This is a genomic window from Streptomyces sp. NPDC006294, assembly GCF_042870895.1.
Lineage (GTDB): Bacteria > Actinomycetota > Actinomycetes > Streptomycetales > Streptomycetaceae > Streptomyces.
The window spans coordinates 338,036-379,515 of record NZ_JBIAHV010000006.1; the positions used below are offsets into that span (position 1 = coordinate 338,036).

A 41,480-nucleotide genomic window follows, 5' to 3' on the forward strand; every position below is an offset into this window, starting at 1 on the left:
CCTCGCGTCGGTCAGATGCATCGGGCCGTAGCCGCCGGTGACACTCGCCGCGCCGCCGTGCCCGTCCCACCGGGACTGCAGATACGAGACGCCGAGCAGCACACTCTCCGGCACCCCGTACTCGTCGGCCGCGGCGGTGAAGGCCCCCTGCAGCGAACCGGCCGGGGCCCGCTCCGCGGTCGCCGAGGGACCTGCCGACACGAGCGGCAGCAGCAGGGCGGCGCACGCCACCACGCCCCCCGTCGTCAACGCGCGCCGGCGGCGGGCGCCGGCCGGCCGTGGGGGAGTCGATCCTTGCAAGGCAGCCTCCAGTGACGAGTGATGCGCAATGGGACCTGCGGGCCGGGACAACGCCCCATGGGTATCGGCTCGCGAACGATCCGTCAATCATGCTCGTCGGCAAGGGGTTTGCACGTCAGCCCGCGTGTCGGCGCACTTTCGCGGCAACGGCGCGCGGGCCTGCGGCGCGTCAGTGGCATGGACCAATGGCCGCCGTCCCCCACCGCGGGCGGCAGTCCGGAACACAGCGCTGCGCGCCCGGTGCGTCGGCACCGGGCGCGCAGCGCGCTTCCCCCTCCGCGGCGGGCCGGTCAGCGGGTGCCGACCGCCGCACGCACGGCCCTGCGGGCCATCGCGCAGTCGTCGTGCAGCCGCCGCAGCAGCAGCCGCTGCTCCTCTCCTGCCGACGGACCGGGCTGCGCCTGGCCGGCCGGGACCGGCTGCGCCTCGCGCATGGTGCGCTGCACCGCCGTCTCGTAGGTACGGATCTCCCGGGTCAGCACCAGCATCAGGTTCACCAGGAACGCGTCCCGTGCCGCGGTGCCCGGCTGCTGTGCGAGCTGACTGATCTGCCGGCGCGCCGCCGGGGCGTCACCCAGCACCGCCCACAGCGTCGCCAGGTCGTAGCCGGGCAGGTACCAGCCCGCGTGCTCCCAGTCGACCAGCACCGGACCGGTCGGCGACAGAAGGATGTTGGAGAGCAGCGCGTCCCCGTGGCAGAACTGCCCCATCCCCTGCCTGCCGCCGGCCTGGGCCAGACCGTGCAACAGCTTCTGCAGATCGCCCAGATCCCGGTCGGTGAAGAGCCCCAGCTCGTGGTAGCGCGAGATGCGCGACCCGTAGTCCAGCGGCGCGTCGAACATCCCGGCCGGCGGGCGCCATCTGTTCAGCCGCGCGACCGCGCCCAGCACCGCGCGCACGTCCGCGCGCGGCGGGGCCTCCACCGGGTGGCGGGTCAGCGCCGCCGGGCGCCCCGGCATCCGCTCGATCACCAGGGTGCAGTTGTCCGGGTCGGCGGCGATCAGCCGCGGGACCCGCACCGGCGGCCGGTGGCGCACGAAGGCGCGGTACGAAGCTATTTCGTGCCGCAGCCGCTCGGCCCAGGCCGGCGATTGGTCCAGTAAGCACTTGGCGACCGCCGTGGTTCGCCCCGTCGTTCCGATGATCAGCACGGATCGTCCGCTGCGGCGCAGCACCTGCACCGGATTGAACTCCGGACAGATCCGGTGCACCGACGTGACGGCCTTGCGCAGCTGTGCGCCCTGGGGGCCGGACAGGTCGATCCTCCCGCTGAGGGGCCTGCCGACGGGCCCGGCCTGCCTGCGGGCACGGCCGGCGGCGGGCTCGGAATACGGTCCGGTGCCGGCCGTGAAGGCGCTGCGCTGCTGGAGCCGAGGAGGGGCGGACACGGAGGACGATGCTGTGTACATGGGAGATACAGATCCCTTCGTGTGCCGACAGTGGCATGCGCTGCCCCGCCCCCATATGCCAAGGGGAACACCCTGGGGAATGTGCCCCAGGCAGAGGGGGCGAGGTGGCGCTTTCCTACCTGACACCGGGGCGCGGGTGGCACACCATCTGGCGAACCCTGGCGAACCCTGGCGAATACTCGCCCGCCCCATGACAGCGCGTTACTGTCAACTCAGCCGAGAACCTGGGGGCTTGACGTGAGCAGAGAACCCAACGCCCGCCTGTGCGACCTGTTCGGCCTGGCCGGCTGGTCCAAGGGCGAGCTCGCAAGACTCGTGAACCGGCAGGCGGCGGCCATGGGCCATCCGCAGCTGGCGACCGACACCTCGCGGGTCCGGCGCTGGATCGACATGGGGGAGACCCCGCGCGATCCCGTACCGAAGGTACTGGCGGCTCTGTTCACCGAGCGACTCGGTCGTGTCGTGACCATCGAGGACCTCGGGTTCGCACGGAGCGGGCGAGTGGGTAAGCGGCGGGACGTCCAGGGCACCGACAACCCTGACGGTCTGCCATGGGCGCCCGACCGTACGGCGGCGGTCCTCACCGAATTCACGGGAATGGACCTCATGCTCAACCGACGCGGCCTGGTGGGCGCCGGCGCGGCACTTGCCGCGGGCTCAGCACTCAGCAGCGCCATGCACGACTGGCTCAAGACCGACCCGGCACCCCGGGCCGCCGCACACTCCTCCGCCCTCCTGCACGCCGACCCCGCTGGGTACGACCGGTACGAGGCCGCCCCCATCGGGTCGCAGGAGATCGAGGCGCTGGAGCGTTCCGTCGAGGTGTTCCGCGCCTGGGACGCCGCCCGCGGCGGCGGCCTGCAACGCAAGGCCGTGGTGGGCCAGCTCAACGAGGTGGGCGGCATGCTCGCCTACCACCACCCCGACCACCTCCAGCGGCGCCTGTGGGGCGTCGCCGCCAACCTCGCGGTGCTGGCGGGCTGGATGTCCCACGACGTCGGCCTCGAACCGACCGCCCAGAAGTACTTCGTCATCGCCGCCCACGCGGCCCGCGAGGGCGGCGACCGCCCACGCGCCGGTGAGGCCCTGTCCCGTGCCGCGCGCCAGATGGTCCACCTGGGCCGCCCCGACGACGCGCTCGACCTGATGAAACTGGCCAGGACCGGCTCCGGCGAGCAGACCCTGCCGCGCACCCGCGCGATGCTGCACACCATCGAGGCGTGGGCCCAGGCGTCCATGGGCAAGGGGCAGGCGATGCGCCGCACCCTCGGTGAGGCCGAGGAACTCTTCGTCTCCGACAAGGGCGACGTACCGCCGCCCAGTTGGATGCAGATGTTCGACGAGGCCGACCTCCACGGCATGCAGGCACTGGCGTACCGCACCCTCGCCGAGCACGACCCCGCGGCGGCGGGCATCGCGCAGAAACACGCCAAGCAGGCCCTGCAGTTGCGCGAGGGCGGCCGGCAGCGTTCGAAGATCTTCGACTACATCTCGCTGGCCTCCGCCTGCTTCATCGCGGACGACCCGGAGCAGGCCGACCGCTACGCCCGGCTCGCGCTGGTGTCGATGGGGGAGACCTCCTCGCACCGGACCTGGGACAGGCTCCGCGAGATGTACCGCCTGACCGGGCAGTACGCGGGATACTCGAAGATCGAGGATCTGCGCGAGGAGATCGAGATCGCCATGCCCGGCATCAGCCCCTCGACGAAGCCGGGGAGCACGAAGCCGGGGAGCACCGGGATCTAGCCGATGGTCCCCGGTGCTCCGGCGACCGGTATCCGGCATCCGGCCGCCGAGACCTGCTTCAGGCGACGACCCTGGCCACGATCACGCAGGCGTCGCCCTCACGCTCCCGCTCACCGAACTCCTCGACGATCGCACGGACGCATTCCTGGGCGTCCTCGACCCGGGCGAACCGCGCTGCCAACGCCGTCAGCCGGTCCGTGTCGGACTTCGACGCGGCGCTCGTGCGGGTCAGGCCGTCGGTGTGCAGCACCAGCAGATCGCCCGGCTGCAGGGCGACTTCGGCCTGCCCGTACACCGCCCCGCCGGTCGCACCGAGCAGCACGCCCTCCGGCGCCGCGAGCGGCTGCCCCGTACCGTCGCGGAACAGCAGGGGGGCGGGGTGCCCCGCCTGAGCCCACGACAGGGTCCTGGTGGCAGGGGCGTAACTGCAGCAGACCGCGCTGCCGAGGGCCGGCTGCGCGGAGGTGTCCAGCAGTTGGTTGAGGTGCGTCATCAGCGGCCCCGGCCGGATGCCGGCCACCGCCATGCCGCGCAGCGCGCCCAGCAGCATCGCCATGGAGGACGCGGCGCTCACGCCGTGACCGGTCAGCTCGCCGACGCTCAGCAGCGTCTCCCCGCTCGGCAGGGGCATGGTGTCGTACCAGTCGCCGCCGGCCAGCGTGCCGCTCGAGGAGGGGAGGCAGCGCGCCGCGACGTCCAGCGACGCCGTGCCGGGCACGGGGCAGCCGCTGCGGCGGGGCAGTACGGCCTCCTGCATCTCCGCCGTGAGCCGGCGTTCCGTCTCCTCCATGTGCTGCTGCCGCTGCAGCCAGTGGCGCGTCTCCCGCACCGCCCGCTGGCTGCGGCGCAGTTCGCTGACGTCCCGCAGGACGGCCCACATCGACGCGGTGCAGCCGTCCGCGTCGAGCACCGGCTCCCCCATCATGTGCACGGTGCGCACCCGCCCGTCGGGCAGGACGAGACGGAACTCGCCGTCGATGGGCCGGCCGTCCACGAGGCAGTCGGTCACCATCGCGGTCAGCAGCGGCTGGTCCTCGGCGAACACGACCGACGGCAACTCGTCCAGCGACATGGGGCCGTTGCGGGGGTCGCGTCCCAGGATCCGGTACAGCTCGTCGGACCAGCTCACCTCGTCGGTGAGGAGATTCCACTCGGCGCTGCCGACCCGGCTGAGCGGCGAGCCGGTGCCGGGTGTACCGGGCGCCTCGTACTCGGCGAGCTCACGGGCGAGTTCGTCGGCGGCCTGCCGGGGGAGCCCTTCCTTCAGCTGCCCCAAGTGGGCGCCCAGGTCGTCCAGGTGATGGAGTGCCAGGTCGCACAGGGCACGCTGCCAGCGGTCCCGCGGATCGTCCTCCGCGGACGCGCTGTCGGGGCGCACCGCGTCGACGTCTCCGCGCAGACGTCGCGTCCGCGAGATCAACGCATCGACGGTTCCGCGCTCGGGCGGCTCTGCGGTTCGGTCCGCGAACACATGGGACGGCATGTCGTACTCCGATACAAACGCGGCCACGGCCAGGGTCTGGGACAGGGACCGGATACGACTGTTGCACAACCGGCAAGGGGTCGTAAGCCGTTTGGCAACACTCGATCCGGTGGTGCCTGCGGCATGTGCCACAGGCCCCCCGGTCCAGGGCGAACGGCCGTTGTCAGTGGTGGGCGGCAGTATGTTCGACATGACGACTTCACCTGCCGTTACTGCCGCTCCCGCCGCCGTGGTCGCGGACGCCGCCGCGTACGAGGCGGCGGTCGGGACCGCGACCCGTGCCGCCTGCGCGTACTACGAGACGGGCGAGAGTCCCCTGGACGACGACGCGTACGACCGCCTCGTGCGCGGCATCGCGGCGTACGAGCAGGAGCACCCCGACGAGGTGTCGCCGGCCTCCCCGAGCGGGAAGGTCGCGGGCGGCGCGGTCTCCGGAGACGTGCCGCACACGGTGCCGATGCTCTCGCTGGACAACGTGTTCTCCCCGGAGCAGCTCGTCGCCTGGATCGCGTCGGTGGAGCGCCGCACGGGCCGGCCCGTCACGGTGTGGAGCGTCGAGCCCAAGCTGGACGGTCTCGCCGTCGCCGCGCGGTACGAACAGGGGCGCCTCACCCGGCTCGTCACCCGCGGCGACGGCACGGCCGGCGAGGACGTGTCCCACGCGATCGGCACCATCGCCGGCCTGCCCCGGCAGCTGACCGGGCCCGCGACGCTCGAGATCCGCGGCGAAGTGCTCATGACCGACGAGCAGTTCGAACGGGCGAACGCCGCGCGGACCGGGCACGGCGGCGCGCCCTTCGCCAATCCGCGCAACGGCGCGGCGGGCAGCCTGCGCGCCAGGGACCGCGAGTACGCGGTGGAGATGACCTTCTTCGGCTACGGGGCACTGGCCCTGCCCGGCTCCGGCGGCGAGCTCGCGTCCGGGCTCGGCGAGTGGTCGCACAGCGAGGTGATGCGCCAGGTGGCGGGCCTCGGCGTGCACACAGCCGACAGCACCCCGGTCGCCCCGCGCACGCTCACCACGGCGGAGGAGATCCAGGCACGTATCGAGGAGATCGCCGCCGCCCGCCCGGACCTGCCGTTCGGCATCGACGGGATCGTGATCAAGGCGGACCTGGCCGCGGACCAGGCGGCGGCCGGGTTCGGGACCCGTGCGCCCCGGTGGGCCGTCGCCTACAAGCTGCCCGCCGTGGAGAAGGTCACCACCCTGCTCGCCGTCGAGTGGAACGTGGGCCGCACCGGCATCATCGCCCCCCGTGCCGTGCTCGAACCGGTCGAGATCGACGGATCGACCGTCACCTACGCGACGCTTCACAACCCGGCCGACATCACCCGCCGCGATCTGCGCACGGGCGACCGGGTGATGGTCTACAAGGCGGGCGACATCATTCCCCGCATCGAGGCGCCCGTGGCCCATCTGCGCACCGGCGCGGAGCAGCCCGTCGTCTTCCCCGAGGTGTGCCCCCAGTGCGGCTCCGCCATCGACACCTCCGAACAGCGCTGGCGCTGCGTCCGCGGACGTGACTGCCACGCCGTCGCCTCCGTCTCCTACGCGGCCGGGCGGGACCAGCTCGACATCGAAGGACTCGGCACCACCCGGGTCGTCCAGCTCGTCGACGCCGGTCTGGTCCGCGACTTCGCCGACCTGTTCGGCCTCACCCGCGAGCAGCTCCTCGGACTGGACCGGATGGGGGAGACCAGCACCGACAATCTGCTGGCCGCCATCGCCACCGCCAGGACCCGCCCGCTCTCCAGGGTGTTCTGCGCCCTCGGCGTACGCGGCACCGGCCGCTCCATGTCCCGCCGGATCGCCCGGCACTTCGCCACGATGGAGCAGATACGGGCCGCCGACGCCGAAGCCCTCCAGCAGGTCGACGGCATCGGCGTGGAGAAGGCCCGCACGGTCGTGGCCGAACTGGCCGAACTGGCCCCGCTGATCGACCGCCTGACGGCCGCGGGCGTCAACATGACCGAACCGGGGGCGACGTACCGGCCCCCGGCGCCCGAGGACGCCGCCGCCCCGGAGGACGGCCAGGACAACCCCGGCACAGCCGCGGAGACGGCGCCGGACGCCGGCCCGCTCCACGGCATGACCGTCGTCGTGACCGGCGCGATGACGGGCGCGCTGGAGAAGCTGAGCCGCAACCAGATGAACGAGCTCATCGAGCGGGCCGGCGGCAAGTCCTCCTCCAGCGTGTCCAAGCGCACCTCCCTCCTGGTCGCCGGGGAGAACGCCGGCTCCAAGCGGGACAAGGCCCAGCAGCTCGGCACCCGGATCGCCGCGCCGGACGAGTTCGCCGCGATGGTGGCGGACTTCCTCGACACGGCGGTGTGAAGGGGACGGGACCACGCGCGGCCTGCGCCCACGGCAGGTGCGGCCCGCTCCCGGGTCCTGCACGGGGCGGGCGGAGCCCGGAACCGGGCGGGTCATACTGGCTGTATGACGTCATTCCTGACAGCGAACGGCACCGGCGGGCGTCGGGGCGGCCGCCCGGGCGCCCCCGGGATCCGTCGCGCGACCGGGGCGGACGCCAGGCGGCTCACCCGGATGGTGCGGGGGTCCGCCGCCTACCAGGACCAGTACGCCCCGATGGTCGCCGGATACCGCGTCGGTCCGGACTACATCGAGGCGCACGAGGTGTTCGTCGCGGCCGACGACAGCGGCAGAGTCCTCGGTTTCTACTCCCTCGTGCTGTCGCCGCCCGAGCTGGACCTGATGTTCGTGGCCGACGACGCGCAGGGACTGGGCATCGGCCGCCTGATGATCGAGCACCTGGCCGGCCGGGCCCGGGCGGCCGGCCTCGACGCCGTCCGCGTCGTCGCGCATCCGCCCGCCGAGGGCTTCTACCTGAGCGTGGGCGCCCGGCGCACCGGCACCGTCGAGGCCCGGCCGCCGGCCGTCATGTGGGACCGCCCGGAGCTGCTGCTCCCCGTCGTCTGACCGAGCGCTCCCGCAAGGCCATTGACGCGCCGGGCGCCCGGGGTGCGGCCGTCCCCGCTCCGTAAGGTCTCCGGTGCGGACTCGGGCGTAATGTGATGAATGCGGGCAGCAGCCCCTGCTGACGCGTTCCCATCAGCGGTCCGGTGGAAGGAGCGGTCATGTCGAGTCCTGACACGGAACAGGCGGTACCGGAACACGCGGTGACCGGGCAAGCGGAACCCGACGTCGCCGACCAGGGGGCGTTCGCCGCAGAGGTCGTCGACGTGCTGAACAAGAGCGCGCTGGCCCTGTTGATGAGCGTCGGCCATCAGACGGGCCTCTTCGACACCATGGCCGGACTGCCGCCCTCGACCAGCGCGGACATCGCGACGGCGGCGGATCTCGACGAGCGCTACGTACGCGAATGGCTCGGCGGCATGGTCGTCGGCGACATCGTCTCGTACGAGCCGCACGGCGGGACCTACACGTTGCCGCCCGCGCACGCCGCCTCCCTGACGACCGCGGCGGGGCCGGACAACCTGGCCGGCATGATGCAGTACATCGGGCTGATGGGAGAGGTCGAGCAGCAGGTCGTGCGCTGTTTCCGCGAGGGCGGGGGAGTGCCGTACTCCGCGTATCCGAGGTTCCAGCGACTCCAGGCCGAGGAGACCGCCCGCGTCTACGACCGGGCCCTCGTGGACACGATCATCCCGCTCGCGCCCGGTCTTCCCGAACGGCTCCGTGCCGGCATCGACGCCCTCGACGTGGGCACCGGGCAGGGTCACGCGCCGGTCGTGCTCGCGAAGGCGTACCCGGCCGGCCGTTTCCACGGCCTGGACCGTTCCGAGGAGGGCATCGCCGCCGGTCGCGCGGAAGCGGCCCGGCTGGGGCTCGACAACGTGCGGTGGACGGTCGGCGACTCGACGGAGATCAGCGGCGAGTACGACCTGATCACCGCGTTCGACGTGATCCACGACCTGGCGAGGCCCGGCGAGACGCTGGCTGCGATCGCCCGGGCGCTGCGGAAGGACGGCACCTTCCTGATGGTCGACATGGCCGCGTCCAGCAGACTGGAGAAGAACATCGGACACCCCTTCGGGCCCGCGCTCTTCGGCTTCTCGGTCTTCTACTGCATGACGACCTCGCTCAGCACGGGCGGGGCGGGTCTCGGCACGGTCTGGGGCCAGGAGACAGCCGTCCGGATGCTGCGGGACGCCGGTTTCACGAAAGTCGACATCCGGACCGTCGACGGCGACCCGCTCAACCTCTACTACATCGCGACGAAGGGCTGAGCCGGGCCCGGGCGCGCACCCGGGCCCGGACAGGAGCGTGATCAGGCGGCGGGCGGCGGGGCCGGCTGCGCGAGCGTCAGACTGACCTTGTTGCCGTCTCCCGGAATGATCAGATTGATCAGCGGAGTGGCCAGCAGGCAGTGCTCGAACTTCGGGATGGTGTACGTCCCGGAGAGCGTTCCGCCCCTGAGTGCGTTGAATCCCGGATCGGACGTCAGATTGAGCACCGCCGGCGTCTCCGTCCGGCAGGAACTGCCGACCGGGGTGGGAATTCCGGCGACCTTCAGGTCTTTGAGCTGAAGGGTGAGTTTCGTGGTGGTCGTGAGCGCGCCGGTCTTCAGATCGATGGTGCCGGCCGTCGGCTCCGTCTCGACGAACTCCGTGGTGACGCTCACGGGAATCGCGCCGAGCATCTTGAACGAGCCGGGAGCGGGCGGGAGGTGGGTGTTGGCCGAGAGTGTTCCCGCCCTCAGGTCCGCGGTCACCTCCAGCACGCCGGGCCCCAGCGCCAGGTCGGACCCGGTGCCCGCGAGATGGGTGGTGCCGGTCAGCGGGTAGTCGAGGCGGATCGGCACCGCATGGGCGGATCCCGAGGTGGCGGCGACCAGCCCCAGCCCCGCGGCGAGGGCGACGGCCCCGCGGACGACGACTCTTCGGCCTCGGAACGGCGCGGACTTCGGACGATTCATCAGGGCTCCTGGATTCGGCGCCACGTGCAGGGCGCGCGGCGCAGGGAAAGCGGGAACGGGAAACGTGACGTGAAGAGGAACGGGAGAGTGCTGTCCGGCGCCGGAGGAGTGACGCTCGGAATCACGAAGAAAAGGCGTGACAGAAGGACTCCGAGGCCGCTGACGAGAATGAACCGGTCACTCGCGCCGCCCCGGGCCGTTGCGCGAGAGAGACGTTACGGACGGGTAACCCCACCGGCAAGACCGGCAATTGAACTTCCCCGGCCTGAGCCGGCGAGTCCCCTTTTCTTGCCGTCCCGTCAGTAGGCGCCCCTGGATTCTTGTCCCCGGGTGAGCGCCCGCAGGCCCTACCATGGGCCGGGATCACCAAGGGGAGCACATGATCAACGACGTCGAACTGGCCCGTCTCCAACGCTGCGTGGACCTCGCGGCCGAAGCGGTCGAAGCCGGTGACGAGCCGTTCGGCTCGGTTCTGGTCGCGGCAGACGGCACCGTGCTCGCCGAGGACCGGAACCGGGAGACGTCGCTCGCCGACCCGACCCGCCACCCCGAGTTCGCCCTCGCCCGCTGGGCCGCGGCGAACATGACCGCACCGGAACGCGCCGCGGCCACGGTCTTCACCTCCGGCGAGCACTGCCCGATGTGCGCCGCCGCCCACGGCTGGGTCGGCCTCGGGCGCATCGTGTACGCGGTCTCGTCCGTGCAGCTGGGCCGATGGCTCACCGACCTGGGGGTCGGGCCGTCCCCGGTGCGGGCCCTGCCGATCCAGGACCTCGTCCCCGGTCTGGAGGTGACGGGCCCGGTACCGGACCTCGCCGACCAGGTGCACGAACTCCACCGCCGCTTCCGCGCGGCCCGTGCCGGCTGACCGCCGCGCTTCCCCGCGCCGCGGGACGGGCGTGTCCCATGCCCGCCACCCTCACAACACAGCCGTCACACGCCCGTCCCCCCCGGCAGGGGCTGCTCCGTCCAGATGACCTTGCCGTCCGCCGTGTAGCGCGTCCCCCAGCGGTCCGCGAACTGCGCGACCAGGAACAGCCCGCGGCCCCCCTCGTCGGTGATGGCCGCCTGCCGCAGATGGGGCGAGGTGCTGCTGTGGTCGGAGACCTCGCAGATCAGTGCGCGCTCCCGGATGATCCGCACCCGGATCGGCCCCGCGGCGTACCGGATCGCGTTGGTGACCAGCTCGCTGAGGATGAGCTCGGTGGTGAACGCCTCGTCCGCCAGCCCCCACTCGGCCAGCCTCTCGGCCACCGCCGCCCGCACCCGGGACACCGCCGACGGATCCGACGGCACGTCCCACTCCGCGACCTGCCCCGACTCAAGCACCCGGGTGCGTCCCACGAGCAGCGCGATGTCGTCGCGCGGCCGCTCGGGCACCAGGGCGGCCAGCACCGTCTCGCAGGCCTCCTCCGGGTCCTGCCCGGCGTGCTCGGCCAGGGTGCCGCGCAGCAGCTCCAGCCCCTCGTCGATCTCCCGTTCCCGGTCCTCCACCAGCCCGTCCGTGTAGAGCACCAGCCGGCTGTTCTCCGGCAGCCGCAGTTCGAGGGTCTCGAACGGCAGACCGCCCAGCCCCAGCGGCGGCCCGCCCGGCACGTCCGCGAACTCGGCGGTCCCGTCCGGACGGACGATCACCGGCTGGAGATGCCCGGCCCGCGCCATGCTGCAGGTCCCCGACACCGCGTCGTAGATCGCATAGATGCAGGTCGCCCCGGTGACCCCGGCGTCGGCGCCGTCGTCGGTCTCGTCCTGGTCGATGCGGGCCACCAGCTCGTCCAGATGGAACATCAGCTCGTCGGGCGGCAGGTCCAGGCTGGAGAAGTTGTGGACGGCCGTACGCAGCCGGCCCATGGTGGCGGCGGCATGGAGTCCGTGGCCGACGACATCCCCGACGACGAGGGCCACCCGTGCGCCGGGCAGCGGAATGATGTCGAACCAGTCGCCGCCCACACCGCCCAGTCCGCCGAGGCCGGCCTGCGCGGGACGGTAGCGGTACGCGACGTCGAGGGCGCTCTGCTCCGGCAGCACCCGGGGCAGCAGGCTGCGCTGGAGCGTGACCGCCATCGTGTGCTCGCGTGAGTAGCGCCGTGCGTTGTCGACGCTGACCGCCGCGCGCGCGACCAGCTCCTCCGCCAGCGACAGGTCCTCGTCCTCGAACGGCTCCGGATGGCCCGCCCCGCGCCAGAACATGGCCACGCCCAGGATCACGCCCCGCGCCCGCAGCGGAACCGCGATCATCGAGTGGATCCCCTGCTCGATCAGCATCCGGGCCCGCTCGGGGTCCTGCTCCTGCCAGCCGGACAGGCCGGCCAGGTCCGCCTGCAGGACTGCCTCGCCGCGCCCGAGCCCCCTGCCCATCGGCGTGACCGGCGCGAACCGGATCGTGTGCCCCAGCGGGTAGAGCGCCGTGTCGCCGGAGCCGATGACGGCGGAGCGCCGCATGTCGGTGTCCGCTCCCGTGGCGGTGGGCTCCTCGCCGCGCAGCACCGCCTCCACCAGGTCGACGGTGGCGAAATCGGCGAACCGCGACGCGGCGAACTCGGTGAGCTCCTCGCATGTACGGACCACGTCCAGCGTGGTGCCGATCTCGGTGCCCGCGTCGTAGAGCAGCCTGAGCCGTCCTCTGGCCACGTCGACACGGCCGGTGAGGGCCTGCAGCTCGGTGGTGTCCCGCAGGGTCGCGACGCTGCCGGGCGGTCCGCCGCGCTGGTCCGTCGAGCGCTGGTTGACGGCGATGAGCCGTCGGCCGACGGGGAAGACTTCGTCGGTCACGACGCGGCCGGAGGACAGCAGGCGCGTGGCGACCGGATCGAGCCCCAGCTCGGTGACCGGCACCCCTTCCACGTCCGGCGGCAGGCCGAGGAGCCGCCGCGCCTCGTCGTTGGCGAGCACCAGGCGGCCGTCGCCGCTCACGATGATGACCCCCTCGCGGACGGCGTGCAGGACCGCGTCGTGATGTTCGTACATCCGGGTCATCTCGGCGGGACCGAGGCCGTGGGTCTGACGCCGCAGCCGTCTGCTGACCAGGGCCGTGCCGCCCGTGGTCAGCAGCAGTACGCCGCCCGCGGCGCCGAAGAGGAGGGGGAACTGCTCCTCGACGACACCGCTGACATGTTCGATGGTGATGCCGGCGGAGACCAGGCCGACCACGGTCCCGTCGCGTCCGGTGATCGGGACGATCGCCTGGACGAGCGGTCCGATGGTGCCGGTGATGCGCTCGGTGAACACCTTGCCCGCACGGGCGTTGCTGAGGTCGCCGACGAATTTCTTGCCGATCCGGTCCGGCAGCGGATGGGTGTAACGGATGCCCTCGGTGTTCATCACCACGATGAAGTCGACGCCGGAACGCTGGCGGGCCGCCGCCGCCCGGGGCTGGAGCACCGCGGTCGGATCGGGGCTCTCCAGCGCCTGCTCCATCCCCGGGGAGTTGGCGAAGGTCTCCGCGACGGCGACCGACCGGTTGCGTGCCTCGCGTTCGCTGCCCGCACGGGACTGGAACACGAGTGCCGCCATGGCCGCGGCCACGAGCAACACCACGATCGCCACCTGCAGGAGAAAGACCTGACCGGCGACAGTTCGCATCCTCAGAACCGAGCGCGGGCGGCCGTAGCGTCCGGCCATGAATTCTTTCTACACCTCCGCCTTGAGCTGGGCGAACCGCGCACGGCGGGCGTGGACGGCTCCATGCCCGCCTGCGCGGGGCTCAAGCATGCCAACGGAAATGACGTCGACCAAGGTCTTTGCGAAATCCGGGGGTTGCGGCAATGCCGATGCCCGCCCGGGCACGACGTCCCATCCCCCTACGGGGCGGGGACGCGCGCCCGCGTGAGCGGCCGTCAGCACCCCGGACGGCGCGGCGCTACTGGTCGGGCAGTTCGTCGTCGTCCGTCACATGGATCGCCGCCTCCTCGGCCCCGGCGGCGCCGCCGTCGATGCCTACGTCGCGGGCGACCACGTCGCTCGGCCGCCGCGGGGCCGGGTCGTCGGCGGGCGTGAGGCGCCCGGAGCGGGGACCTCCGGCTTCCTGGTCGACCGGCTCGCCGGCGCCGCCCTCCAGGTCGCCGATGCCGTCGCCCCGCGGCTCCTCCACGTCGGGGCGCTCCTGCGCGAGACGCTGGTCGAGGCTTTCGCCCTCCTGCTGCTCCTCACCGGTCGTGCCGTGCTTGCCCACGCCGAGCGGGCGCTCCGGCGGGGAGTAGCCCTCCACCATCATGTCGTCGAGTCCGCGCTCGCCGATCACGTTCTCCATGTCGAGGTCGTCGCTCGGAGGGTTCTGCACGTCGGAGTGGACCGGCTGATAGACCTCGTCGCCCTGCGCCTGATCGCGCTCGGCTGCTTCGTCGGACATGGAGTCCTCCCTTCCAGGGGGTGAGTGCGGCTGCCGCGGTACGGGACGCGGACCGGTCAGAGGATCATGACCAGCGCGTACGCCAGGAAGAAGGCGGCGAAGACCGCGACGACGATGCCGATGACGATCATCGGGCCCATCGCCCAGCCGCGCGACTGGTCCCCGCGCGGGCCGGTCTCGGAACCGGTGCTCCCTTCGCCGGGCGGCGTCTCTCCGGGTGGCACCGTGCCACCGGGCCGGACGCCGGGAGTGTTCCGGGGGTCTGGATCGGCGCTGTGACTGTTCATACCGGCCGGGTGCCCGAAATCTCCCGAGTCAACAGTCCGGATTTCGTGCCCGCCGTACGTCTGTCCGCACGGTTCGGTCACGCGGCCTTGAGCGGGTCGTGCCCGAGCGTCATCAGCCGGTGACGCGTGCCGGTGTCCTCGACGGACGCGGCGGCGCCCTGCTCCTTCAGCCGCGCCTGCACGGTGTCCACCACCTCGTACATCACCCGCACGTCGTCGTCGGTGAGGTCGGTACGGCGCTTCTGCAGGATCGCCAGGACGTGCCGCCCCGTCGGGGAGCCCGCCCGGTCCGGCAGTGGTTCGGTGTCCTCGCCCGCGTCCTGGACCTGGAGCCAGGCGCTCAGCTCCTGCGAGGTCATGTTGACGACGCCGTGGAACTCCTCCCACAGCGCGTCGAGCTCAAGGGCGTTGGTCATCGTGGGCCTCCCGCTGCGAGTACCGCCGGACGGCCCGGGTACCCGGTGGGCACAGCGGCCAACCTGCCCGGACGGGAGGCGAGGACGGTGACCGTCAGCGGTGAGAAGGCAGCGGGGGCGGGCTACGACGCGGGTCCGTTCCTCCCACCTCGCGGCGGCCTTCCGGCGCTGCGCGGCGCCGCCGAGCGCTGCGAGGGATGCCCCCTGTTCCGCAACGCCACACAGACCGTGTTCGGCGCCGGTCCCTCCTCCGCGCGCATCGTGATGGTGGGGGAGCAGCCGGGTGACCAGGAGGACCGTCAGGGCGCGCCCTTCGTCGGCCCGGCCGGCCGGCTGCTGCACGACGCGCTCGAAGAGGTGGGCATCGACGCGGACTCGGCCTACTTCACCAATGCCGTCAAACATTTCAAGTTCGCCCCCGCCGCCCGCGGGAAGCGCCGGATCCACAAGCCGCCCAGCCTGCGGGAGATGTCCGCGTGCCGGCCGTGGCTGGCCGCCGAACTGCGTACCATCGGCCCCGATCTCGTGATGGCGCTGGGCGCCACCGCCGGCAAGGCCGTGCTCGGCGGCTCCTACCGGGTCTCCGAGCAGCGCGGGCTGCTGCTGCCCCTGCCGCCCTGGGACCAGCTCGGCCGCGCCGACGTCTCCGGCGCCGCCGGGCTGCCGCCCGAGGAGGCCGCCGCCCACGGCTGCGTCATCGGCACGCTCCACCCGTCGGCGGTGCTGCGGGCGGACGACCGAGAGGCGGCGTACCGGGGGCTGGTCTCCGACCTTCGGATCGCGGCGGACGTGCTCGCCGCCTGAGCACCCGCCGGGCGGGCCGGGACAGGCGGATACGATCATGGCGGCCGGCCGTGAGGGCCGGCCGCCCGCCACGACCCGAGAAGGACCCGCATGCCCCGCAGCACCGCGCAGCGGACCACCGACGTGGCCCGCGCGGTCACCGACCTCCTCCAGCCCCGCAACGTGCTGCTGTTCGGCATGCTCGGCATCGGCCTGGCCGCCGCCGGCAGCTGGACCGGTCTGCCGTGGGGACTGCTGGGCGCGCTGTGCGCCGGGATCGTGCCCGCCGCGTACATCGAGAGGGAACGCCGCCGCGGCACCTGGGGCGACCGGCACGTGGTGGACCGCCGGCAGCGTGCTCCCATCTTCTTCGTCATCCTCGGATCCATCGCCGTGGGCTTCCTGGTGATGGTCTTCGGTGACGCCCCGGCCGGCATCCTGCTCGCGATGACGGCGCTGTGGGCGATGACCGTGGTCCTCCTCGCGGTGAACACCGTCTGGAAGATCAGCGTGGACTCGGCGGTCGCCTCCGCCGTCACGGCCCTGCTGGCCTGTGTCCACTCGCCGTGGTGGACCGCCGCGTACGGTCTCGTCCTCGCGGTGTGCTGGTCCCGCGTCGCGCTCGGCTACCACTCGGCCGCCCAGACCGCCGCCGGCGCCGGTCTCGGCGCCGGCACCGCCGCGGCGTTCCTGTTCGTGTAGAGGAGTCCAGGCGGACCGCCGGCGCCGACGGACAGGTCACGCGACCGGCTTCATGCCGTCGGCCTCACGCGCGGGCTTCACGGGGCCGGGGCGGCCGCACGCCGGCGCCTGAGGTCCTCGACCGCACGGCGGGTCTCCTCCGCGGTCAGATCGGCGTTGATCACCGCTCCGGCGCGGACTCCCGCGGCGGCGGCGCCGATCACCTGCAAGCTCATGTCCGCCACGTTCCCGGCCACCCAGACGCCCGGCACCTCGGTCGCCCCGGTCGGGTCGGCGGCGATCCGCGTGCCGATCACCGTGCCGCCCATCTCCTGTTCGCCGACCTCCAGCCCCAGCCCCGCGAGGAAGCCGGCGCGGGCGGTGAAACGGGGGGCGACCACAAGGGCCTGGCACGCGATCACCTTTCCGCTGTCGAGGACCACCCCGCTGAGCCGGCCGCCGGCCGCCTCCACGGACGCCACCCGTCCGTCGACGACCGCGACGCCGCGGGCGGCCAGCTGCTCGTACTCGTCCTCGTCCGGCTCGGGACCGGTGTGCAGGAACAGGGTCACGTCCTCGCTCCACTGCCGCCACATCAGGGCCTGGTGGACCGCCGGCGGGCCGGTGGACAGCACCCCGACGGACCGGTCACGTACTTCGTACCCGTGGCAGTACGGGCAGTGCAGCACCTCGTGCCCCCACCGCTCGGCCAGGCCCGGTACCGGGGGCAGCTCGTCCACCAGGCCGGTCGTCACCAACAGGCGGTCCGCCTCGACCGTCGCCCCGCCGCCGAGCACCAGGTGGAACCCCCCGTCCGCCAGGCGTTCGGCACTCTCCACGGCGTCTCGGACGAACTCGCCGCCGTATGCGTTCACCTGGGCACGGCCGGTCGCCAGAAGTTCCGACGGGGCCACGCCCTCCTGTCCCAGATACGCGTGCACGTGCTCGGCCGGCGCGTTGCGCGGCCGGCCGGAGTCGACGACCAGGACCGAGCGGCGGGCGCGGGACAGCGACAGGGCTCCGCTCAGCCCCGCGGCCCCTCCGCCGACGACCACGACGTCGTAACGACCGCGCTCAGGAACGTCCCGGCCGGTCGTGTTCTGTTCTGCTGCTGTGGACATGTGGGGTACCTCCGTTTCTCCGGAGATACTCCGCCGACGGCGGGCGGCATGGCAAGCTGCATTGCGGAAACGGCAACTCCTGGGCGGTCACTCCCCGTGCGGCAGCAGCGGGCCCAGCGGGCCGAGGTCGATGTTCAGGTCGCCGGGCTCCAGGCCGAACTCGTCCCGCAGTACGTCCATCCGGTCCTCGAGGAGCATCAGCGTCATGCCGATGCGTTCCTCCTGGTCCTCCGTGAGCTCCCCGGTGTCCACCCGGCGCAGTGCCTGCCGCTCCATCAGCTGCCGCAGCAGCTCGACCACGGTCAGCACCAGTGCGGCCAGGTCGCGTTCCACGGTGTCCGGGTCGAGTTCCACCCGGCGGCGCTGGGCGCCGCTCATCGGTCCTCCTCCGGCCACGGCGACGGCACCCGCGGGCCCACCGAGCTGATCAGGGCCAACAGGTCGATCCGTACGAGGTCCACGTCGGCTATCCGCAGAGTCACGTCGCCCGCGATGACGACGCCGCCGGCGAGCAGCCGGTCCAGCAGGTCGACCAGGGCCAGTTCGCGACGGGCGAGCGGTGCGGTGTCGTCGGGGACCGCCGTCATGCGCCGACCCGCCCCTCGTCGTGCGCGCCGTCCTGTGCGTCGTTCTGTGCGTCGTTCTGTGCCTCGTTCTCCGCGGCCGAGAGGTCGGCGAACGAGTACGGCACCCACGGGCCGGTGATCTCCACGCTGACGCCCGCCTCCCGCGGCGTCAGCCGCTCCACGTGCCCCACGAACGCCTCGCTGTCCTCCTGGCGCACCAGGAACGCGGCGTTGAGCACGTTGACGCCCTCGGTCCGGGCCAGCTGCCCGCTCTGCGGCCGGTGCAGCCGCTGTGCCTCTGCACGGCCCGCCAGCTCCGTGTGCAGCCGCCGGGCGACATCGTCCGCACGGGCCCAGGTCCGCTCCCGGGACTGCCGGCTCCGCAGCCGCCGGCGCAGGTAGTCGCGGCCCGACGACGGCGTCACCTCCGCCGCGCGGCGGGGCTCGGCAGCCGGTTCCGGCTCGGCCGTCGCGTACAGCTTCACGCCCCACTCGACGCACCCCCCGAGCCGGTCGAGGTTCTCCGCGAAGAGGCGGGCCCCGTCGCCGAGCAGGCGGCGCACGCCGCTCTCGCCGCGGCACACGGTGGCCAGCCGCAGCGGCACCACATCCGTGACGTCGCCGACGGCCCGCACCACCGACTCGTGCGCACGGGCGGTGGCGGCCAGCCAGTCCAGGTCCTCCAGGCGGTCGCGCAGCGGCGCCTCCTCGAAGTCCTCCGACCGCACCTCGCTCACCACCGCGAGCAGGCCGTCGTGCCCGAGCGTGCGGAGCGGGGCGCCGCCCACGCCGGTCGCGGAGGGCGGTACGGCTTCCAGGGGAGGCCGGGCCACCGCGTACACGTACAGCAGTCCGCTCATGACCGCTCTCCTTCCTCATGGGCGTCTTCCCGCCGCTCGCGTCCGGCGGGGACCGCGAGGGCCTCGAGTTCGGCGACCCGGCGCTCCAACTCGGTGTTCCGCTGTTCCAGTTCCCGCTTGCGCGCGCCGGAGGAGAGGGCGGGGTCGTGCTCCCACCAGTCGATCCCCATCTCCTTCGCCTTGTCGACGGACGCGACGATCAGGCGCAGTTTGATGGTGAGCAGCTCGATGTCGAGCAGATTGATCCGAATGTCACCGGCGATGACGATGCCCTTGTCGAGGACCCTTTCGAGGATGTCCGCGAGATCGGTTCCGCCGCCGGAGTCGTACGGGCCGGGAAACCGGCCGGTCGCCGTCGTCATGGTGGGCCGCCCTCCGGTGTCAGCCGCGCGAGGAGCTCGTCCTCTCGCCGGTCGAACTCGGTCTCGTCCATCTCGCCCGCCTCGAACCGCTCGACCAGCTCGGCGAGTTCGCGGTGGACGACAGCGGGGTCGTAGTACTGCCGCTCCGCTTCCGCGACCACCTGCCGCAGCACCCAGGAGGTGCCACGGACCGGAGCGAGGGGCAGCCAGAACACTTCTCCCAGAAGGCCCATCGCTCACTCCACGAAGCTGTACGGGGGCAGTGGGCCGTTGATCTGCAGCCGCAACTGCGGGTTGTCCCGCTGGAATTCCCGCGCGGCCGTCAGGAACTCCTCCGCGCGCTCGCGTTCCACGAGATACGACAGATTGGCCACCCACCCGGAACTGTCGGGCCCGGGCGACGAGGCCGCGGCCGTGTCCGCCAGCGCCCGGTGCACCTGCTCGCGGTCGAGCTCCTCGCGCCGGCGCACCGCCGTGACGATCAGCTCGCCCAGCCGCAGCTTCTCCTCCTGGCTCCCGCCGCCGGCGGCCTGCTGGGCGGCGCCCATGGCCCGCAGCTCGGGGTCGTCCGCAAGGACCTGGTGCAGCACCGCCTCCTCGTCGTGCTCGGCCTTCACGTTGTACTCCGCCTTGCCGTCGACCGCGTCGAGCCGCTTCAGATAGTGCTCCTCACGGTCGGCGAGCGCCGTGGCCACCGTCTCGTCGTCGGCCGACACACCGCCGAACCGCAGCGGCAGCACCGTCCCGGCGGCACCCGCCTCGGTCAGGACGTGCTGATGCGCGAGCAGATCCCGGCGCTTGGGCCTCAGATCCTCCGGTGCGTCGCTGACCAGAGCGGCGAGCCGGCCCCGGCCGAGCACCCGCACCGGCCGCGGCGGATCGCCGACGCCGCCGGTCCTGGAGGCGCGTTCCAGCTCGGGGGAGTTGCGGGCGATCCCGTAGACGTACGTGTTCACTCCTGCTCCTCCTTCCGGCGGGCGCCGCCGCTGCGCCTGGCCCGTGGCCTGGTCTCCTTCTCCTCGTCGTCGTCGCTGCCGCCGCCGAAGACGTCCGAGATGCTCTGCGCCGCTCCGGCGAGGGCGCCCTTGGATTTGCCGCGGGCCCCCGACTCGGTGATCTCGCCCACCAGATCGGGCAGCCCCGGGTCCTTGCGGTTCCCCGCCTCCAGGTCGAGGCGGTTGCACGCCTCCGCGAACCGCAGATACGTGTCGACGCTCGCGACGACGACGCGCACATCGATCTTCAGGATCTCGATGCCGACCAGTGAGACACGGACGAACGCGTCGATCACGAGCCCGCGGTCGAGTACGAGTTCCAGCACGTCGTAGAGTCCGGAAGTGCCGCGGCTGCCCGCGCTTTGCTGTGCCGGGACAACGGTCATTGCTGTGATGCCCTCCCTGTGTCGAGCCCTGTCGTCGAGCGGTGTGTGCGGGGGCGCCGGTGCCTCCTCGGGCGCGCCGGTACGTGAGCCGGGCGCAGTGGCCCGGACTCAGGAGGAGGGGCGGTCCGCCCGTCCGCGTTCGTAACGCCGCGTTCGCCGGTAGGACGTCAGTTCGCCGTCGCTGTCGACCTCGACCTCGTAGGAGGCGAGCAGACTTGTGGTGTCCGGTACGCGGGCGAGCTCGAGCACTTCGACCACGAGCTGCCAGCCGTCCGGTGTACGGGCGAACGACGACACGCTTTCCGCGGCCATTCCCGTCAGCTCCGCGAGCTGCTCCCGGGCGGTGCGGAGCACGTCGACCGATCTGATGCTCCGGCGCTGCCGCTGCGACCCGCCGTCGGTGTCGTGGGTGTTGTCGATGTCGTCGGCGCTTTCGTCGGCTTCGTTGAATTCGTTGGATTCGGTGGGTTCGTTGTGCTGGCTCTCTGCGGTACGTCCCATGGTTGCCTCAAGGCGGCGGGTATCCGGAGCCGTCGCTCCCAAACCCCGACCGGTAACGGAGAGTATTTATTACCGTTCGTCCTTAAACAGTTATTCGTCCCGATATGCATCAATGCAGTGCCGGACCAGGGGTACCCGCACGGGGACAAGATCCGCATCGTCTGACGCAGGAGGAGTCTTGAGTGACATCTACGGCCCCGACCGCAGGGACCAGAACAAGACCGCGGCAACAGCGAGCGCAGCGCAGGAGAAGGCGGCGCAGGGTACGGAGGTGGTCACGGAGCGCGCCTCGAGCGTGGCAGGCACCGCCAAACAGCAGGCGGCGGGAGTGGCCGGCGAGGCCCGCTCCCAGGCCAGGGACCTGGCGGGCCAGGTGCGCGGTCAACTGCACGACCAGGCACAGTCCCAGACCCACACCCTGGCGGCCAACCTCCAGCGGGTCTCCGACGACCTGAGGCGGATGAGCGACAACGCCCGAGAGGGGTCCGCGGCGGCCAAGGCCGTGCGCCAGGTGGCGGAGGGCGGCGGCCGAGTGGCCTCCCGCATCGAGGACCGGGGGCCCGAAGGGCTGCTCAGCGACCTCGAGGGCTTCGCCAGGCGCCGGCCCGGCGTCTTCCTGGCGGGCGCCGCGCTGGCAGGCTTCGCCGTGGCCCGCGCCGGCAAGGGTGTCAGCGCCGCCGGCTCCGACGGCGGCGGCCGGAGCGATTCCGGGGCGGAGCCGTACGGCGGCGACCGCCCGGCGCAGCGCCTCGCACCGGCTGGCACGGCCGCCGGCGACACCCGTTCCGAATCGTCCCGCGCCGGATTCGGACAGCCGGACCCACTGGACACGTACGGGCAGTCGCAGCCGCCGCACTACACCCCCGGCAGCACTCGCGGCGAGCCCGGGCCGGTGACGCCGCACACCCCGCCCGCGTACCCGCGCAGCCGGGACGACGGAATCCCGCCGGTACAAGGGAGTTGAGCCGTGGCCACGATCTACACGGACAAGGCGCCGCCCGCGACGGACCGCCGGACGCGGCCGGACAGCCCGGTCGAACCGGTGTCCGTCCAGCCGTCCGCCGGCGAACCGACGGTCGGTGAACTGGTCGGCGAGATCAGCAAGGACGTGTCACGACTCGTCCAGGAAGAGATCCAGCTGGCCAAGGCGGAGATGAAGGAGGAGGCGACGAAGGCGGGCAAGGCCTCCGGCATGCTCGCCGGCGCGGGCTACGCGGGGCACTTCGTGCTCCTGCTGGGCAGCCTGACCGTCGTCTTCGCGCTCGCCAACGTCATGGACTGGGCCTGGGCGGCGCTGATCGTGACCGCCGTCTGGGCCGTGGTGGGCGCGGTGCTCTTCGTCCGCGGCCGCAAGCAGATGCGGAATGTGAACCTCAAACCCGAGCAGACCGTCGAAACCCTGAAGGAGGACGCCCGATGGGTACGCAACCCGACGAGCTGAGAAGCGAAGTGGAACACACCCGGGCCCATCTGGCCCGCAATGTGGACCTCCTGGCGGACCGGGTGGCACCCCGCAGGATCGCCCGCCGGAAGGCCGATTCGGCGCAACACCGACTCAGGGGCATCAAGGAGCATGTGATGGGCTCGGCCAAGGAATCCAGGAGCGGCATGTCCTCGACCGCGCACAGTGTCGCGGACACCGCGGGACAGGGCGCCGACCAGATGAGCGAGAAGGCGAAGGCCACCGCGGGCAAGGCGAGGGACACCGCGGCCGGCAAGGCGAAGGACACCGCGGGCAGGGCCAAGGAGACCGCCGGCCAGCTCGGCAGCACCGCTCAGCAGGCGCCCGCCCGGATGAGGGAGCGCACCCAGGGCAGCCCGCTCGCGGCAGGCGTCATGGCCTTCGGCGCGGGCATGCTGGCAGCGGCGTTCCTGCCGTCGTCGAAGGCGGAGGAACGTGTCGGCGAGCAGCTGCGTGAGCACTCGGGCGAGCTCCTCGAACCGGTGAAGCAGACCGCCCAGGAAGTGCAGGAAGGGATACGGGGCCCGGCCAACGAGGCCGTGGAGGCGGTCAGGTCGGCGGCGCAGGACGCGGCGCGGACCACGAAGGACGAGACCCGCAGCGCCGGGCAGGACACGGCTCAGGGCCTGCGCGCGGTGGGCAAGGACGAGACCCAGCGGCGCGAACCGTAGTCGTACGCGTACACGGGCCCGTCCCCCAGGGCGCTCGTACGGAACGGCCGGCCCTCGTCGTCGATCCGTACGGCGCCCGTCCTCCCGCCGCTGGACCACCGCAGCTCCAGGTGCCAGTCGCAGTCGCACGTGACGGCACGGCCCGCGATCAGCAGCACCTCGGGGTCCGCGGCCGAGATCCGGTACGGGAAGGAGACGGCGGGGATCGGCTCACCGGCATCGTTGCCCGCCTTCGGGCGGGCAACGGGCCGTGGCCCGTCCAGATCCACGTCGAACAGACGGGGCGTCAGCGACCCGCCGCACCCGTCGTCCATGCGGTACGCGGCGAGCCGCTCGGGGGCCCGCCGCGCGGTGACGCGTACGTGGAGCGATTCGAGCACCACGGTCTGCCGCCCGTTGCCCTGCAGCGTGATACGGACCTGGGTGTCCGCCCCGTGCAGCGCACCGAGCGACCGGGCCCACCGCTCGGCGTCGGCCGCGGCCGGCGGCGGCGGGACACGGGCCGGGTCGCGGCGCACGAGGTAGGTGTGGCCGCAGTTGTTCTGCCAGACGTGATCGTCGGTGACCCAGGTGAAGGGCGGCGCCTCCGGAGGCGGGGGCGGGGACGAGGGCGCGCCGGGGTTGCGCGGGCCGGTGAACCCCCCGAAGCCGAGCAGCAGGGCGAGAGCGACGACGGCCGCGCCCAGGGCGGCGGCATACCCCGGGCGACGGCTGCGCCGTAACGGAGCCGCTGGTGGCCCGGTCCGCTCCGCCTCCACCGGCCGGGAGCCCGCCGGCTCGCCCCCGGCCGCAGCGGCCTCCGTCCCACCGGCGACGCCGTCCGCGACCGAGTCGTCCGACTCCGACTCCGACTCCGACTCCGCGTCTGCGTCGCCCGCGCGCCTCGTGGCCGCCCTCGCCCCGCGTTCCTGGCGCTCGTTCCGCTCGGCGTCGGCCAGGACCCACAGCCGGTGGAGCGCCACCAGTTCCTCGCCCTGGCACCCGCAGAGTCCGGCGAGGCGCTCGACGGGCGCGAACTCCATCGGAAGCGTCCGCCCCGAGCAGTACCGGTGCAGCGTCGACGCGCCGACACCCGCACGACGCGCCAGCGAGCCGTACGTCCGTCCCGATGCCTCACGCAGCTCGCTCAGCTTCCGGGCGAACGCCTGACCCGCCGTGTCCCTCGGCCCTTCCACCACTCCCGCTCCTCCCCGCCGCCCGTTTCGGGAAGCGTTTCACCCCACTCGACAAAGCCCACGTCAACGGGGGTGGAATGGTTCCACCGTTTCCCGACGGCCGTCGGTCCTTGCAACTGCCCTGTACGCGGCGCACGCTGGCGACCGATCAGCAAGGGAACCACCGGCAACGGACCGACCAGGGGGAAACACCTGCCATGAAGCACATCCGCACCGCCGCCGTGACGACCGCGGCCGTGGCCATGACCGTCGCGTCGCTCACGGCGACCTCGGCCACCGCCGCATCCGCCCCGGCGTTCCTCTCCGCGTCCGAGCTGCCCGCGTCCTCGACTCCGTGGACCGCCGACCCGGTCCGGCCGGGCCTGCCCGAGTACTCCATGTGTACGGAGGGCGTCGCTCCGCAGGCCAGGACCCGGCACCGCGAATTCAGGACCGAGCTGGACACCACCGCACGCCAGACGACCACCGTCGCGCCCACCGTCACCAAGGCCAGGGCCCTCGCCGCCCAGCTCCGCCGCTCGGTCGAGACCTGCCTGGACCGGCTGAAGGCCCAGTACCCGGACATCGAGGGGGAGACGCTCCACCACGGCGTGATCGACGTCGAGGAGGGCGCCCACGTCTACAGCATCGACACCGCCCATCCCGAGGTCGGCTCGACGGACATCGCGCTCTTCTCGGTCGGCCGTGACGGCCGCACCGTGACCGTCGTCGAATGGGGCCAGCTGGGCGACCTCGACGGCGCTCCGCTGGCGGGCTTCCGGCAGACCGCACGTACCGCCGTCGCCAAGCTCCACTGACCCCGGCTCCCGGACCGGTCGCGCCGCCCCGGGTCCTGCCCCCGCACCACGGGGGTGGGGGCAGGACCCGGACCGGTGGTGCGGCACGACGCTGCCCGGCCGGTCGCCACTCCCGTGGGAGTGCCGACCGGCCGGGCAGCGTTTCGGGCCGGCTACTTCGACGGGTAGATGTCGCCGCCGCCCATGCTGCTCTCCTGCTCGCTCTGCGACTGCAGCCGCTGGGCCTTGTCCTCGAGGCGCTTGCGCTCCTGCGGGTCCGTGGCGCGCTCCGCGGCCTGCTTCAACTCCTGCGCCTTCTCGCGCATCTGACGGGCACGGCCGCCGGACTCACCTGCAACGCTCATGATCATCGCTCCTTGCGGTAACTCGGAAGAGCGGGCCCGACCAGCGAACCAGCGACCGGCGGAAACCGCATCCCGTAGCGTCACTCACGGTGACCGCCGCACCTTCGCACCATCTCCGGCAGGTCGCCCGATGGGCCCAGCGCCGGGCGCGCTGCGCCGGAGGGAACGGTCCGGTGTGACAACCTCGCCCCGCTGCGCTTCCTGCGGAAGGAGAGGGACCATGCGCTGCCCGACGCGGCTCCGGCCGTCCCGAGTCGGCCTGCTGCCGGTGTGCGCGGCGGCGCTGTTGGCCGCCGTGGTCACGGTGGCGTGGCCGGAACCGGACGGGCCGCGGCAGACGGGCCCGGGCGACAGGGCAGTCGTCGGCCGTGGCCCCGCCGACACCGCGGACTCGCCGCCACCGACCGCCGGGCGTGCCGTCGGGAACGACGCGGCGAGGATCGCCGACCTGGTGAACGCCGAACGTGTCAAGGCGGGTTGTCCCCGGCTGTCGGCGGACCCCCGGCTGGAGAAGGCGGCCCGCGCCCACGCCGCGGACATGGCCGCCCGCGGCTACTACCGGCACACCGGTCCGGACGGCCGCGACGGCGGAGACCGGATGACAGCCGCCGGCTATCCCTGGAGCCGGTGGGCGGAGAACATCCACAAGGGCCCCACGGACCCCTCGGCCGTCGTCGCCGACTGGCTGCGCAGCCCCGCCCACCGCGACGCCGTCCTGGACTGCCGCTTCGAGGACGTGGGCATCGGCGTCAAGCACGGGCCCGGCGGCCCCTGGTGGGTCCAGGACCTGGGATCGCGCCGAGGGACCGGGTAGCGGCGCTCAGTAGTAGCCCTTCTGTCCGTCGAGCAGTTCCCGCATCGTGTCCATGTGACCCGCGTGCCGGGACGTCTCCTCGATCATGTGGATCAGCATCCAGCGCAACGACGCGGCGCCGGAACGGTAGTCGGGATGCCGTCCGGCCTCGTCGAGCGAGTGCGCGGCGATGATCTCGTTCGAGACGGCGCACTGCCGCGCGTACTCGTCGAGCAGTCGCGCGAGCGGAACACCGTCGACCCGCATGTCCGCGTCCTCGGGCTCCTTGACGAACCGTGGTCCTTCTGCCGGGCCGCCCAGGAAGAGCACCTCGAACCAGGTGTGCTCCACCCAGCGGAGATGGGAGACCACACCGGCCATGGTCATCCGCGGCGACGACGGCAGAACGGAACGGTGGGCGTCCTCCTCGGACAGCCCTTCACACTTGTAGTGGACGATCGCGCGCTGCAGGTCCAGCCATCCGACGAGCAGGGTGCGCTCATCCGCGGTGAACGGCGGCCGGATACGGGGCGGCAGTGTCATGGGCGCCGACGGTACCGCTCCCGGCGTCGTCGGCGCACCGTGTTTCCGGTCGCCCCGTGGAGGCGGCGACGACGCCGCCGGCGGCCCCGGGCGGCGCCCGTCCCGCGGGAGCGGTCGGCGGCGGTGCCCACGGCGACGGCGTTTCGCGGTGTCGATCACGGCGACGGTCGGCCACGACGCCGGGCCGAGGTGCCGGCCGAGCACGACCGTGCCGATCAGGGCCGCGAGGACCGGATTGACGCTCATGAAGATGCCGGAGAAGTACGCCGGCACCCGGCGCGGCGCGAGCAGGTCGGAGAGGAACGGCACCGCCGAGGACAGCACACCCGCCGCCGGCGCGCACAACAGGGCGCCGGCGGTGGGCCGGTGCAGCCACAGCGCGACGGCGCCGACGGGCAGGCGGAGCAGACCGGAGACGGCCGCGGCGGCGGCCGACCCCCGCAGGCCGGGCAGGCGCTCGCCCACCGTGCGGTTGAGCAGGATGTGGCAGCCCCAGCAGACGGCGGCGATCAGGGCCAGGCCGATCCCCAGGCAGTCGGAGCTGGGCTGCGGGCGGGCGAGGACCACCACGGCCGCCGCGGCGGCGACGGCGCAACACAGCCCAAGAGCGGCTGACGCGCGCGGCCCTGCGCGACCGAGGGGCGCGCGGCGTCGCGACGACGCCGCGCGCCCCTCGGTCAGTGGGCCCCGCCGCGCCGCGTCACGGCGCGATCTCGATCAGCAGGTCGCCGGCCTCCACCTGCTGGACCTCACCGATGGCGACCCGCCGCACCGTGCCGGCGCTCTGCGCCGTGATGGACGCCTCCATCTTCATCGCCTCGATCGTGGCCACGGTCTGACCCGCGCTCACCGACGCGCCCTCCGCGACCTGGAGGGTGACCACGCCCGCGAACGGCGCGGCCACGTGACGGTCGTTGCCGCGGTCCGCCTTCTCCGCCGCCTTCACCGTCGTCGCGACGGAGTTGTCGCGCACCGACACCGGGCGCATCTGGCCGTTCATCCGGGTCAGCACCGTGCGGAACCCGCGCTCGTCGGCCTCCGAGATGGCCTCCAGCTCGATGATCAGCGTCACGCCCGGCTCCAGGGTGACGGTGTGCTCGCTGTCCGGCTCGAGCCCGTAGAAGAAGTCCTTCGTCGACAGCACAGAGGTGTCGCCGTAGTGCTCCCGGTGGGACTCGAACGACTTGGCGGGACCGGGGAACAGCAACCGGTTGAGGGTGGAGCGGCGCTCGTCGCGCAGGCCCCGCAGGTCGTCCTCGGACAGCCGCGGCGGCTCGGCCTGCGGCGGCCGCGCCTCCAGCGCCCGGCTGCGGAAGGGCTCCGGCCACCCGCCGGGCGGGTCGCCCAGCTCGCCGCGGAGGAAGCCGATGACCGAGTCCGGTACGTCGAACTTCTCCGGCGACGACTCGAAGGCGTCCGCCGAGACACCGGAGCCCACCAGGTGCAGCGCGAGATCGCCCACGACCTTCGACGACGGCGTCACCTTCACCAGGCGGCCCAGCATCCGGTCCGCCGCCGCGTAGTACTCCTCGACCAGTTCGAACCGGTCGCCCAGTCCGAGCGCGATGGCCTGCTGCCGCAGGTTCGACAACTGGCCGCCGGGGATCTCGTGGTGGTAGACACGGCCGGTCGGCGAGGCGAGCCCCGACTCGAACGGCCGGTACACCTTCCGCACCGCCTCCCAGTAGGGCTCCAGGTCGCCCGCGGCCTGCAGGGACAGACCGGTCTCCCGCTCGGTGTGGTCGGTGGCCGCGACCAGCGCCGACAGCGACGGCTGGCTGGTCGTGCCCGCCATCGACGCCACCGCGGCGTCCACCGCGTCGACACCGGCGTCGATCGCCGCGATCAGGGTGGCGAGCTGGCCGCCCGCCGTGTCGTGCGTGTGCAGGTGCACGGGCAGGTCGAACCGCTCCCGGAGCGCCGTCACCAGTGTGCGCGCGGCGTGCGGACGCAGCAGGCCCGCCATGTCCTTGATGGCCAGGACATGGGCCCCGGCCTCCACGATCTGCTCGGCCAGCCGCAGGTAGTAGTCCAGCGTGTAGAGCTGCTCCGCCGGGTTCGACAGGTCGGCCGTGTAGCAGAGCGCGACCTCGGCCAGCGAGGTCCCCGTGGCCCGTACGGCATCGATCGCGGGACGCATCTGCGAGACGTCGTTCAGCGCGTCGAAGATCCGGAAGACGTCCATGCCGGTGGCGGCGGCCTCGGCCACGAACGCGTCGGTCACCTCCGTCGGATAGGGCGTGTAACCCACCGTGTTGCGGCCCCGCAGCAGCATCTGCGTGCAGACGTTGGGCACGGCCTCGCGCAGCGCGGCGAGCCGCTCCCACGGGTCCTCCGCGAGGAACCGCAGCGCCACGTCGTAGGTGGCGCCGCCCCAGCACTCGAGGCTGAGCAACTGCGGTGCGGTACGGGCCACATGCGGCGCCACGGCGAGCAGGTCCCGGGTGCGTACCCGGGTCGCCAGCAGCGACTGGTGGGCGTCGCGGAACGTGGTGTCCGTGACGGCGACGGCGGTCTGGGCCCGCAGCTCCTCGGCGAACCGCTGGGGCCCGAGGGCGGCCAGCCGCTGCCGGGAACCGTCGGCCGGCGGGGCCGTGAGGTCGGTGGCGGGCAGCTTGTCCGCCGGTTCCACGACCGAAGGACGCGGCCCGTGCGGACGGTTGACGGTCGTCTCCGCGAGGTGGCCGAGGATGCGGCTGCCGCGGTCGGCCGGCGGCCGGGTCCGCAGCAGGTGCGGCCGCTCGTCGATGAACGACGTGGTCACCCGGCCGGCCTGGAAGTCGGGGTCGTCCAGCACGGCGCCGAGGAACGGCAGGTTGGTCGCCACGCCCCGGATGCGGAACTCGGCGATGGCCCGCCGGGCCCGCCGGACGGCGTTCGTGTGGTCGTGCCCCTCGCAGGTCAGCTTGACCAGCAGGGAGTCGAAGTGGGCGGAGACCGCCGCGCCGGTGTGCACCGTACCGCCGTCGAGCCGTACGCCGGGGCCGCCGGGGGAGCGGTAGGCCGCGATGGTCCCGGTGTCGGGCCGGAAGCCGTTGGTCGGGTCCTCGGTGGTGATCCGGCACTGCAGCGCCGCACCCGTCAGCGTGATGCTGTCCTGCGTCAGGTTCAGTTCGGGCAGCGTCATGCCGGAGGCGATGCGCAGCTGCGCGATCACCAGGTCGCGTCCGGTGACCTGTTCGGTGACCGTGTGCTCGACCTGGATGCGCGGGTTCATCTCGATGAAGACGTGGTTGCCGCGCCCGTCGACGAGGAACTCCACCGTGCCGGCGTTGACATAGCCGATGTGCCGGGCGAACGCGACGGCGTCGGCGCAGATGCGCTCCCGCAGCGCGGGATCGAGATTGGGCGCCGGGGCGATCTCGACGACCTTCTGGTGACGCCGCTGCACCGAGCAGTCCCGCTCGTAGAGATGTACTACGTTGCCGTCGGCGTCGGCCAGGATCTGCACCTCGATGTGCCGGGCGTCGATCACGGCCTGCTCGAGGAACACCGTCGCGTCGCCGAAGGCGGAGCGCGCCTCGCGCATCGCGGCCTCCGCGGCCTCCCGCAGGTCGGCGGGCTCCTCGACGCGCCGCATACCGCGCCCGCCGCCGCCCGCGACGGCCTTGACGAACACGGGGAAGCCGATGTCGTCGGCCGTGCGCACCAGTTCGTCGACGTCGGCCGTGGGAGCCGACGACTTCAGTACCGGGACGCCGGCCTCGCGCGCCGCCGCCACCGCCCGGGCCTTGTTGCCCGTCAGGTGCAGCACCGACGCCGGCGGCCCGACGAAGGTGATGCCGGCCTCCTCGCACGCGGCGGCCAGTTGCGGGTTCTCGGACAGGAACCCGTAGCCGGGGTACACGGCGTCGGCTCCCGCACGGCGCGCGGCCTTCACGATCTCTTCCACGGAGAGGTACGCGCGCACCGGGTGGCCGGGCTCGCCGATCCGGTACGCCTCGTCCGCCTTCGCCCTGTGCAGCGAGTTCCGGTCTTCGTGCGGGAACACGGCCACCGTCGAGACACCGAGCTCGAATGCCGCTCGGAAGGCCCGGATCGCGATCTCACCGCGGTTGGCGACCAGTAGTTTGCCGAACATCTCGCTCCGTCTCTGTGGTGGCCGCACGGATGCCCGGGCGACCGCTGTGTGACATGGGAACGCTCCGTTGCGCTCAGCGTAGGGCCCTGGCTACCAGGAACAATGCCCGGGCAGCCAGGGCGTGCGTCACTTTTCCTGAGATCGGTTCGATCACGGCGCCCTTCCCCGGGACCGGTTCGGTCACGGCGCCCGGTGCGGGCCGGCGCCGGTGTCAGCGGTCCGTCGCTCCCGCGGTGGGACGCCGTCCGTCCTGCGGCGCGCGCGCCCGTCCGGAACCAGGCCGTCGGCGACGAGGCCGGCGAGGACCGCTTCGCCCAGGGCGTGCACGGCGGACTGGGGCCGGACCATCACCGTGAACTCCTTGATCAGTCCGTCGTCGTCGAACTGGAGCAGGTCCATGCCGTGGATCTGCCGGCCGTTCACGGTCGCGCGGAAGAGCAGTACCTCCGACGGTGACTCGGTCCCGTCGGCGCTCGTCTCGGCCGTGCCGGCGCAGTGCCCGACGTAACGGAAGTCCTCGAAGGTGCGCAGCAGCACCCCGAAGAGGCCCAGCACCATCGGTTTGCCCTCGAACGGCGTGAACTTCACGGGGCTGTAGAGGCGGACGTCGTCGGTGAACAGGTCGTCCAGGGCGGCCGGGTCGCGGCTGTCGACGGCGGCGCGGAAGCGGTCCGCTGCGGTCACGGCATCTCCTTCGTGGTCCTGCGTCTGCATAGTCATGGATATGACTAGTAAGATTCATGAGTATCATCCTCGGTGTGCCCGTGGACAGGGCCAGGCGGACCGAAGCAGCGAGGAGGCGAGGGGATGGCACTGCGCCACGCCGTGCTGGCGGCGCTGCTCGACGAGGAGCTGAGCGGCTACCAGTTGGCGAAGTCGTTCGACCTGGGGGTGGCCAACTTCTGGCACGCCCAGCCGCAGCAGCTCTACGCCGAACTGGCCCGGCTCGAGAAGGCCGGACTGGTCACCGGCCGGGAGGTGGTGCAGGACAACCGCCCCAACAAGCGCCTGTTCAAGGTCACCGACGCCGGTCTGGCCGAGCTGGAGCAGTTCACGGCCGCCGCTGCCAGACCCTCCTGCGTCCGCGAGGACCTGCTGGTGATGGTCCAGGCCGCCGACCACGTCGACACGGGGAAGCTGATCGCGCAGCTCACCGAACGCGCCGCCTTCGCCCGCGCGAAGATCGAGCTGTTCGAGCGGCTGCTGCACACGATGCGGGGCGAGCGCACCGAGGACGCATTCCTGCGCCACGGCCGGCCCGTCGGCCCCTATCTGACCTGTCTGCGTGGCCTCGCCTTCGAGGAGGGCAACCGTGACTGGTGCGAACGCGCGGCCCGGGTCCTGCGGGAGAGGCGGCCCGCCCATGACCGGCACTGAGCCGCGGTTCCTGCGGTACGTGGCCCTCGGCGACAGCCAGACCGAGGGCATGGGCGACGGCGACGACACGACCGGCCTGCGCGGCTGGGCCGACCGGCTCGCCGAGCACCTCGCGCCGCACAACCCCGGCCTGCGGTACGCCAACCTGGCCGTCCGCGGCCGCCTGGCCGGGCAGGTCCGCACCGAACAGCTCGGCCCCGCGCTCGTCCTGGGCCCCGACCTGGCCACCGTGGTCGCCGGGGTCAACGACCTGCTGCGGCCGCGGTTCGACGCCGACGAGGTCGCCGGCCACCTGGAGGCCATGTTCGCCGCGCTCACCGCGCAGGGCGCCCTGGTCGCCACCCTGACCTTCCCCGACCTCGCGCGGATCACCCCGCTCGCCCGCCCCTTCAGCCCCCGCGTCACCGCTCTCAACGACCGCGTACGGCGGGCCGCCCGGCGGCACGGGGTCGTCGTCGCGGAGACCGGCCACCACCCGGTCGTCACCGACCCCCGCCTGTGGAGCGCCGACCGGCTGCACGCCGGGCCCCTCGGCCATGAGCGGATCGCCGCCGCGGTCGCGCACGCCCTCGACCTGCCCGGCAGCGACCTCTCCTGGACGCGCCCGCTGCCCGCGGCAGGGACCGCCGCCGCCACCGGACGGCACGCCGTCGCCGCCGAACTGCGCTGGGTCGCCGCCTTCCTCGGGCCGTGGCTGCGCCGGCGTGTGCAAGGCCGCTCGTCCGGCGACGGCCGCACCGCCAAGAGGCCGCACCTCCTGCCCGTGGGGACACCCGGCCCTGCCCCCGGGGTCGCCTCGCCGACCGGCCACGCCTGACTAGCGGTTGCCGTCCTCCGGCGAGGGGCCGGGCCGGCGCAGGGTCGAGATCACCTCGTCGTCGGAGACCTGGGCGAACTCCTCGTACCACTCACCGACGGACCAGAAGGCGTCCGGCCGGTGCAGGCACACCAGGTCGTCGGCCTCCGCCCGCACGGCCGCTGCCGCATCACGGGCGCACACGGGCACGGCCAGCACCAGATGGGCCGGGCCCTGCGCGCGCAGATGACGCAGCGCGGCGCGGGCGGTGACCCCGGTGGCGAGCCCGTCATCGACGACGATCACGCTGCGTCCCGTCACCGCCGGAGCGGGGCGGCCGTGGCGGTACACGTCTTCCCGGCGGCGCAGTTCCGCCCGCTCGCGGGCGACGTCGTCGGCCAGGTCCTCCGCGGAGAGGTTCAGCATCCGAAGGGACTCGTCGTCGAAGAGCGGGGGCTCGTCTCCCGCGATCGCGCCGATGCCCGTCTCCGGGCTGCCGGGCGCGCCGATCTTGCGGACCACCACGACGTCCAGGGGAGCGCCGAGAGCGCGCGCGACCTCGGCCGCCACCGGCACACCGCCGCGCGGCAGCGCCAGGACGAGGGGATCGGTCAGATCCCGGTGCGCGGCCCACTCGACGAGTCGGGCCGCCAACTGCCGGCCCGCGTGCCGGTGATCGAGGAAGCGCATCGGCTTCGCCTCCCTTCAGCGGTCCTGGCCACGCACGGTGCCGGGCGCCTCACGCCGGTTTGAGCGGATCGTGGCCGATGTCCATCAAACTGTGCCGCCAGTCCGTCCCCCCGGCCTTCGTGTCGAGCGAGGGATCCCGTTGCGAACGGACGATGTCGCAGACTCGTTCCATCACCTCCACATCGGTGGGTGTGAGGTCGGTGCGACGCTTGCCGAGGATCTCCAGGACGCGCCGGCCGGTGGGCTTTCCGGCCCGGTCGGGGACCTCCTCGGTCTCCTCACCGGCGGCTTCCACGCTCAGCCATTCCTGCAACTCCCGTGACGTCATGTTCACCACGGCATGGAATTCGTTCCACAGCTCGTCGCTGATCTGTGCGGACACTGCCATGACTGCCTCCACGCATGTCGACACCCGGTCGGGTCTCCGAGCCCCGGTGTCGTAAACGTCCGCCGGTGTGGGGCGGTGTTACGTGGTGGGGCGCTGGCGGTCGCCGCCGCGCCGGCGCAGCCGGTCGGTGTGGCGGGTGACGGAGTCGACGCGGGCGGCGAGGCCGGGGTGACGCGTCTCGAGGTGGGAGTGGGCGTCGATGAGGGGGCGGAGGAGGGCGGCGGGGTCGTTGTCGCCGAGCGCTTCGGCCAGGGGTGCGCGGGAGGTGGTGGGCAGGTCCGTGAGCGTGGTGATCTGGCCGGCGAGCTGGCGCAGGTCCGACGCGTTGCTGCGGGCCCAGGCGGTGACCGTGCGGTCGGCGGCGCGGCGGTCCCTGGTGGCCTGCACGCGCTGTTCGCCGGTGGTGCCCGCGTCGCCGGGGCGCAGCCGCAGATAGCGGCGTTCTGCGGCCTGGCGGCTGGCCACGCCGAGGGGCCGGGCGAGCTCGGCCCAGCTGGCGCCCGCCTCGCGCGCCGCCTCGATGAGGCCCGGCTCCCACCCGGCCAGCTGGTCGCGCACCTGCCGCAGCAGGAGCAGCGCGGCCAGCGCCTGCCGGGAACTGGCCTGCTCCGGCGGCGGTTCCTGTCCGGGCCGCGGGGCCTGGGCGGCGCGCACGGCCTCGTCGATGGCCGTCAGCGCCGCCGCCGCGGCGAGGAACGAGGCGGGGGCAGGCCCGGGCTCGCGGGGCTGCTCGGCTGCTTTCACGGGAGTCCCTTCCCTGTGCGTCGTCCTTCGATGCCGTCGTCTACCTGATGACACCTTGCCCGTCATCCCTTCGATGACGATCCGGTTGTCATCGTTTGGATGACATGCTACAACGGAGTCAGGTACAGCGCATTGGCAGTAACTGCCTGAACCGACTGGAGGTGTTTTCGCGATGTTGATGCGCACCGACCCCTTCCGCGAGATCGACCGCCTCACCCAGCAGCTCCTGGGGACCAGTGGCACGTGGTCGAGGCCCTCGGCGATGCCGATGGACGCCTACCGGGAGGGCGACGAATATGTGATCGCTCTCGACCTTCCCGGTGTCACGAGCGATGCGATCGACATCGACGTCGAACGCAACATGCTGACCGTCAAGGCCGAGCGCCGGCCGGTCACGAAGGCCGACGACGTCCAGATGGAACTGTCCGAACGGCCCCTGGGCGTGTTCTCCCGCCAGGTGATGCTGGCCGACACCCTGGACACGGAACACATCAGGGCCGACTACGAGTCGGGTGTCCTGACACTCCGGATCCCGATCGCCGAGCGTGCCAAGCCCCGCAAGATCACCATCGGCGGGGAGGCCGGCCGCAAGGAGATCCGCGGCTGACCGCGCCCGCCCGCGCCGTGGCGGAGGACGGGAACCGGTTCCCCCTCCCGTCCCGCCCTCCGCCCTCCGGCCGGGAGAGGAAGGGGCTTCGATGACGATGCGATGGGACGTGTTCCTCGAACAGGTGCAGGAACGCGGTGAGTACACCACACGCCAGGAGGCGGAGCGGGCGGCACGCACCGTGCTCGCCCTGCTGGGCGCGCACCTGGTGGGCGACGTGCGGGCCGGGCTGGCCGCCCGGCTCCCGGAGACCTTCGCGCTGATCCTGCTCAACCCGCTGCAGGCCGCCGAACCGCTGTCACCCGAGCGGTTCGTCCGTGCCACCGCGGCATGGATCGACGGTGCCACCGAACAGACCGCGACGTGGGACGTCAGCGCCGTGCTGAGCGTGACCGCCGACGCCGCGGGCGAAGAGCTGACCCGCCGCATGCTGCTCCAACTGCCCCCGGGCTACGACCTCCTCTTCGGCCGCCCCGCACACGACGACCGATCCGGTCCGGTCCGCGGGTGACCGATGTCCGGCCGGGGGCCTGGCACCCGGCCGGCGGCGGCCCGGCCCCCGGGCCCGCCGGCGAGTGCGGCACCCGTGACAGGAACGATCCGCGACGAGCAAGACCCGCGACGAGCAAGACCCGCGACGAGCTAGACCCGCGATACGACCACGTCCGTGACGACCACGTCCGTGACGAGCAAGACCCGTGACGAGAGACGAGAAAGGCAGACATCCGACCATGCTCACCCAGCAGGGACCGACCCCGACGACGCCGGGCATGACGTTCGACCAGATGCTGGAACGAGTCCGCTACGAAGGCGCCTACCCCACGCGCGAGCGGGCCGAGGAGACCGTACGCGCCGTGCTGGCCGCACTCGGGCGTCAGATCACCGGGGACGAGCGCGTCGACCTGGCTGCCTGCCTCCCGCTCGAGGCCGCCCGTGCCTTCACCTCCCAGATTCCCGCCACGCAGCCCCTCACCGGCTGGGGCTTCGTCAAGGACCTCGCCACCCGCATCGGCGGCACCCCGGCCACCGCGCGCTGGGACACCGGAGCCGTCCTCCACGTCGTCACCCAGCTCGCCGGCCCCCGCCTCGTCGACCGCGTCCTGGCGCGACTGCCCGGCGGGTACGGCCTGCTGTTCGGCCGCGCCGAACTCACCCGGGCCGCCTGACCGGTCGGCCGCCCGCGCCCGTGCTGTCGGTGGGGCACCGCCGACCTGTCGCCGCACCTTCGGCCGAGTGACAACTCGGCCGAAGGTGCGGCGACAGGTGTACGGGCCGGCACGGGGCCGGCGGTGGTTCAGTTACGGGGCGCCTGGTACAGCCCACGGCCGGCACGGTGGGCGCGGGACGTGGCGACGAGGCGGTCGAGAGTGCTGCGCACGGTGTTGATGCTGCCGGTGGATTCGTCACGGCCCAGCGCCTGGGCGACGTCACGCGCACGCAGCGGTGTGTCGGCGTTGCGGGTCAGGACGGCGACCACCTGGTCGGTCAGCCCGGAGGCGTCCGCCACTGCGGCGGCCGCGGTGTCCTTGCTCTTCGCCGGAGCCTTCTTCTTGGCCGGGGCCGGGGCCGCCTTCTTCGTCTGGGCCTGCTTCCCCGCCTTCTTGGCCTGCGGCTGCTTGGCCGCCGGGGCCGTCTTCGCCGGGCGCTTGCCCGCCGCCTTCCTGGTGCGCGCCGCGGGCTGTGCCTTCTGCTCTGCCTTCTCCTGGGCCTTCTCCTGGGCCTTCTGTTCGGCCGGCTCCTCGGGCGCGGGAGTCGCCACGGGTTCTTCCGCGGGCAGCGGCTCGGACACCGTCTCGGACGCCGTCTCCTCCGCGACCGCCGGGGGCGAGTCGACCACGGTGGCAACGACGCTCTCCGCCTCACGAGGCGCCGGGATGGGCGTGGCGGACAGCGCCTGCAGGGCGGCGAGGGCGCCGCGTACCGACTCGAGTCGCTCGGTGACCGAGGCGAGTTCCTTCTCGAGCGTCTGCTGGTACTCCTCCAGCTGCGGCAACTCCGCCTGGAGCAGGGCGGTTGCCTCGGTGATGCTGCCTGCCGGGTTGGTCGAAGACGTCATGTCGATCTCCCGAATCGCGGGGCCGCGCCCGCGGTTGGATGTGGTTGCTGTGATGCAACGGTACTGCCCTCGCGTTGTCATTGGTGCACAAGACGGCGCGACGAACCCTCTCGCCCGCTGCCGATGTCCGCCGAAAGCCCTGCGACAAAGGGTTCTTCTTCCCGGGCGATGTGGGTGCGTAGGGTCGCGGTGTGACGCACACCGGACCGCACACCGAACCGCGCGGCGATCTACGCCCGCCGAGTCTCAACACCAATGAGAAAACAACACTGTTGACCTTCCTGGACTATCTGCGGGAATCCGTCGCCGCCAAGACTGCCGGCCTCTCGGAGACGGCGGCCCGCACCGCCGGGGTGCCGTCCGGAACCAGCATCCTCGGCCTGGTCAAACACTTGACCGCCGTGGAGTTCAACTGGTCCGCCCACGCGTACGCCGGCACCGACGCCCCGCTGCGGGACGACGAGGCCCGGCCTGCCGACGACGAGACCGTCGAAAGTCCGCTCGCCGCCTACCGGCGCGCGGTCGAGGAGCCCAACGCAATCATCGACGCCTGCGAGGACTTGGACCGACCGGGAGTCCGGTCGCTCCGTGAGACACCGCCACCGTCGATGCGTTGGGTCCTGGTACACATGGTCGAGGAGACCGCCCGCCATGCCGGCCACGCCGACATCCTCCGCGAGCAGACCGACGGCTCCGTCGGACGGTGACGCCGCTGAGGCGCCACCGCCCGGCCCCGGTCAGACCTTGGCGCCACCGGGGAGGCCCGCCTGCACCGGCTGCGACGGCAGCCCGAGTGCGGTCCGGATACGCACCTCCTGCTCCCTGCCCGCGTTCTTCTCCACCTCACGAGCGTGCCGGCCGAACGCCTCGGCGCTCTCGGCCCGTGAGGCCCGCTCCCAGTGCACGGAGCCCGCGGCCAGCCGAGCGGCGAGTTCCGACGCGACCGCGCCCGCCTCGGGCGGCAGGTCGGCCGCCCGCAACCGCGATGCGGTCGCCTCCTGGGCCCCCGCCATCCGGCCCGCCCACTCCCGCGCCGTGGCCAAGTCCTCGGCAGGGCTCTTCCGCGGAGCGTCCAGCAGTACGAGATGGCGGGGCTTCTGCGCGGTCAGATAGGCGACCTGATCCGGTGCGAGAACGGAGCCGTCGTTGCGGAGCGAGGCCGTGAGGCTGCCCTGCGGCCGGCCCGCCCAGCACAACACCGAACGCACGCCGCGGTCCCACCCGGACCGGTCGGGCTGGTAGAAGTACGTCTGGAGGCGCCCGTACTCGTAAGGGTCCATCGCGTAGTCGAGCAGCAGACCCGCGCACCGCTCCCGCGAGGTCGCCGACATCTCCGTGAATCCCGGGTACTGGTCACGGTCCGGCAGCCGGAACGACCCGAACGCCTCGGCGACGTGGGGTTCGTCGCACCGCTTGCGCGTTGCGCTGACGTCGCTCAGCGACTCGCGGTCCTGCCGCAGCAGCCCCGAGCCGGGGTCGAAGCAGTCGCCCACGGTCAGGTCGAAAACGGTCATGGTCCGGCCCGGGACGGTTGTCCGGCCGCCGTCCGAGCTGTTGGTGCTGCCGGCCCATACGGAGAAATGGACCGACCCCGAGGCCAGAGCGCCGGCCACCAGGACAACCACGCCGGAGACGGCGACGCCCGCCGTCGCGAAACCCTGGCCGCGCCGGTTCCGCCGGCGCATCCGTACCAGGGCGGCGATACCGAGGACGAGCGCCAGCGGCGCGGGAACGACCAGCAGCGCCAACACGAATGACGCCAGCGCGAGGCGGCTCAACGGGAGAGGGGGCGGCGGGGGCACGGACACGGCGCCACCGGCGCCGAACGGGTCGGCCGGGCCGGACGGGTATGGGTACGGGGGAGGCATGGCCACGAGCAAGTCCCTTTCCGTCGGCATCCCCTGGCAGGGGCCGCATGCGAAGCGACAGAAGGGGCGCCCCGACCGGACCTTGGCGCGCGCGCCGGGCCCCGACATGGACCACCGGGCGCGACACGGAACACCGGCCGCACCGCCGAGCCGCGGCCCGACCTGTCTGCGGGGCCAGAGTGGCACATGGTCACACCGGAGGCATTGCATGATTCCGGAAGCCTTCACGACCCGTTGATGCCGAGCCGCCCGCTCTGCCCCTGCCTTCCGGGCACCGGACGCCGACTCTCCGCACGGCGTCCCGGGCAGGGCGGCCGTCCGGGCGGCAACAGCCCACGATGGACAGGACGCTGGGAAGAGTCATAGGTTCGTCCGCGCCGGTTGCCGAGTCCCGGCAAGCAGGACCACCAGATGACGGCGGCATCCGGGGCTCCCCTCGACGGTGCGGGGCCCGTGTAGAGTCAGCCGCGGAGTGCCGGGAAGTCTGGTCGGCGAACATGGGACAGGTGTCTTAGCTGATCGGGGGATTCTCGTCATGGTGCTCGTAGCTGTCTTCGGAGTGGCGCTGCTCATCGCCGTACTCCTGTCCGGGCTCGCGGCCCGCACGATCCTCTCCACCTCTTTCCTCTTCCTCGTGGGCGGCGCGCTCGTCAGCGACGGCTTCTTCGGCCTGATCCACATCACGGCCGACAGCGGCATCGTCTCCGTCACGGCGGACCTCGCCCTGTTCGCGGTGCTCTTCACCGATGGAATGCACGTCTCATTCCCCAGGCTGCGCGCCAACTGGAAGCACCCGGCGCGCGCGTTGGGTCTGGGCATGCCGCTCGCCCTGGTCGGCGTGGCGCTGGTCACGCACTTCCTGGTGGGTCTCGACTGGACGACGTCCTTCCTCGTCGGCGCCGTGCTGGCCCCCACCGACCCGGTGTTCGCCTCGGCGATCGTCGGCCGCAAGGAAGTGCCCTCGAAGCTGCGTCAGTTGCTGAACGTGGAGAGCGGCATCAACGACGGCCTGGCACTGCCCATCGTCCTGATCCTCATCGCCGCCGCCGGCCCCACCGCGGGGCACGCCGAGTCGTCGCTCGGCCTGATCGGCCTCGAGCTCGGTCTCGGCCTCGCCTTCGGCATCGTCCTGCCGCTGCTCGTCGTCGGACTTCTGCGGTTCAAGCTGCTCGGTGTGGAGCCCAAGCTCCAGCCGCTGCTGCTGCTGGCCATCGGCGTCATCCTGTACGGGCTGTGCCACCTCACGCACGCGAACCCGTACCTCGCGGCGTTCTCGGCGGGAGCGGTCCTCACGGCGGTCGCGCCGACCGAGGCGAAGACCGCGTTCGAACCGCTCGGCGAGCAGCTCGCGGAACTCGCCAAGTTCGCGGCCCTCCTGGTCTTCGGCGCCCTGCTGACCCCGCAGCTCTTCGGCGATCTCTCCGTCGGCGGCTACGTCGTGGTGTTCCTGGCGATCGTCCTGATCCGGCCCGCGTCCATGCTGGTCTCGCTGCTCGGGACGCGGTTCGACCGCCGGGAGCGGCTCGTCGCCGCCTGGTTCGGCCCCAAGGGCTTCGCCTCGGTCGTCTACGGGCTTCTCGTACTGCAGGCGGGCATCCCGCAGGGCGAGGAGGCGTACACCCTGATCGCCGTCTGCATCGCGGCCTCGATCATCGCCCACAGCAGCACCGACGTCCCGATCGCCCGCCTCTTCCACGTCGAGGACGTCGCGGGAATCCCCGGCGAGAAGGACGAGGCCGCGGAGCGCGCCGACAGCGGGGCCGAGTCGAAGCGGTCCTGACACACCCGGCCGCCCGACCCCGCTCCGGCCTCCGGAGCCGGGTCGGGCGGCGACGGGCCACACGGATACGCACGGCCGGCAGGCACGACCTTCGAGGGCACGGTGCCCGCAGCTCAGCGACGGGCCGGCGGCGGGCGGACGCCCAGGGGGCGTCCGCCCGCCG

General features: G+C 72.5%; 45 protein-coding genes and 2 pseudogenes (1 of these 47 cut by a window edge). 19 read left to right on the top strand and 28 right to left on the bottom strand.

Annotation, left to right across the window (positions count from 1 at the left end):
* Together ACFYOP_RS13230 and ACFYOP_RS13235 are read right to left on the bottom strand one after the other, a co-directional pair.
* On the bottom strand, positions 1-249 hold the 5' end (the start) of the coding sequence (locus tag ACFYOP_RS13230; RefSeq protein WP_388451463.1) for an N-acetylmuramoyl-L-alanine amidase. 1,674 nt of this gene lie to the left of the window's left edge; only the first 249 of its 1,923 coding nucleotides appear in the window; it begins with the start codon at positions 247-249; its stop codon lies beyond the left edge, outside the window.
* 341 nt (positions 250-590) lie between these two features.
* Complete coding sequence (locus ACFYOP_RS13235) at positions 591-1,709, bottom strand: aminoglycoside phosphotransferase family protein (RefSeq protein WP_356899280.1); 1,119 nt, start codon at positions 1,707-1,709, stop codon at positions 591-593.
* A gap of 237 nt (positions 1,710-1,946) precedes the next feature.
* On the opposite strand from ACFYOP_RS13235, the gene ACFYOP_RS13240 reads away from it, so the two are divergent.
* Positions 1,947-3,455 carry a hypothetical protein gene (locus ACFYOP_RS13240; RefSeq protein ID WP_356899281.1) on the top strand — a complete coding sequence of 503 codons (1,509 nt, stop codon included), beginning with the start codon at positions 1,947-1,949 and terminating at the stop codon, positions 3,453-3,455.
* A 58-nt stretch (positions 3,456-3,513) separates the two neighbouring features.
* On the opposite strand, the gene ACFYOP_RS13245 is transcribed toward ACFYOP_RS13240, so the two are convergent.
* On the bottom strand, positions 3,514-4,938 hold the full coding sequence (locus tag ACFYOP_RS13245; RefSeq protein ID WP_356899323.1) for a SpoIIE family protein phosphatase: 1,425 nt from the start codon (positions 4,936-4,938) through the stop codon (positions 3,514-3,516).
* Between the two features lie 181 nt (positions 4,939-5,119).
* On the opposite strand from ACFYOP_RS13245, the gene ligA reads away from it, so the two are divergent.
* The 3 genes from ligA (at position 5,120) to ACFYOP_RS13260 (ending at position 9,150) form a co-directional block, all read left to right on the top strand.
* The gene (gene ligA, locus ACFYOP_RS13250) at positions 5,120-7,273 is read left to right on the top strand and encodes an NAD-dependent DNA ligase LigA (RefSeq protein ID WP_388451466.1); all 2,154 of its coding nucleotides are present in this window, start codon (positions 5,120-5,122) and stop codon (positions 7,271-7,273) included.
* A gap of 105 nt (positions 7,274-7,378) precedes the next feature.
* Positions 7,379-7,879 (top strand): GNAT family N-acetyltransferase, encoded by a 501-nt coding sequence (locus ACFYOP_RS13255; RefSeq protein ID WP_356899283.1) that lies wholly within the window; start codon positions 7,379-7,381, stop codon positions 7,877-7,879.
* 158 nt (positions 7,880-8,037) lie between these two features.
* Positions 8,038-9,150: a class I SAM-dependent methyltransferase gene (locus tag ACFYOP_RS13260; protein WP_356899284.1), complete on the top strand. Its 1,113-nt coding sequence runs from the start codon at positions 8,038-8,040 to the stop codon at positions 9,148-9,150.
* A gap of 41 nt (positions 9,151-9,191) precedes the next feature.
* Here the strand turns inward: ACFYOP_RS13260 and ACFYOP_RS13265 are convergent, their stop codons facing one another.
* On the bottom strand, positions 9,192-9,839 hold the full coding sequence (locus tag ACFYOP_RS13265) for a hypothetical protein (RefSeq protein ID WP_356899285.1): 648 nt from the start codon (positions 9,837-9,839) through the stop codon (positions 9,192-9,194).
* Positions 9,840-10,218: 379 nt separating this feature from the next.
* On the opposite strand from ACFYOP_RS13265, the gene ACFYOP_RS13270 reads away from it, so the two are divergent.
* Complete coding sequence (locus tag ACFYOP_RS13270; RefSeq protein WP_356899286.1) at positions 10,219-10,707, top strand: nucleoside deaminase; 489 nt, start codon at positions 10,219-10,221, stop codon at positions 10,705-10,707.
* Between the two features lie 65 nt (positions 10,708-10,772).
* Here the strand turns inward: ACFYOP_RS13270 and ACFYOP_RS13275 are convergent, their stop codons facing one another.
* From ACFYOP_RS13275 to ACFYOP_RS13290, 4 genes are all read right to left on the bottom strand, one after another.
* On the bottom strand, positions 10,773-13,460 hold the full coding sequence (locus ACFYOP_RS13275) for a SpoIIE family protein phosphatase (RefSeq protein WP_356899287.1): 2,688 nt from the start codon (positions 13,458-13,460) through the stop codon (positions 10,773-10,775).
* Between the two features lie 238 nt (positions 13,461-13,698).
* Positions 13,699-14,187: a DUF5709 domain-containing protein gene (locus tag ACFYOP_RS13280; protein WP_356899288.1), complete on the bottom strand. Its 489-nt coding sequence runs from the start codon at positions 14,185-14,187 to the stop codon at positions 13,699-13,701.
* 56 nt (positions 14,188-14,243) lie between these two features.
* A complete protein-coding gene (locus ACFYOP_RS13285) occupies positions 14,244-14,474 on the bottom strand; it encodes a DUF6480 family protein (protein WP_356899289.1) in 231 nt (76 codons plus the stop codon).
* A gap of 77 nt (positions 14,475-14,551) precedes the next feature.
* Positions 14,552-14,890 (bottom strand): DUF3140 domain-containing protein, encoded by a 339-nt coding sequence (locus ACFYOP_RS13290; RefSeq protein ID WP_356899290.1) that lies wholly within the window; start codon positions 14,888-14,890, stop codon positions 14,552-14,554.
* An 87-nt stretch (positions 14,891-14,977) separates the two neighbouring features.
* On the opposite strand from ACFYOP_RS13290, the gene ACFYOP_RS13295 reads away from it, so the two are divergent.
* Positions 14,978-15,694, top strand: a complete 717-nt coding sequence (locus ACFYOP_RS13295) for a UdgX family uracil-DNA binding protein (RefSeq protein WP_356899291.1) — start codon at positions 14,978-14,980, stop codon at positions 15,692-15,694.
* 90 nt (positions 15,695-15,784) lie between these two features.
* Positions 15,785-16,375, top strand: coding sequence for a hypothetical protein (locus ACFYOP_RS13300; protein WP_356899292.1), 591 nt, complete (start codon positions 15,785-15,787; stop codon positions 16,373-16,375).
* 77 nt (positions 16,376-16,452) lie between these two features.
* Here the strand turns inward: ACFYOP_RS13300 and ACFYOP_RS13305 are convergent, their stop codons facing one another.
* The 9 genes from ACFYOP_RS13305 to ACFYOP_RS13345 form a co-directional block, all read right to left on the bottom strand.
* Positions 16,453-17,475: an NAD(P)/FAD-dependent oxidoreductase gene (locus tag ACFYOP_RS13305; RefSeq protein ID WP_356899293.1), complete on the bottom strand. Its 1,023-nt coding sequence runs from the start codon at positions 17,473-17,475 to the stop codon at positions 16,453-16,455.
* Between the two features lie 87 nt (positions 17,476-17,562).
* A complete protein-coding gene (locus ACFYOP_RS13310) occupies positions 17,563-17,853 on the bottom strand; it encodes a gas vesicle protein K (protein WP_356899294.1) in 291 nt (96 codons plus the stop codon).
* Positions 17,850-18,062 (bottom strand): gas vesicle protein, encoded by a 213-nt coding sequence (locus ACFYOP_RS13315; RefSeq protein WP_356899295.1) that lies wholly within the window; start codon positions 18,060-18,062, stop codon positions 17,850-17,852. Before ACFYOP_RS13315 ends, ACFYOP_RS13310 begins: the two co-directional genes overlap by 4 nt.
* Positions 18,059-18,901, bottom strand: a complete 843-nt coding sequence (locus ACFYOP_RS13320; RefSeq protein WP_356899296.1) for a GvpL/GvpF family gas vesicle protein — start codon at positions 18,899-18,901, stop codon at positions 18,059-18,061. Before ACFYOP_RS13320 ends, ACFYOP_RS13315 begins: the two co-directional genes overlap by 4 nt.
* Positions 18,898-19,263, bottom strand: a complete 366-nt coding sequence (locus tag ACFYOP_RS13325; RefSeq protein ID WP_356899297.1) for a gas vesicle protein — start codon at positions 19,261-19,263, stop codon at positions 18,898-18,900. Before ACFYOP_RS13325 ends, ACFYOP_RS13320 begins: the two co-directional genes overlap by 4 nt.
* A complete protein-coding gene (locus ACFYOP_RS13330) occupies positions 19,260-19,496 on the bottom strand; it encodes a gas vesicle protein GvpG (RefSeq protein WP_356899298.1) in 237 nt (78 codons plus the stop codon). Before ACFYOP_RS13330 ends, ACFYOP_RS13325 begins: the two co-directional genes overlap by 4 nt.
* A 3-nt stretch (positions 19,497-19,499) precedes the next feature.
* A complete protein-coding gene (locus tag ACFYOP_RS13335; RefSeq protein ID WP_356899299.1) occupies positions 19,500-20,219 on the bottom strand; it encodes a GvpL/GvpF family gas vesicle protein in 720 nt (239 codons plus the stop codon).
* Positions 20,216-20,644 (bottom strand): gas vesicle structural protein GvpA, encoded by a 429-nt coding sequence (locus ACFYOP_RS13340; RefSeq protein ID WP_356899300.1) that lies wholly within the window; start codon positions 20,642-20,644, stop codon positions 20,216-20,218. Before ACFYOP_RS13340 ends, ACFYOP_RS13335 begins: the two co-directional genes overlap by 4 nt.
* 108 nt (positions 20,645-20,752) lie before the next feature.
* Positions 20,753-21,145, bottom strand: a complete 393-nt coding sequence (locus ACFYOP_RS13345) for a gas vesicle protein (protein ID WP_356899301.1) — start codon at positions 21,143-21,145, stop codon at positions 20,753-20,755.
* Between the two features lie 178 nt (positions 21,146-21,323).
* Between ACFYOP_RS13345 and ACFYOP_RS13350 the strand changes: the two genes are divergently transcribed.
* Genes ACFYOP_RS13350 through ACFYOP_RS13360 form a run of 3 tightly spaced genes read left to right on the top strand, consistent with a single transcriptional unit; the run spans position 21,324 to position 23,278 of the window.
* Positions 21,324-22,109, top strand: a complete 786-nt coding sequence (locus ACFYOP_RS13350; RefSeq protein ID WP_356899302.1) for a methyl-accepting chemotaxis protein — start codon at positions 21,324-21,326, stop codon at positions 22,107-22,109.
* A gap of 3 nt (positions 22,110-22,112) precedes the next feature.
* Positions 22,113-22,586 (top strand): phage holin family protein, encoded by a 474-nt coding sequence (locus ACFYOP_RS13355; protein WP_356899303.1) that lies wholly within the window; start codon positions 22,113-22,115, stop codon positions 22,584-22,586.
* On the top strand, positions 22,562-23,278 hold the full coding sequence (locus ACFYOP_RS13360; RefSeq protein ID WP_356899304.1) for a DUF3618 domain-containing protein: 717 nt from the start codon (positions 22,562-22,564) through the stop codon (positions 23,276-23,278). The genes ACFYOP_RS13355 and ACFYOP_RS13360 overlap by 25 nt, the downstream gene beginning before the upstream one ends.
* On the opposite strand, the gene ACFYOP_RS13365 is transcribed toward ACFYOP_RS13360, so the two are convergent.
* Positions 23,227-24,453 carry a helix-turn-helix transcriptional regulator gene (locus ACFYOP_RS13365; RefSeq protein WP_356899305.1) on the bottom strand — a complete coding sequence of 409 codons (1,227 nt, stop codon included), beginning with the start codon at positions 24,451-24,453 and terminating at the stop codon, positions 23,227-23,229. The two genes, ACFYOP_RS13360 and ACFYOP_RS13365, sit on opposite strands and share 52 nt — an antisense overlap.
* A gap of 197 nt (positions 24,454-24,650) precedes the next feature.
* On the opposite strand from ACFYOP_RS13365, the gene ACFYOP_RS13370 reads away from it, so the two are divergent.
* Entirely contained in the window at positions 24,651-25,250 is a 600-nt protein-coding gene (locus ACFYOP_RS13370) for a hypothetical protein (protein WP_356899306.1), read from the top strand.
* Between the two features lie 152 nt (positions 25,251-25,402).
* Here the strand turns inward: ACFYOP_RS13370 and ACFYOP_RS13375 are convergent, their stop codons facing one another.
* A complete protein-coding gene (locus ACFYOP_RS13375) occupies positions 25,403-25,594 on the bottom strand; it encodes a DUF6381 family protein (RefSeq protein ID WP_356899307.1) in 192 nt (63 codons plus the stop codon).
* Between the two features lie 220 nt (positions 25,595-25,814).
* Here ACFYOP_RS13375 and ACFYOP_RS13380 point away from each other — a divergent pair, with 220 nt between their 5' ends.
* Positions 25,815-26,408: a CAP domain-containing protein gene (locus ACFYOP_RS13380; RefSeq protein WP_356899308.1), complete on the top strand. Its 594-nt coding sequence runs from the start codon at positions 25,815-25,817 to the stop codon at positions 26,406-26,408.
* Positions 26,409-26,414: 6 nt separating this feature from the next.
* On the opposite strand, the gene ACFYOP_RS13385 is transcribed toward ACFYOP_RS13380, so the two are convergent.
* The 4 genes and pseudogenes from ACFYOP_RS13385 to ACFYOP_RS13400 form a co-directional block, all read right to left on the bottom strand.
* Positions 26,415-26,930: a DinB family protein gene (locus ACFYOP_RS13385; protein ID WP_356899309.1), complete on the bottom strand. Its 516-nt coding sequence runs from the start codon at positions 26,928-26,930 to the stop codon at positions 26,415-26,417.
* Positions 26,927-27,617 (bottom strand): annotated as a pseudogene (locus ACFYOP_RS13390) (DMT family transporter); the annotation flags it as partial. The gene ACFYOP_RS13385 and the pseudogene ACFYOP_RS13390, both read right to left, overlap by 4 nt.
* Before the next feature lie 13 nt (positions 27,618-27,630).
* Positions 27,631-31,011 (bottom strand): pyruvate carboxylase, encoded by a 3,381-nt coding sequence (locus ACFYOP_RS13395; protein WP_356899310.1) that lies wholly within the window; start codon positions 31,009-31,011, stop codon positions 27,631-27,633.
* 270 nt (positions 31,012-31,281) lie between these two features.
* A pseudogene (locus tag ACFYOP_RS13400) lies at positions 31,282-31,725 on the bottom strand (nuclear transport factor 2 family protein); the annotation flags it as partial.
* A 93-nt stretch (positions 31,726-31,818) separates the two neighbouring features.
* Between ACFYOP_RS13400 and ACFYOP_RS13405 the strand changes: the two are divergent.
* Together ACFYOP_RS13405 and ACFYOP_RS13410 are read left to right on the top strand one after the other, a co-directional pair.
* Entirely contained in the window at positions 31,819-32,388 is a 570-nt protein-coding gene (locus tag ACFYOP_RS13405; protein WP_356899311.1) for a PadR family transcriptional regulator, read from the top strand.
* Entirely contained in the window at positions 32,375-33,205 is an 831-nt protein-coding gene (locus ACFYOP_RS13410; protein ID WP_356899312.1) for an SGNH/GDSL hydrolase family protein, read from the top strand. Before ACFYOP_RS13405 ends, ACFYOP_RS13410 begins: the two co-directional genes overlap by 14 nt.
* On the opposite strand, the gene ACFYOP_RS13415 is transcribed toward ACFYOP_RS13410, so the two are convergent.
* The 3 genes from ACFYOP_RS13415 to ACFYOP_RS13425 all read right to left on the bottom strand — a co-directional run bounded on the left by ACFYOP_RS13415 (position 33,206) and on the right by ACFYOP_RS13425 (position 35,006).
* The gene (locus ACFYOP_RS13415; RefSeq protein WP_356899313.1) at positions 33,206-33,874 is read right to left on the bottom strand and encodes a phosphoribosyltransferase family protein; all 669 of its coding nucleotides are present in this window, start codon (positions 33,872-33,874) and stop codon (positions 33,206-33,208) included. It lies immediately after the preceding gene.
* Between the two features lie 49 nt (positions 33,875-33,923).
* Entirely contained in the window at positions 33,924-34,262 is a 339-nt protein-coding gene (locus tag ACFYOP_RS13420; protein ID WP_356899314.1) for a DUF3140 domain-containing protein, read from the bottom strand.
* 78 nt (positions 34,263-34,340) lie between these two features.
* Entirely contained in the window at positions 34,341-35,006 is a 666-nt protein-coding gene (locus tag ACFYOP_RS13425) for a type III effector protein (protein WP_356899315.1), read from the bottom strand.
* A gap of 172 nt (positions 35,007-35,178) precedes the next feature.
* Here ACFYOP_RS13425 and ACFYOP_RS13430 point away from each other — a divergent pair, with 172 nt between their 5' ends.
* The 3 genes from ACFYOP_RS13430 (at position 35,179) to ACFYOP_RS13440 (ending at position 36,779) form a co-directional block, all read left to right on the top strand.
* Positions 35,179-35,613 (top strand): Hsp20/alpha crystallin family protein, encoded by a 435-nt coding sequence (locus ACFYOP_RS13430; RefSeq protein ID WP_356899316.1) that lies wholly within the window; start codon positions 35,179-35,181, stop codon positions 35,611-35,613.
* A gap of 91 nt (positions 35,614-35,704) precedes the next feature.
* Positions 35,705-36,124, top strand: coding sequence for a DUF2267 domain-containing protein (locus tag ACFYOP_RS13435; RefSeq protein WP_356899317.1), 420 nt, complete (start codon positions 35,705-35,707; stop codon positions 36,122-36,124).
* A gap of 220 nt (positions 36,125-36,344) precedes the next feature.
* Entirely contained in the window at positions 36,345-36,779 is a 435-nt protein-coding gene (locus ACFYOP_RS13440; protein ID WP_356899318.1) for a DUF2267 domain-containing protein, read from the top strand.
* Positions 36,780-36,907: 128 nt separating this feature from the next.
* On the opposite strand, the gene ACFYOP_RS13445 is transcribed toward ACFYOP_RS13440, so the two are convergent.
* Positions 36,908-37,669, bottom strand: a complete 762-nt coding sequence (locus tag ACFYOP_RS13445; RefSeq protein ID WP_356899319.1) for a hypothetical protein — start codon at positions 37,667-37,669, stop codon at positions 36,908-36,910.
* A gap of 191 nt (positions 37,670-37,860) precedes the next feature.
* On the opposite strand from ACFYOP_RS13445, the gene ACFYOP_RS13450 reads away from it, so the two are divergent.
* Positions 37,861-38,376, top strand: coding sequence for a DinB family protein (locus ACFYOP_RS13450; RefSeq protein WP_356899320.1), 516 nt, complete (start codon positions 37,861-37,863; stop codon positions 38,374-38,376).
* A 30-nt stretch (positions 38,377-38,406) separates the two neighbouring features.
* On the opposite strand, the gene ACFYOP_RS13455 is transcribed toward ACFYOP_RS13450, so the two are convergent.
* Entirely contained in the window at positions 38,407-39,447 is a 1,041-nt protein-coding gene (locus ACFYOP_RS13455; protein ID WP_356899321.1) for a DUF4190 domain-containing protein, read from the bottom strand.
* Between the two features lie 625 nt (positions 39,448-40,072).
* On the opposite strand from ACFYOP_RS13455, the gene ACFYOP_RS13460 reads away from it, so the two are divergent.
* A complete protein-coding gene (locus ACFYOP_RS13460; RefSeq protein WP_356899322.1) occupies positions 40,073-41,317 on the top strand; it encodes a cation:proton antiporter in 1,245 nt (414 codons plus the stop codon).
* Positions 41,318-41,480: the final 163 nt, after the last annotated feature.

Coding starts and splice junctions, on each gene's coding strand:
- ACFYOP_RS13235 (WP_356899280.1), bottom strand. CDS start 1,709: ATGTACACAGCATCGTCCTCCGTGTCCGCCCCTCCTCGGCTCCAGCAG.
- ACFYOP_RS13245 (WP_356899323.1), bottom strand. CDS start 4,938: ATGCCGTCCCATGTGTTCGCGGACCGAACCGCAGAGCCGCCCGAGCGC.
- ligA (WP_388451466.1), top strand. CDS start 5,120: ATGTTCGACATGACGACTTCACCTGCCGTTACTGCCGCTCCCGCCGCC.
- ACFYOP_RS13255 (WP_356899283.1), top strand. CDS start 7,379: ATGACGTCATTCCTGACAGCGAACGGCACCGGCGGGCGTCGGGGCGGC.
- ACFYOP_RS13260 (WP_356899284.1), top strand. CDS start 8,038: ATGTCGAGTCCTGACACGGAACAGGCGGTACCGGAACACGCGGTGACC.
- ACFYOP_RS13265 (WP_356899285.1), bottom strand. CDS start 9,839: ATGAATCGTCCGAAGTCCGCGCCGTTCCGAGGCCGAAGAGTCGTCGTC.
- ACFYOP_RS13270 (WP_356899286.1), top strand. CDS start 10,219: ATGATCAACGACGTCGAACTGGCCCGTCTCCAACGCTGCGTGGACCTC.
- ACFYOP_RS13275 (WP_356899287.1), bottom strand. CDS start 13,460: ATGGCCGGACGCTACGGCCGCCCGCGCTCGGTTCTGAGGATGCGAACT.
- ACFYOP_RS13280 (WP_356899288.1), bottom strand. CDS start 14,187: ATGTCCGACGAAGCAGCCGAGCGCGATCAGGCGCAGGGCGACGAGGTC.
- ACFYOP_RS13285 (WP_356899289.1), bottom strand. CDS start 14,474: ATGAACAGTCACAGCGCCGATCCAGACCCCCGGAACACTCCCGGCGTC.
- ACFYOP_RS13290 (WP_356899290.1), bottom strand. CDS start 14,890: ATGACCAACGCCCTTGAGCTCGACGCGCTGTGGGAGGAGTTCCACGGC.
- ACFYOP_RS13300 (WP_356899292.1), top strand. CDS start 15,785: ATGCCCCGCAGCACCGCGCAGCGGACCACCGACGTGGCCCGCGCGGTC.
- ACFYOP_RS13305 (WP_356899293.1), bottom strand. CDS start 17,475: ATGTCCACAGCAGCAGAACAGAACACGACCGGCCGGGACGTTCCTGAG.
- ACFYOP_RS13310 (WP_356899294.1), bottom strand. CDS start 17,853: ATGAGCGGCGCCCAGCGCCGCCGGGTGGAACTCGACCCGGACACCGTG.
- ACFYOP_RS13315 (WP_356899295.1), bottom strand. CDS start 18,062: ATGACGGCGGTCCCCGACGACACCGCACCGCTCGCCCGTCGCGAACTG.
- ACFYOP_RS13320 (WP_356899296.1), bottom strand. CDS start 18,901: ATGAGCGGACTGCTGTACGTGTACGCGGTGGCCCGGCCTCCCCTGGAA.
- ACFYOP_RS13325 (WP_356899297.1), bottom strand. CDS start 19,263: ATGACGACGGCGACCGGCCGGTTTCCCGGCCCGTACGACTCCGGCGGC.
- ACFYOP_RS13330 (WP_356899298.1), bottom strand. CDS start 19,496: ATGGGCCTTCTGGGAGAAGTGTTCTGGCTGCCCCTCGCTCCGGTCCGT.
- ACFYOP_RS13340 (WP_356899300.1), bottom strand. CDS start 20,644: ATGACCGTTGTCCCGGCACAGCAAAGCGCGGGCAGCCGCGGCACTTCC.
- ACFYOP_RS13345 (WP_356899301.1), bottom strand. CDS start 21,145: ATGGGACGTACCGCAGAGAGCCAGCACAACGAACCCACCGAATCCAAC.
- ACFYOP_RS13360 (WP_356899304.1), top strand. CDS start 22,562: ATGGGTACGCAACCCGACGAGCTGAGAAGCGAAGTGGAACACACCCGG.
- ACFYOP_RS13370 (WP_356899306.1), top strand. CDS start 24,651: ATGAAGCACATCCGCACCGCCGCCGTGACGACCGCGGCCGTGGCCATG.
- ACFYOP_RS13375 (WP_356899307.1), bottom strand. CDS start 25,594: ATGAGCGTTGCAGGTGAGTCCGGCGGCCGTGCCCGTCAGATGCGCGAG.
- ACFYOP_RS13380 (WP_356899308.1), top strand. CDS start 25,815: ATGCGCTGCCCGACGCGGCTCCGGCCGTCCCGAGTCGGCCTGCTGCCG.
- ACFYOP_RS13385 (WP_356899309.1), bottom strand. CDS start 26,930: ATGACACTGCCGCCCCGTATCCGGCCGCCGTTCACCGCGGATGAGCGC.
- ACFYOP_RS13395 (WP_356899310.1), bottom strand. CDS start 31,011: ATGTTCGGCAAACTACTGGTCGCCAACCGCGGTGAGATCGCGATCCGG.
- ACFYOP_RS13405 (WP_356899311.1), top strand. CDS start 31,819: ATGGCACTGCGCCACGCCGTGCTGGCGGCGCTGCTCGACGAGGAGCTG.
- ACFYOP_RS13410 (WP_356899312.1), top strand. CDS start 32,375: ATGACCGGCACTGAGCCGCGGTTCCTGCGGTACGTGGCCCTCGGCGAC.
- ACFYOP_RS13415 (WP_356899313.1), bottom strand. CDS start 33,874: ATGCGCTTCCTCGATCACCGGCACGCGGGCCGGCAGTTGGCGGCCCGA.
- ACFYOP_RS13420 (WP_356899314.1), bottom strand. CDS start 34,262: ATGGCAGTGTCCGCACAGATCAGCGACGAGCTGTGGAACGAATTCCAT.
- ACFYOP_RS13430 (WP_356899316.1), top strand. CDS start 35,179: ATGTTGATGCGCACCGACCCCTTCCGCGAGATCGACCGCCTCACCCAG.
- ACFYOP_RS13435 (WP_356899317.1), top strand. CDS start 35,705: ATGACGATGCGATGGGACGTGTTCCTCGAACAGGTGCAGGAACGCGGT.
- ACFYOP_RS13440 (WP_356899318.1), top strand. CDS start 36,345: ATGCTCACCCAGCAGGGACCGACCCCGACGACGCCGGGCATGACGTTC.
- ACFYOP_RS13445 (WP_356899319.1), bottom strand. CDS start 37,669: ATGACGTCTTCGACCAACCCGGCAGGCAGCATCACCGAGGCAACCGCC.
- ACFYOP_RS13460 (WP_356899322.1), top strand. CDS start 40,073: ATGGTGCTCGTAGCTGTCTTCGGAGTGGCGCTGCTCATCGCCGTACTC.